This window comes from Serratia sp. 14-2641 (assembly GCF_001692375.1).
Classification (GTDB): Bacteria; Pseudomonadota; Gammaproteobacteria; order Enterobacterales; family Enterobacteriaceae; genus Chania; species Chania fonticola_C.
This window is the reverse complement of record NZ_LXKR01000009.1, coordinates 1-57,201: the sequence shown is the minus strand read 5'-3', so window position 1 is coordinate 57,201 and position 57,201 is coordinate 1. Positions and strand designations below refer to the sequence as shown.

The window sequence follows — 57,201 nt, the reverse complement described above, 5'->3', positions numbered from 1 at the left end:
AAACTGACGTTATGCCCTTCTGCCCCAGCCAAAACCACCACACGGTTTTGTTGGTCTACTGAAACCACTTTCGCAGCGAACTGATCGGTTTGGACCTCTCCGGCCAGAGGGATAACGTCTGCATAGGCTGAAGTGATACTGATGGCCAGGAGGGAAAATGCAGTGGTGGCTTTAATCAACGAGCGGATAACTTTCATTATACAACTATCCTTATTTATCAATGGTCAATCAAACGGAAAGGCATTTCTCTACTAGTCACTCATCACTAGCAAAAGAAGTCATGCTTTTAAACCACATGGCATTGAATCACCACGCTAATCGTACCACAGTTAGGATAGTCAAAACTTATGCCACGGGCAAAGGCACAGCAAAAATGCTGTCACGACCCGTGGCCGCAAGCCTTAAAGTAATAAATAAAATTGATAGATCTCAACAGGAGAAATGAAAGGTTTTGGCAACAGGGCTCGAACCTGTGTCCAGCCGGATGGAGAGCCAACTGCTCTACCCTTGAGCTATACCAGGCATCCAAATGACATACTGTTGACTATTTTGATAGAGGTCAATTGATCAACCCGTTTAGTCGTGAAATTCCCCCTGCGACCAAGTTAAACTCACCGAACCTGGCCCAGTGCCTGCTGCTTTGTTATTCCTACCGCGTTCACCTTGGAGCACAGAATTGTTTAAAAACCTGATAAATCAGCTAGTGCTGATCGCTGCCGTCGCCTTGCCTGCCGCTGCCAATGCGGCTCCTAACGTGCAGGTGGGGTTTTCGCCGGAGGGCTCGGCGCGGGCGTTGGTGCTGAACATTATCGGCCACGCACATCGGTCCATCCAAATGATAGGTTATTCTTTCCAGGCACCCGATATCACCCAGGCGCTGGTAGCGGCGCACAATCGGGGAGTGGAGGTGCGCGTGGTAGTCGACAAACGCCGGAATCAGGGCAAAACCAGCCAGACCGCGATTAACTTCGCGGCCACTCACGGCATACAGATGCGCATCGATGGGCATTATCATATTCAGCACGACAAGACGATTATTGTCGATGGCAAGACGGTGGAAACCGGCTCGTTTAACTATGCTCCCTCAGCTGAGACACTAAATAGCGAAAACGTGGTGGTACTGCGCCATATGCCCGACGTTACCAGGCAGTTCATCGCACACTGGCAAAGCCGCTGGGATTTGGGCCTCCCTTACAAGGTGAGGCTTGGAACCACGAAACGGCCACATTGATGAATTCTACTCATAGTGCCTATCCTATTATCCGTGATTATCTCCCTGCTTTTACCCGCTAACATAAGTTCATCTGCAAGCGCGACCAGTGCTTTCTTCTCGCATCGCGATCCGGCCATGGTGGAACGGCTGACCGGCCGCAAACTCGACGTTTAACGACATAAAATTGGAGAAATTCCCGAATGCAAACACGTTATCTCGGTAAATCCGGGCTGGAAGTGTCAGCGCTGGGCCTGGGCTGTATGGGGTTGAGCTTCGGCTATGGCCCGGCAACGGATACCCGTCAGGCCGTTGAACTTATCCGCGCAGCCGTTGAGCGTGGCGTGACCTTGTTCGATACCGCCGAAGTGTATGGCCCGTATCTGAATGAAGAAGTGGTCGGCGAAGCCTTAAAACCCTTGCGCGATCGGGTCGTTATCGCCACTAAATTTGGCTTTACCTTTGGTGATGATAACAAACAGCAGATTTTAAACAGCCGACCAGAGCATATCCGCCAGGCAGTGGAAGGCTCACTACACAGGCTTAAAACCGACGTGATCGATCTGCTGTATCAACACCGAGTCGATCCCGATGTCCCCATTGAAGACGTTGCGGGCACCGTGAAGGATCTGATTGCTGAAGGTAAGGTCAAACACTTCGGCCTGTCAGAGGCTGGCGTGCAAACCATTCGGCGCGCTCATGCGATACAGCCGGTTACCGCCCTACAGAGTGAATACTCAATGTGGTGGCGTCAACCTGAGCAGGAAATCCTGCCGGTGCTAGAAGAGTTAGGGATTGGATTCGTGCCATTCAGCCCATTGGGCAAAGGCTTTTTGACCGGAGCTATCAAAGCCGGCACGACATTCGGTGAAGATGATTTCCGCAGCAAGGTGCCGCGTTTTGCCGCAGAGGCGCTGGAAGCGAATGAGCAGTTAGTCAGCCTGCTGACAATACTTGCCACAGAGAAAGGCGTGACGTCAGCGCAAATTGCTCTGGCCTGGCTACTGGCACAAAAACCGTGGATTGTGCCCATCCCAGGGACAACCAAACTGCATCGGCTGGAAGAGAATCTGGGGGCCGCAGATCTCATTCTGTCCCAGAATGATTTGCTCAAGATTACTCAAGCGCTGGAGAAGGTGAAAATCGTGGGTGAACGTTATCCGGCCGCCTTACAGGCACGCGTGGGTCGTTAAGGTTTCTCTGGCTTGCGGTTGCCTGCAAGCCATTTAATCACCCCAGCGCAATGCATCAATCAATAGAGCAAACGCGGGAGGATGCTGCTTTCTACTTGGGTAATAGAGATAGTAACCCGGGAAAGAGGGGCACCACTCTTGCAGCACCTGAACAAGCTCTCCTGACTTGACCAAACCCTGGACCATATCCTCTGGCACACAGGCAAGGCCAAACCCTGACAGCACCGCGTCGATTCTCTCCGACAACAAGTTCAGCGTCAGTTGGCCCTCAACCCTGACGCGCAGCGGTTTACCTGCTTTCTCAAACTCCCAGTGATATAAACCGCCTGCGGTAGGTAAACGCATATTAATGCACTGATGATCCTGCAGTTCATGTGGTGTCTGCGGAATGCTGTTGGTGGCGAAATACGCTGGCGCGCCAACCACCACCATACGCATATCCGGGCCGATCTTCACGGCAACCATGTCCTTATCGACGCTTTCTCCAAGGCGAACTCCGGCATCGAAACGTCCATCCACAATATCGATAAACCCGTTATCTACCACCAGCTCAACGTTGATTTCCGGGTATTGCCGTAGAAACGGCTTTAGCTTTGGCCATAGCAGGCTGCGCACCGCATGTTCGCCCGCCGAAAGCCGAATATTACCGGACGCGGAACCATTCAGTTGAACGAGGGCTTCCAACTCCTGTTCAAGGTCTGCAATACGGGGTTCGAGACAGGCAATGATCCGCTCACCCGCCTCCGTGGGGGCAACGCTGCGAGTGGTTCTAGTTAGCAGACGCAGGTTTAAACGCTCCTCCAGCGCCTTTATAGCGTGGCTGAGTGCAGACTGTGAAACACCCAGCTTACCCGCCGCTTTGGTAAAACTTCTCTCCCTCGCCACGACGAGAAAAACCTGTAGCTCATTGAAGTTTTCTTTCAGCATGCGTATCCCTTGGTTGATGTAAACCTTGCCTGTTCGGACAGAACTTATGAAATTAGTTCATAGACACTACCATTTTAGCCCCGTTATCGACAAAGGTTGCTGATAACTCGCCAACAAAAATGTTCTCATACCGCCAGATTTTTTGGATGGTGCTATATTTTATGAACTGACCTCTCCCCACCGAGACGATATATGAAAAAACATCCTTTTAGCGTTGCCATAGGTGTTTTATCTACCGACATGTCATTTTCGGCGGGCACTGCCAGAGTAGATGAAAAATATCAATATTCATAAATCATTATCCACTACAGTCAATGATAACCCACTAATACACGCCTAACAGACAAGGTGGCGCAACCAATAGCGCACTTACCTAATCCGTCGGGTGAGTTTACTTAGCCGAGGCCACCATGTTCCTAAACTACTTTGCGTTAGGCGTACTCATTGTTGTCTTCCTCGTCATTTTTTATGGGATCATTATTCTCCATGACATTCCTTATCTGATTGCAAAATCGCGCAATCATCCGCATGCGGACGCGATCCATGTCGCAGGTTGGGTCAGTTTGTTTACTCTGCACGTGATGTGGCCTTTTTTATGGATATGGGCCACGTTGTATCGGCCTGAGCGCGGTTGGGGCATGCAAGGCCAGCAAGATCCATTTGTCCGCTTAGAGCAAAGAATAACCGAGCTGGAACAAAGCATCAGCGAAACCAAAACACCTTCTGCGGAGTAACTCCATGGACTTGCTCATTATTCTTACCTATGTTGCGTTGGCCTATGGCATATTCAAAATATTTAAAATCCCGGTAAACAAATGGACGGTCCCCACCGCAGCATTGGGTGGTGTGGTTTTAGTAGGTGCACTGATTTTATTAATGAATTATAACCACCCCTATACCTTTCAAGCGCAAAAGGCCGTGATTTCCATTCCCATTACCCCGCAGGTGACTGGCATCGTCAGTGAGGTCACTGATAAGCAGAATACCTTTATCAAAAAAGGTGACGTGCTTTTTAAAATAGAACCGACCCGATATCAGGCACGTGTCGATAGGCTACAGGCCGATTTAATGACGGCAATCCATAGCATCCAGGTGCTTCAGGGGCAATTAGATGAAGCCGTCGCCCATACCTCTGGGGTGATTGCCGAACGCGATCGTTTATATAAAGACTACCAGCGCTATATTAAAGGAAGCCAGGCCAAGGTAAACCCGTTCTCCGAAAGCGACATTGATAACGCCAGGCAAAATTTTCTGGCACAGGATGCGCTGGTGAAAAGTTCATTGGCTGAACAGGCACAGATTAAAAGCCAACTAAACAGCGTCGTCAACGGAGAACAGTCGCAGATAGTCAGCCTACGTGCCCAGTTGACAGAAGCCAAATACAACCTCGACCAAACCGTGGTTCGCGCCCCCAGTAATGGCTATGTAACCCAGGTGCTTATCCGCCCAGGAACTTACGCGGCGGCGCTACCATTGCGCCCGGTAATGGTGTTTATCCCGCAACAAAAACGGCAAATCGTCGCGCAATTCAGACAAAACTCGCTGTTACGCCTGAAATCGGGCGATCAAGCCGAGATCGTCTTCAATGCGCTACCTGGCCAGGTATTTCAGGGGAGACTGACCAGCATACTTCCCGTCGTTCCCAGCGGGACGTACCAGGCGCAGGGAACCCTGCAATCATTAAGCATGATACCCGGCTCCGATGGCGTGCTGGCGGTGATTGAGTTAGAGCCGAATGCGGATGTTGATGCCTTGCCAGACGGGATATTTGCCCAGGTGGCGGTATATTCCGACCACTTTACCCATGTTTCCGTGATGCGTAAGGTGCTGTTACGCATGACAAGCTGGATGCACTATCTCTATCTTGATCATTGATCGTAACAAAGCGGGCGGATGAATGGACAGCAAGAGCGGACCTTGTTGCAGCGCTTGTTTCTACAAAGGCAAACCACGCCCTGAGGACAGGGCGATGGGGCTTGGCTTCACAAGTCGTTACAGCGGAACCCGGCAACATAGTCGATATAAAAACGCATATGTTCTGCGTTGTTATTTTCAAGATCATAAAGATTTAACATCAGCTGCATTTCATAATCGGGTGATTGATTGATGGTTCTCACTTTTCGATCATTGATAAAGAAATCAATCTTGTTTTCCGTCCATGCAATGGCGTAAGTGTTGAATAGAGTGACATCAATCTCAACAGGCTCCTCATAGAATTCGTCCCTAATGCGGGCATCGCCAAAGGGATGAACCCCATAACCAATCAGAGAGTAGCCTTTACGGATATTCTTCCCCTTAAGCTCGAAGAGGCAAATCTCCGCAGACCGCTCGGGGAGATCTTCATAACCTATCATCCAGAGTGCAGCGACATTGTTTGCTGCAATAAGGCATTTGGCTCGCAGTTCGAAATAGCCATATTTTGGCAGATATTTTTTCTCAGCCACCTGTGCCTGACGCACCCGGCAGTCTGGCGAAAAGCGATGCTGGCCAAGTAGTGACCCCACCGGGCCAGAGTAAACACCGGTTTGCAGAGAAGATACTCTGACTTCCCCATTAAACTCTGGGCACCAGGGCTGTTGATCTTGCTCGATATTAAGTGAAAAGCCGTTTTCAGAAAACTCGAATCTGGGTGAGGATAACTCCCGGCTACTCCACTGCGGTAGATAGTAGGGAAGCCAATGAGACTCATCGAGATAACCGCGATCAAATCCATCATAAAATTCCAGCTGGTATCTTTCGCCGTCAATGATTTTTTGGCTTGCAATTTTCATTATTATCCACCTGAAATATAACAATGTTGCTTTAGAATTTATGTGTTGGTTAAAAATGCCGGTTAACCAATGGGCAATCAGAGACTATCAAACTTGAAACGAGTCGCTACCTGCGCTCAATCAATATTTGTGTCCTTGCTTGCAGAATTATTTAATCTTGAACCACCAGCCAAGGCGATAATGATACCGACAGCCCCATTTTTGACGCTGGTCTGGCGCATCATAGCGCTGAAAGACGATGGGGTTCGGGGGGAAGTCATTGTATCAACAAAAGCATAAACTGATTTCCTGTAGACAAATGTGTATTTTTTGGCCCTGGGAGGACCGATGCTTGATTCCTTTTACTGGATTAATGAACCCGAACAATGGCAGTGCGATAACGGCAAGTTAAGCGTTGTCACAAATGACAAAACCGACTTCTGGCAAAAAACCTGGTACGGGTTTGAGCGTTTTTCAGGGCACATCTTCGCCACCGACGTCAGTGAAGACTTCACTTTTCAGGTTAAGGTCCGCGCGGACTTCACCACACTGTATGACCAGGCCGGGCTCATGTTCATGACCGATGACCAACACTGGCTTAAAGCCGGCATTGAGTTTAACGACGGAGCACCAGCAATCGGCAGCGTGCTGACGCTGGAGAACTCAGACTGGGCAACCGGCACCTTTACGGGTGATCCGCGTGAGTTCTGGCTTCGCTTGACCCGCAAAGGCAACAGCCTGCGGTTACAATACTCAACGGAGGGTCATCACTGGCCGCTGCTACGCTTGTGTTATTTTCCGCAGGGCCCAGCGAAAATCGGTGTGATGTGCTGTACGCCCGAACGTCGCGGGTTATCGGTGGATTTCCTGAATATCACGCTAACTCCGCCGGTGGATAAAACATTACATGACCTAAGTTAATCGTTCGAGTCTGTGCGATTCAGTATGCTGGATCGCCTTCACTCTCGCCCGACAACATTAGCGTTGATGTATCAAGGATCACACTTTTAAGTGGCTGCTTATTCCCATACAAAAAACATGTGTTAACATCGTTGCGTAAAACCCTTTCAACTCATACCGAGGCTTTGATGCTGGAGAATGTAATCATCCGATAATCAGCTTCCCGACCTTTTCAGGCCGGACTGATTATCAATGCGCCGAAATCGAATGCGGACACCGCTGCGTGTTTGCACGTTTTGCACATGATGATTAACAGGTTTTTCAGCATGAATTTATCCCGTCAGGAACAACGTACCTTACACGTTCTCGCCAAAGGTGGACGTATTGCGCACGTCCGCGATACATCCGGCCGCGTCACCTCCGTTGAATGCTACAGCCGCGAAGGGCTGCTGCTCAGTGACTGCACGCTCGCCGTATTCAAAAAACTCAAAACCAAAAAGCTGATCAAGTCCGTCAATGGACAACCGTACCGCATCAATACCAGCGGGCTGAACAACGTTCGCGCCCAGTTGGACAACCGCTAAGGAGAGTGTGATGGACATCAACACGATTATTTCTGGCTCCTACCTCATAAAACTGTCGCCAGATGAAAGCAAAATCCCTTGGAACGATCCGGCGTTTAGCCAACGCATGCTGGAGAACCACTTGTCGCAGGAGCACGACTGGGCCAGCCGGAAACTACCGGTCATTGAACGACAGGTGGCATGGATCACCAGCCAGCTCCCAGCAGGTGCACGCATTCTCGATCTCGGCTGCGGCCCAGGCTTTTACACCCGCATGCTTACAGAGCAAGGCTTTCACTGTACCGGCGTGGATTTCTCTCCAGCATCTATCGCCTATGCCCGTCAGCAGGCACAGGTGGCAGGATTGGACATTGAATATATCGAACAGGATGTACGGATGTACTCCCCGGAGAAGCGGTTCGATTTCATCATGATGACCTTTGGTGAACTGAATGTCTTCAGCGCGGTGGACGCCCATACCTTGCTTAGCCGTTGCGCACAGTGGTTAGTTCCAGGAGGCATGCTGCTGGCAGAAGTGCATACCTTTGATGAAGTAAAGCGTCAGGGCATGGCTGCACCGAGTTGGCAACGCTGTCCGCAAGGACTGTTTCTCGTCAGGCCTCACTTGTTATTGACGGAACACGCCTGGGATGAAACGGCGCAGACCAGCTCAACGTTGTTCTGGGCCATCGAAGAAAATGGTAACGCCACCCGCTTTGGTAACCAAATGACGGCCTGGCACGATGAAGAATATCTCCACCTGATCGGTGATTGCGGCCTCACCGTACTCCCCGGCCCGGATAGTGCAGCATGGCCAGTCAGCGAAACGTTCGAAGGAAAACTGATTGCCCTGCTGGCAGAAAAAGCAATCACAGCAACCTCTGACATTACACAAATCAATGAAAGGAATTCTGCATTGGATATCCCACGTATTTTCACTATCTGCGAAAGTGCTCACCGCATCCATAACCCGTTCACGCCCGAGAAGTACGCCACTCTAGGCGCAGTATTACGTATGGCTCCCGGCACGAGAGTGCTCGACCTCGGCAGCGGTTCGGGGGAGATGCTCTGTACTTGGGCGCGCGATTACAGCATTACCGGTACTGGCATCGACATGAGCCCGTTATTTACTCAACAGGCCAAACTGCGCGCAGAGGAACTCGGTGTCACCGAACGCGTCGATTTTATCCATAACGACGCTGCCGGTTACGTAGCCGATGAAAAATGTGACGTGGCGGCCTGCGTCGGTGCCACCTGGATTGCTGGAGGCGTCGCCGGGACTCTCGAGCTGCTGAGTAAAAGCCTCAAACCTGGCGGGCTCCTGCTAATCGGTGAACCTTACTGGCGTCTGTTGCCACCGACGGAAGAAATCGCCAAAGAGTGTGGCGCCAATGCCGTCTCAGACTTTCTCCCCCTGGCAGATCTTGTCACCTCTTTCGACACGCTCGGATACGACGTCGTAGAAATGGTGTTGGCAGATCAGGAAGGTTGGGACAGGTACGTAGCAGCCATGTGGTTGACGATGCGCCGGTGGTTAGAGGCAAACCCCGACGATGACATGGCGGAGGAAGTCCGGACACAGTTGACGACAGCGCCAAAACGCCACGTGGCGTTCACGCGTGAATACCTTGGCTGGGGGGTGTTTGCTTTGATGGCTCGATGATCAAAAGCGGCGAGTGAGCCAATAGCCAGAAACAACAAGGGCGCAGTATCTACTCACTGCGCCCTTTCGCATCATTTAAACCTGAACCTAGCTGCGCACCAAATCGTCGCCGTAGCCAATCCACTTATAGGTGGTCAGCGCATCCAGCCCCATCGGGCCGCGGGCGTGCAGTTTCTGAGTGCTGACCGCGACTTCTGCTCCCAAACCAAACTGGCCGCCATCGGTAAAGCGGGTGCTGGCATTGACGTATACCGCAGAGGAATCCACCGCACGGACGAAATACTCGGCGTTGCTCAGCGAGCGCGTCAGAATGGCATCGGAATGGCTGGTGCCGTGGGTACGAATATGATCGATGGCCTGATCGATATCGTCCACCAGCGTCACGTTCAAATCCAACGATAGCCACTCGTCATCGTAATCTTCTGCGGCCACTGCAACCACCTTCGCTGGCCCTTCCTGCAACAACGGCATGGCGTTATCGCTGGCGTGCAACGTTACCCCAACGGCGGCCATACGCGCGCTCAGCGCGGGCAGGAAGCTGTTAGCGATAGTGCGGTTAACCAGCAGGGTTTCGACCGAGTTGCAGGCGCTTGGCCGCTGTATCTTGGCGTTTTCGATGACGGTCAGCGCCTTGTCGTAGTCTACGCTGTCGTCTACATAGATATGGCACACGCCGATACCGCCGGTGATCACCGGAATGGTCGATTGCTCGCGGCACAGCTTATGCAGCCCGGCACCGCCACGTGGGATCAGCATGTCGACATAGCGATCCATTCGCAGCAGTTCATTCACCAACTCACGATCCGGGCTTTCAATCGCCTGCACCGCCGCCGCCGGCAGGCCGCACTGTTCCAGCGCCTGCTGGATCACTTTCACCGTCGCCTGATTGGTGTGGTGAGTTTCTTTACCGCCGCGCAAGATCACCGCATTACCGGTTTTCAGGCACAGACTGGCGACGTCGATGGTGACGTTGGGGCGCGCTTCATAGATCACGCCAATCACCCCGAGCGGCACACGGCGGCGCTCCAGCTTCAGGCCGCTGTCCAGCAGATTGCCGTCCAACACGTGACCAACCGGATCGCTCAGGCGGCAGACCTGGCGCACATCGTTGGCGATCGCCGCCAGACGCGCTGGGGTTAACAACAGGCGATCCAACAGGGCTTCACTCATCCCGGTGGCACGCGCCTGCGCCATATCCTGCTCATTCGCCTGTAGAATTTCTTCGCTGCGAGCCTCCAGCATGTCGGCCATTACCGCCAATACCTGGTTCTTTTTCGCCGTGCTCAGTACCGCCAACTGCCAGGAAGCCTGTTTAGCGGCTTTCCCCATCTGCTCGAGCATGTTCACTCCTTAACTTACGATCATATCGTCGCGATGCACGGCCACCGGGCCATATTCATAGCCCAGGATCTCGCTGATTTGCTGCGAGTGGTGCCCGGCGATCATGCGCATGGCATCGCTGTTATAACGGCTGACGCCATGAGCCAGATCGCGCCCCGCCAGATTGCGGATGCGGATCACCTCACCGCGTGAGAAATCACCTTTAACATCGCGAATGCCCTTCGGCAGCAGTGAACTGCCACGGGCCATCATCGCTTCTACCGCCCCATCGTCAACGGTGATCTCGCCCGCAGGCGGCGCACCGAAGATCCAACGTTTGCGGTTCTCCAATGGGGTTTCCAGCGCATGGAAGCGGGTACCCACCGGGTTGCCCTCAATCACATCAGCCACCACGCCCGGCTTGCTACCGGCAGCGATAATCACATCAATGCCCGCACGGCAGGCCACATCAGCCGCCTGGAGTTTTGTGCCCATGCCGCCAGTACCCAGACCGGAAACGCTGTCACCGGCAATGGCACGCAGCGCATCGTCAACACCGTGCACTTCACGGATCAGCTCGGCTTCTGGGTTATTACGCGGGTCGGCGGTATACAGGCCCTGCTGATCGGTCAGCAGCAGCAGTTTATCGGCCCCGGCCAAAATGGCAGCCAGTGCAGACAGGTTATCGTTGTCGCCGACTTTGATTTCTGCGGTGGCAACCGCATCGTTCTCATTAATCACCGGGACAATACGGTTATCCAGCAGCGCGGTCATGGTGTCACGCGCGTTGAGGAAGCGCTCGCGGTCTTCCAGATCGGCACGCGTCAGCAGCATCTGCCCGATATGAATGCCATAGATCGAGAACAGCTGTTCCCACAGCTGGATCAGCCGGCTCTGCCCCACTGCCGCCAGCAACTGCTTGGAAGCGATGGTGGCGGGCAGCTCGGGGTAGCCCAGGTGTTCACGCCCGGCAGCAATCGCCCCGGAGGTAACAATAACGATGCGGTGACCCGCTGCATGTTGCTGGGCGCATTGGCGCACCAGTTCGACAATATGGGCACGGTTAAGACGCAGCGAACCGCCGGTCAACACGCTGGTGCCCAATTTCACAACCAATGTCTGGCTGCCGTTCATAATAGTTCTGCCGTTGGAGTTAAAAGGAATGCAAAGGACGTTGTAACAGGAGAGACGCGTTATGCCAACAGGCACAACGCGATTTCGGCGTAAATTTGCGGGGGAATTGATTTAGGCGGAGAGTTTTATCGGCTGCTCGATGAAATCATCGGCGGGTTCCAGCTTCAGCTCCATGGTGGCCAGCAGTTCACCCAGCCGACGATGGAACACGCGCAACGTGGTTTCCAGCTTCTCTTTCACTTCAGCATCTTTAATCTTTTCTTCGTTCCAACGTCCTTCCTTGTCAAACAGACCAAAGTGGTAGCTATAGGTGAAACGGGAATTATCGGCCTGCAGTTCGATCCACCAGCCCCAGAACTCACGTTTTTCCGGCGCGGGCTTGACGTTGACGCAGACCGCCAGGCAGTCAAAGAAAAAGCGGTCGTTCTCACATTGCCCTTCGCGCAGATAAGGGCCCAGGCTGGCAAAGCGTTTCATTAGTCGGCTTTTAGGGTGGCCACTCGGTAGCGTCATTTTTCAACCTCCACAATGTAGTCCCCCCTTTTTAACAAACTGTTAAAAATTAGCAACCAGTTAGCGCATTTTATCTCTTAGCCAATCACAAATTTGCAGTAAGGATTGATGGAAACTCTGATAAACCGGCGTACGCGGGATGGCGATCAGTTTGCCGTTCAGTGAAGAAGACGCGATCAGCTGCGACTCTTCTTTTGGGCTGAGCGGATCGTCATCCCAGTAGGCGGCCAGCATCGGCGTTGGGCAGCGGCGGCCCAGCAATCCCTGGGTTTTCAGGGAATAGCGGTTCAGCTCGGTTTTCAACACGCTGTCAGAGGCGTTGGCCATGCCCATGCGGCTGGCCAGCACGTCCATATACATATCCGGCACGTGGTCCTGGCACTTCAACTCACACAGCAGGCTGTGCACCACCGGCCCTACGCAGGCTACGCCGCGCAAACGCTGCGACTCCAGATAGGCCAGGCGCACCGCCACGTTGGCACCAAAGCGGAAACCGAAGGCGCTGACACGCGTATGGTCAACCCAAGGCACGGAAGGCAGTTGAGCCAACACCTGCTGATGCAGGAAGCTGGAATCTTGCGTCAGCTTCCACTTATAGGATGAACCGATGGACGGCATATCGATGGTCAGCATCGCTATACCATGCGGCGCCAGATAATCACGGAACAAGCGGTGATAATCGGTCTGCAATGTATCCAGGCTACCGCACATCAGCACCGTTGGGTACGGTGCCTGGCCGTTATCTGGCATATGCAGGAAGCCGGTGATGGAACTTCCCCCCTCAATGGCGAACTCCAGCTCTTTAAGCTGGTATGGCAACAGCAGTGCGGCTTCTTCATAGGCACGATTAGAGAGCACCTCTGCCTGTTCAGCCAACTCATCCCCTTTTAAATGCGGATAACCGGCAATGCTGTATAGATTGGCGGCATTCAGCCAATATTGCCCGCCGACCAGCGGATCTTTTTGCTCCAATGCCCGCTGCTGCCACAGCATCCCCTGGCGCACCCATTCGTAGATCCAGTTGCCGTTTCGGTAACCGACCACGGTATCCAGCAGGTGATCGTCGCTATGTTCTGCGTTGGAGGCCGCAATGCGCGCCAACACTTCGCTGATCTCCAACGGATCGGTCCCGCGCCAGGTCCACAGCAGATGGTTAAGCATGCGATACCAGTTGCCATAGGTGTCCCCCTCCAAGGCGGAGTGCATATCGGCACCTACCGCATGATGGGCACGGGTGACTAACGTCGAGGTTTCGACATGTTTAAATGAAGGTTTGAACAGTACTTCGGAAAGGTTGGCCTGTGCCATGGTAACAACAGCCTCCTGAGACTTACATCAAGGCTTGAATAGCCGGGATATCTAGGTGCTAGTGTACCTAACTCTGGGGGTATAAGGCGGGGAATTTACCGAATTTGACGAAACCGCTGCATAAACAACAACGCCCGGTATTGCCGGGCGTTTGAAGCAGGGGCTGATTAACGGCCGCCGATCGGTGGCACGAAGGTCACCGCCATATCCCAAGGCTGCTCGATCCAGGTGTCCTGCGGGATATCAACCACGTAATCGTCAACCAGCGGGCGGCCAGCAGGCTTGGCGAAGATGGTCACGAAATGGGCTTTCGGGTACATGTCGCGGATCGCTTTGGCGGTGCCGCCGGTATCCACTAAATCGTCAACGACGATAAAGCCTTCACCATCGCCTTCGGCGCGCTTGAGCACCTTCATTTCGCGTTGGTTGTCATGGTCATAGCTGGAGATGCAGACGGTATCCACATAACGGATGCTCAACTCACGTGCCAGCAGTGAAGCAGGCACCAGGCCGCCACGGCTTACGGCAATAATGCCTTTCCATTGATCGGCAGGCAGCAGACGGTGAGCCAGTTTGCGCGCTTGCATTTGCAACATATCCCAGGTAACAACGTATTTTTCGCTCATAGAATGGTGTCCCAGCCAGCAATGATGTGGCTTACTCAGTAGTTCAGGGGGAAAAAAGGTTGCGCGAGATTATAGAGACTGCGCGCCACGAATACCAGTTGAACCGAGGAGTTGATGCGTTTTTCCTGTGAATATCTTTGCGGCGAGCCGCGTGGCTTATCTGCGCAACCGCCCGTAAAACGGGGAACCCAAGCCGATAAACAGCGTTATACGGGACGCGCACAGCCGCAAATAAAATGATATTCTCAGGCTCACGTGCCTGAAGCACAGATAGCCACTCACCCTAACCGCACAGCATTCACTCCCTGCTGAAAATGCTGTCACAGGAGACTTATAGTGTCTGAATTGTCTCAACTTTCGCCACAGCCGCTGTGGGATATTTTTGCCAAAATCTGCTCAATCCCGCACCCTTCTTACCATGAAGAAGCGCTAGCGCAGCACATCCTCGACTGGGCCAAAGAAAAGAACCTGCATGCCGAGCGCGACCAGGTTGGCAATATTCTGCTGCGCAAGCCTGCCACCAAAGGTATGGAAAACCGCAAGCCGGTAGCGCTGCAAGCACACCTGGATATGGTGCCGCAAAAGAACAACGATACGGTTCATGATTTCGCCAAAGACCCGATCCAGCCTTATATCGACGGCGAATGGATCAAGGCACGCGGTACTACGCTGGGTGCCGATAACGGTATCGGTATGGCCTCTGCGCTGGCGGTGCTGGCCGATGACAGCGTAGAGCATGGCCCGCTGGAAGTCCTGTTGACCATGACGGAAGAAGCCGGTATGGACGGTGCCTTTGGCCTGCAGCCAAACTGGTTACAAGCTGACATCCTGATCAACACCGACTCCGAAGAGGAAGGCGAAATCTACATGGGCTGCGCCGGGGGGATCGATTTCATCACCACCCTGCCACTGCAACGTGAAGCACTGCCAGCCGGTTACCAAACGCTGAAACTGACCCTGAAAGGGTTGAAAGGCGGCCACTCCGGTGCCGATATCCATCACGGCCTGGGCAACGCCAACAAGCTGCTGGCCCGTTTCCTGTTTGCCCACACACCAGAGCTGAACCTGCGCCTGCTGGAGCTGAACGGCGGTACGCTGCGTAATGCCATCCCACGTGAAGCCTCTGCCGTAGTAGCCGTTCCGGCCGCCAAAGCCGATGCGCTGAAAGCCCTGAGCCAGCAGTTCCTGGCTACGCTGCAAAACGAACTGTCTGCCAAAGAGAAGAACATTACCGTTCTGCTCGAGCCAGCCACCACCGCTTTGCAGGCGCTAACCGCAGACAGCCAGAACCGCTTTGTGGCACTGCTCAACGGTACCCCTAACGGCGTGATCCGCATGAGTGACGAAGTGAAAGGCGTGGTAGAAACTTCGCTGAACGTCGGCGTGGTGACCACCAGCGAGCATGAAGCCGAGATCATTTGCCTGATCCGCTCCCTGCTCGACAGCGGTAAAGACTATGTGGTGGATATGCTGACCGCATTAGGCCAACTGGCCAACGCCAAAGTAGCACCGAAAGGCGGCTACCCAGGCTGGCAGCCAGATGCCAAATCTCCTGTGATGCAGTTGGTGCGTGAAACCTACCAGAAGCTGTTCAACAAGACGCCAAACATCATGGTGATCCACGCCGGGTTGGAGTGTGGCTTGTTCAAGAAACCTTACCCACAGATGGATATGGTGTCGATTGGGCCGACCATCACCGGGCCTCACTCGCCGGATGAGCAGGTGCATATCGCCAGCGTTGGCCAATACTGGACGCTGCTGACCGCCCTGCTGAAAGCGATCCCTGAGCGCGGATAAGTTATTGGGCCCGGTTAAAAGCTGGGCCCATTTTTCCTTATGACAGTTGTGCTTCTCGCTTCAGATTGCCGTTGATTTCATTCATCTGCGACTGTATCAGCGCCGCACTGACAGGTGGTAACAGGAAAGCAAACAGGATAATCAGCCAGGTTTTATACCTTGCGGTTTGCCCATGGCTTTCAATGATGGCGCGTAGATTGTCGTTAAGTGTGGAAAATATCACCGGCGTGACAAAGGCAGTAACAAAAGCTGACCATCCAGCCCCTCTGGGCGTTAGCAGAGCCGCGGATTGGGTGTAATTTCTGATCTCCCCGTGGATTTTTACCAACCAGTAAATATTGTAAAACGGCACCAAGAACAGCAGGAAAGTCACGGCAGGATCGCGGTATTTGACCGGCTGTGGTATTGCTTGCCGCACAGGCGGTTCGCAATTAAATAAACAGGCCTTAATCGGCAGCAGGAACAGAGTCCCGATAATGACGGGGACCAATAGCAGGGTAAAGAAGTACTCAGGGCTGGAAAATAACCGCTCCATATCAAAAAGCCATCCGGCTATCGCCATCATGGATGAGCCAAACACCATTTTTAACGTCACCATCAGGCCAAATGACAGCACAAATGCCTCTACGCTGCCAACTGCCCCCGCGATAAAGGCCGGAACGATCAGCATGATAGCGCCTAGCCCCATCCCTATCAGGACCTCTCCCGTTATCATCAAAAAGTGATTGCTGGTATGAAAGCAGAACAAAAACAGGCCAAATAAATACAACCCGCTAAAGAGATACAGTAAATAATAGCTTTTCATCCGGCTGGCCATCCAGGCCAACAAGGCTCCAAACAGCATGCCAACCTGTTGTAATCCAACTGCGACCCCAATCATCGAGATCGGTAAATCTGCAGTTTGCCGGATATAGAGTGCCGAATAGGCATTAAAGAGATATTGGCTAGTCACAATCGCGGTGAAATAAACTACCAGGCCCCAAAATCGATAGCTGCTTTGTAAATCGGCCCATGTCCATCTTTTGGCCGGTTTTTGCTGAATCACGTCCATTTTTAACTCTTCCCGTTGAATGTCTTAATCCCAAAGAACTGCCAACGATTGTACCTACGGCTGTGCACTAAACACACCCGATTTTAATATCACCACGTCAGTACCAATTGCCGTTCTAACTGAGGATCGAGCAGCGTTACGTGCAGGCCAACCAGGCGCACACCACGCCCTTCCCTCCGCTCCTGCCATGCCTGGCGGGCAACGTTGAGCAAATCCTCAATATTGAGCACCGGCCAAACGTGCTCCTGGGTGGTTTGCTGGAAATCCTGGAACTTCAATTTTACCCCTTGGCGAGCGATATGCAGATCCGGTTTGACCTTGCGCAGCCGCATTTCCAGCTCTGGGTAGAGCTTTTCAACGATCAACGCCTCACAATCTTCCCACTCATGAATATCGGCTACCAACGTTCGCTCGACCCCTACCGACTTGCGTAAACGATCGGGGGAAACCTCACGCTCATCGATACCCTGACAGCGTTCCCACAGCACCCGGCCAAATTTGCCGAAACGCTTTAACAAATCGGCCAGATTATAGTTCTGCACATCGGCGCAGGTGATTAACCCAACCTCTTCCAACCGTTTGGCGGTGACCTTGCCCACACCGGGGATTTTACTCAGCGGCAGTTGCTGCAAGAAAGCGGGCACCTGGGCCGGTGTGATGACGTATTGGCCGTTTGGCTTGTTCAACTCGGAGGCAATCTTGGCGAGGAATTTGATCGGGGCAATGCCCGCCGAGGCGGTCAGGTTCAATTCAGCGGCAATTTCCTGGCGGATCTGTTGGGCGATCAGGGTGGCAGAGCCGTTGCATTGGGTGCTGTTGGTCACGTCCAGATAGGCTTCATCCAGGGAGAGCGGTTCTATCAGCGGGGTATAGCGGGCAAAGATTTCACGGATATGCAGTGAGGCTTCTTTATAGGCCGCCATGCGGCCCGGTAACAGCGTCAAGTGCGGGCAGAGCTTGAGCGCCGTGGCGGTCGGCATGGCGCTATGCACGCCATAACGGCGCGCCGGGTAGTTGGCGGTGCTGATCACGCCACGCCGATCGGCGCTGGCACCGATAGCCAGCGGGATATCGCGCAGGCTGGGGTTGTCGCGCATTTCTACCGCTGCGAAGAAGCAGTCCATATCGACATGAATGATTTTACGCATCGCGCCTCCAATAACACTGTATAAGTATACAGCCAATTATTAAAAGCTCAATATGGAGAGTGTAGACAAGGGACACCCCTCACCCTAACCCTCTCCCACAGGGAGAGGGGACTGAACGTGCCACAAATTAGCTCCGGCACCTGACCGCAACTCCGGACTAGCCCCCTCTCCCCAAACAAGTGTTCATGAGGTACTCGGTATGTACATTGGGAGAGGGTTGGAGTGAGGGGCTGTGCAGCGCCCCTACATGGAAAACCTGTGTGGCTAGAGGATCCGGTGTTTTTCCAGCATTTCGCGGCGCAGCGCTTCCTTGGCGATGCGCTTTTTGCGCGCGTCGCAAGGCTCCGGGCAATCGCAGACCTTCTCCATCCCCAGCGCGGTAATGCCACCACAGCTGCCCTGCAAGGTTTTGCGCTTGAACACATAGCCCAGCGACATCCCCCCCACCACCAGCAGAAACAGCACAAAGGATGCAGCAAACATCGTCAACATAGCGTCTACCCTTTCTTCAGATAGGGTTTGAACGCGTCGGAATAACGTTCTTCAAACCCCTTGGCGGTTTTCACGATAATAAACACCGGGATCCCCAGCAGGTTGGCCAGCGCCATACCCCGCTCCGGCCCCATCACGTTTAACCCGGTAGAAAGCCCGTCCGCCGTCATACACAGCGGGCTGATCACCGTGATCGACACTAAATTGTGGCGGACCGGTTTACCGGTGAGCGGGTCGATAGTATGAGAATAGCGCACTCCGTCCTGCTCGAAGTAGTTTCGGTAATCCCCGGAGGTGGCCATCGCCATCTCACCCGGCTCGATCACCAGTTGCGCCTGCTGCTCCCCCCCGGCGGTTGGCCGTTCGATGGCAATGCGCCAGGGCTTCTTCTCGCCGTTATGGCCACGGGTGCGGACCTCCCCACCAATATCAACCATGTAGTTTGCGACGTGCTGTGATTGCAGGTAATGGGCAATCGCATCAACGCCGTAGCCTTTCGCAATGGAAGAGAGGTCGACATACAGTTCAGGTATGCGTTTCACCAGCGCATTGCCTTCTACCGCCAGCTTGTCGATCCCCGTCCAGTTGCGGCGCTGTTCCAACTCGGTGGCACTCGGCACTTTTTCCGACCGCCCTTCCGGGCCAAAACCCCACAGGTTCACCAGCGGCCCGACGGTCACGTCCAGCGCGCCGTCGGTCACACGGTTGATGCGCAGCGCTTCCAGCACGACTTCCGTGGTGGCAGCAGAAACCGGGAAAGGCTTGTCCACTTCCCGGCTGGCGTTAAAACGGCTCAGCTCGGAATCGGGTTGGTAGGTCGACATCTGATCGTTGACCTGCACCAGCCGTTTGTCGATCTCCGCTTGCAGCGTTGCCAGCGAAGGTGTTCCGTCCCCAGGGAGATAGCTGATCGAATACGACGTCCCCATGGTTTTACCCTTGAGGTTTTCCTGTTTCGGCTCACAACCGGTCAGTAACACTGCGGTGGCCAGCGCCACCACCATCATCCAAGCCTTCATTCCTTCGCCGCCTGCTGCTCGCATTTAACCGCCAAAGTCATCGAGCATGATGTTTTCATCTTCCACGCCCAAATCCTTCAGCATCTTGATCACCGCCGCATTCATCATCGGCGGCCCACACATATAGAATTCACAATCTTCCGGTGCTGGATGGTTACGCAAATAATTTTCCAGCAGGACATTATGAATAAAGCCGGTGTAGCCCGTCCAGTTGTCTTCTGGCTGCGGATCGGAGAGCGCCACATGCCAGGTGAAGTTTTCATTCTCTTCCTGCAGGTGGTTGAAGTCGTCCTCGTAGAACATCTCACGCAAGGAACGAGCACCGTACCAGAAGGTGATTTTGCGCTTCGACTTCAGGCGCTTCAACTGATCGAAGATGTGGGAACGCATCGGCGCCATCCCGGCCCCACCGCCGATAAAGATCATCTCGGCGTCGGTGTCTTTGGCAAAGAACTCGCCAAATGGCCCAGAAATGGTCACCTTATCCCCCGCCTTCAGTGACCAAATATAGGAAGACATAATGCCCGGCGGCACGTCCGGGTTGCTCGGCGGCGGCGTAGCAATACGCACGTTGAGCATGATGATGCCTTTCTCATCGGGATAGTTGGCCATGGAATAGGCGCGCACCGTCGGTTCTTTGACGACCGAACGGTAGCGGAACAGATTGAATTTATCCCAGTCGCCACGGTATTCCTGCGGCACGTCGAAATCGGCATAGCTCACTTCATGCTCGGGCGCTTCGATCTGGATAAAGCCCCCGGCGCGGAAAGGCACATCTTCCCCGTCCGGAATGCGCAGCTTCAGTTCTTTGATAAAGGTGGCTTTGTTATCGTTGGAGATCACCTCGCAGTCCCATTTCTTCACGCCGAAGATCTCTTCCGGCAGCTCGATTTTCAGGTTCTGCTTCACGTTAACTTGGCACGCCAGGCGGCAGCCCTCTTTGGCTTCACGCTTGCTGATATGGGAAAGCTCGGTTGGCAGAATATCGCCACCGCCCTCTTTGATCACCACCCGGCACTGGCCACAGGAGCCGCCGCCGCCACAGGCCGAGGAAACAAAGATCCCCTGGCTGGACAGCATATTCAGCAGCTTGTCCCCTGCGGGGGCGGTAAAACTTTTGTCTTGATCGCCGTTAACCTCAACGGCAATGTCACCGGTGTTCACCAACTTGGATTTGGCAAACAGGATCAGTAACGCCAGCACCATCACGATGCAGGTAAACATCACCACGCCTAAAATAATTTCCATAAATGCTTCCTGCCTTTACAACTGGACGCCGGAGAACGACATAAAGCCCAATGCCATCAATCCGGTGGTAATAAAGGTAATGCCCAGGCCACGCAACCCGGCTGGCACATCGGCATACTTCAGTTTTTCACGGATCCCCGCCATGGCAACAATCGCCAACATCCAGCCGGTGCCGGAGCCGAAGCCATACACCACGGATTCCATAAAGTTGTAATCACGCTGCACCATGAACGACACGCCGCCGAAAATGGCACAGTTCACAGTGATCAACGGCAGGAAGATCCCAAGAGCGTTGTAGAGCGCCGGGAAGAAGCGATCGAGGATCATCTCCAGGATCTGCACCAGCGCCGCAATCACGCCGATAAAGGTGATGAAGTTGAGGAAGCTCAGATCAACGCCTTCCACCAGCGCCCCGTCACGCAGGATCAGGTTATAGACCAGGTTGTTGACCGGTACCGAGATCCCCAGCACCAGCGTCACGGCAATCCCCAAGCCAAACGAGGTCGAGACCTTCTTCGACACCGCCAGGAAGGTACACATCCCCAGGAAGAACGCCAGCGCCATGTTCTCAACGAACACCGCACGCACAAACAGGCTGATATAGTGAGCCATCGGCGGTTACTCCTTTTCTATCTGCGCTGGCTTGAAGGCACGTAGCCCCCAAATCAGCAGGCCGATGATAAAGAACGCACTCGGCGCCAGCAGGAACAGGCCGTTGGGCTGATACCAGCCACCGTTCTGCACCGTTTCCAGCACCGTGATGCCAAACAGCTTGCCCGAGCCGACCAGCTCGCGCAGGAAGCCCACCAGGATCAGGATCACGCCATAGCCCAGGCCGTTGCCGATACCGTCCATAAAGCTCTCAATCGGCGGCGACTTCATGGCATACGCCTCGGCGCGGCCCATCACGATACAGTTGGTGATGATCAGCCCGACGAACACCGAAAGCTGTTTGGAGATTTCAAACGCATAGGCACGCAGCAACTGATCGACCACGATCACCAGCGAGGCGATGATCGTCATCTGCACGATGATGCGCACGCTGTTGGGGATATGGTGGCGGATCAGCGAAATAAAGAAGCTGGAAAACGCGGTGACCAGGGTGACCGCAATCGTCATCACCACCGCCGTTTCCAGCTTGGTGGTCACCGCCAGCGCCGAACAGACGCCAAGCACCTGCAGCGCGATCGGGTTATTGTCAAACAGCGGCCCCAACAGGACCCGTTTAACCTCTTTGGAATCAGCCATTTTTCAGCGCTCCTTCACGGACTTTCTGCAGGAATGGGCCAAAGCCGTACTCGCCCAACCAGAAATTAAACGTATGCTGTACGCCGTTTGCGGTCAGCGTCGCGCCGGACAGGCCATCCACACCGTGGATATCACCTTGCCGCGCTCCGCCCTTCACAATGCGGATAGCCGGGTTGCCGTTGTCATCAAACAGCTGCTTGCCGATCCACTGCACGCGCCAGCTGGCGTTCTGGATCTCGCCGCCCAGGCCCGGGGTTTCGCCGTGCTGGTAGAAACTCAACCCGCGTACCGTATTGCCATCGGCATCCAGCGCAACAAAGGCGTACATCATCGACCATAGACCAGTGCCGTAAACCGGCAGCACAATCTTGTCCACCGCGCCGCTTTCGTCGCGCACCAGGTAGATTTCCGCCTGATTGCTACGGCGGCGGATACCGGCCAGATCCTGCTCGCCGGTCAACGCCCGGCTCTTGGCATCGCTGCGTAGCGCGGCGGCCAGATCGAAGGCGGCCGCATCGCCAGGCACAAACTCGCCGCTGTCCAAATCCAGCAAACGCGGTTCGATGCGCTTGCTAAAGGTGGCTTTCACCTGTTCGCCAGTCATTCCCGGTTGCAGTAAACCGGCTACGTCCAGGATGTTGCGCTGCTTGTCCAGCAACCGCTGTTCTTGCTGCCTGGATTGCAGCCCAACGGCAGAACCTGCGACCACCACAGAACACACCAGACACAGCAGCAGCACTACCAGCAGCGTTTTGCCAATGCTGTCATTTTTAGATTCATTCGCCACGTGCTTTTCTCCGCTTGATGTTAGCCTGCACCACCAGGTAATCGAACAGCGGTGCGAACAGGTTGGCGAACAGGATCGCCAGCATCATGCCTTCCGGATAGGCCGGGTTGACCACCCGGATCAGCACGCACATCACGCCGATCAGGATGCCGTACCACCACTTCCCTTTGTTGGTAAACGAGGCGGAAACCGGGTCGGTAGCCATAAACACCATACCGAAGGCAAAGCCGCCCAGCACCAGATGCCAGTACCAAGGCATGGCAAACATCGGATTGGTGGTAGAGCCGATGGCATTGAACAGATATGCCGTGGCGATCATGCCGATCATCACACCGGCCACAATGCGCCAGGAGGCGACACGGCCAAACAGGATAATCGCCCCGCCTAGCAGGATCATCAGGGTTGAGACTTCCCCGATCGAACCAGGGATGTTACCGATAAATGCATCCATCCAACTGATGGATTGGCCGGTAGTGACGTTGGTCAGGCTGTGAACTCCGCCGACGCTCCATTGCGCCAACGGAGTCGCACCGGAAAAGCCGTCTGCCGCCGTCCACACCAGATCGCCAGAAATCTGCGCCGGATAGGCAAAGAACAGGAAGGCTCGCCCCGCCAACGCCGGGTTGAGGAAGTTACGCCCGGTACCGCCAAAGATCTCCTTGGCGACCACGACACCAAAGCTGATGCCCAGCGCGGCCTGCCATAACGGCAGGGTTGGTGGCACAATCAGGGCGAACAGAATGGAGGTAACGAAGAAGCCTTCGTTGATCTCATGTTTGCGCACCATCGCAAACACCACTTCCCAGAAGCCACCCACCAGGAATACCACGGCGTAGATCGGCACGAAGTAGGTCGCACCGAGCACCATCTTGCTGATCCAGCCAGCATCGGCGCCGAGCGTTGCCCCCAGCATCTGAGCCAGCCAGTAATGCCAGTCCCCCGCCAGCACCTGTTGCAGCTGATCGCCGCTGTACAGATGGTGCAATGCAGGAATGGTCTGCTGCCCAACGTTATACATGCCCCAGAACATGGCGGGGAATACCGCCAACCACACCAGGATCATCATGCGTTTCAGATCGATGGCATCACGAACGTGCGAAGCCCCGCGCGTTACTGTGCCTGGGGTATAGAACACCGTCGCCGTCGCTTCAAACAGCGGGTACCACTTTTCCAGCTTGCCACCCGGCGTGAAGTGATGCTCAATCTTGTCAAAAAAATTCTTCAGGCCCATCGGTTATCCTTCCTGCTCAATCTTGGTCAGCACTTCGCGCAGCACCGGGCCATATTCATACTTGCCGGGGCAAACGAAGGTACACAACGCCAGATCTTCTTCATCCAGCTCCAGACAGCCCAGCGCCTGGGCACTGTCCGTATCGCCCGCCAGCAGATCGCGCAGCAGATGGGTCGGCAGAATATCCAGCGGCATCACCCGCTCGTAATTGCCGATCGGTACCATCGAACGCTCACCGCCGTTGGTGGTGGTGGAGAAAGCGAACAGCTTGTGCTTGAGGAAATGGCCCAGCGTGGTGCGGGTGATGGAGAACTTGTCCGATGCCGGAGCAATCCAGCCAAACAGCTCTTTCTCCCGGCCTTCCAGCAATACCGACACCTGGTTGTGGAAACGGCCAAGCCAGGCACTCGGGCCGCTGGCATGGAAGCCACTCAGCACCGAGCCGGAAATCACACGGTTCTCACCGGCCTTCAGGCGGCCCGCTGTCAGTTGATCCAGGCTAGCCCCCAAACGGGTGCGCAGCAGCACCGGTTGTTCCACCTGTGGCCCCGCCAGAGCGACCACGCGCCGGGTATCCAGCTTGCCGGTAGTAAATAGGGTGCCGATGGCGATCACATCCTGATAACCGATATGCCAAACGGTTTTCGTCAGGCTGACCGGCTCCAGGAAGTGAATATGCGTGCCCACCAGCCCCGCAGGGTGCGGGCCAGCAAACTCGCTGTAATCAATCTGCGATCCAGCAGCCGTATCCAGCCGCGTACCCGCTGCGTGGCAGACGCGTACCTTGCCGTCTGTGAGGCGTGCCAATACCGTCAGCCCGGCATTAAATGCCGCCAATTGCTCGTTGATAATCACCAACGGATCCGCTGCCAGCGGCTGGGTATCGATAGCGCTGACGAAAATAGCGCGCGGTGAGGTACCTGGACGGGGGGTTTTGCTAAATGGGCGAGTACGCAGTGCGGTCCACAGGCCGCTGGCGATCAGATCGCTTTCAACCTGCTGGCGCTCCAACATCGGCAAATCGGCCTGCTGATAATAGGCCAGTTCCACCTGATCTTCGCCGCCGTTGTCGATGTCAATCACCACCGATTGCAACATGCGGCGTTCGCCGCGATTGATAGCGGCGATCTGCCCGCTGGCCGGTGCCGTGAAGAAAACCCCAGGGTTCTTCTTGTCTTCAAACAGCGCCTGGCCTTTTTTAACGCGATCGCCAACCTGTACCAACATGGAGGGGCGCATACCAACATATTCCTGGCCGAGCAGCGCCACTTGCGTGACCGCTGGGCCATCCTGGATCGCCTGCGAAGGCGCCCCAGCGATTGGCAGATCTAACCCTTTTTTTATTTTGATCATAGGATTTATACGATGTTTTGAATTTTCACACGCCCAACCAACCCAGAGGCAGGCACAAAGCATGCAGGATGATGAGGTGGCCCTAGCCCCCTCCGGATGAACACGATGACCTCATGCCCAACTTGAATATTCACACTGGCCGACGACATCCAGACCAATGATTAAGCCAATACCGCATATTGTTAAAACATTGCTATCAACGATGGCAGAATTGTTGCTATTTCACACAATATCCCTGTACTGATTACCGATTAATAACGATGCAGCATGGGCAAGATATTAACATTTTCGACAGAATTTTTCCGTGCTATCTAGTGACCTGAGTCGAGGAAATGCAATTAAATACCTGTTATCTCTTGACACTACTCGTTAAAAACGTGGGTTCATTTCACTTTTACCGAAGATTGTAGTTTTTTTATACACTTCGCATATTGCTAAAAAACAACACGCTGGTAATCTGACGGGGTTAAATACGAAATCTCGTCAGTGGCATGCTGGCTACATTAGTTTTTATCCCCCTATGAATTTCAAGCTGCAGCTAGGCGACTAGCTTGTTCATCCCCAGGAGCTTACTTAGGTAAGTGACTGGGGTGAGCAAGCGCAGGTAACAACGCTGCAGCTTGAAAGGCGGCGGGGATATGCCAGCAAATAAATATAAGCAGGATAAATTAAGAATGAGCAAAATCGCGCTGTTGTTTGCGATGCTATTTTGTACGCCGCTGATCACGGCGTGCAGCGCCAGTGAGCCAGCCCCGGCTCCCCAGTCCCCTTTGGTTGCACAGCAGTTATTAGGTTCACCGGTCTATATCCAGATATTCAAAGAAGAGCGCAAGCTGGAGTTGTACGCCAAGATGGGTAACGAATTCCGCCTGGTGAATAGCTTCTCTATCTGTAACTTCTCCGGTGGTCTTGGCCCGAAGCGCCGTGAAGGGGATTTTAAAAGCCCGGAAGGCTTTTATAGCGTCGACACCCGCCATCTGAAACCAGACAGCAAATATTATCGCGCCATCAATATCGGTTTCCCTAATGATTACGATAAAGCACAGGGATATTCCGGTGCCTATCTGATGATCCACGGGGAATGCAAATCGATTGGTTGCTACGCGATGACCAACGCCTATATGGACGATATCTATCGCTACGTTGAAGCGGCATTTGCCCACGGGCAAAGCCGGGTGGACATCAGCATTTATCCGTTCCGCATGACCGAACAGAACCTGCAACGCCACCGTTCTTCAACCTACATCAGCTTCTGGCGTCAGTTGAAACCGGGGTATGACTACTTCGTCAAAAACCGCCAGCCACCGATGGTTAGCGTGGCCAATGGCCAATATGTGATGGCACAGCCGGTCATGAATAGCGCCCAGCCGACTCAATATGCCTCAACGCTTGAGACGAACACCAACCCGTTCGCCCGTAGCCAGCCGCTCACCGTAGTGAAATAACGCAAACTCGCCTGGTGCTATCTTGTGCCAGGTTTCATTGCCCGTCAGCGGTTGGGTTGCAATGACCGTGACCACGTCATCCGGCGTGGTCTGCCGCTGAAAATCAATCTCTACATCCTGATCGAGCAAGGTGGCTTTGCCAAACGGTGCTCGCCGGGTGATCCAGTAAAGATTGGTGGAGCAATAGGCCATCACAAAGCGCCCATCTGACAACAGCATATTGAACACCCCTTTCTCTCTGAGCCGATCGGCCAATAACGCTATATAGCGAAACACGGCTGGCCAGTTGCTGGGAGTGCGAGGGTATTTCAGCGCCAACTGATGTAACAGCCAGCAGAAGGCATATTCACTGTCGGTTTGCCCTACCGGACGGAAGTTGCCGGTCGCCAGTTGGCGATAGCCTTTCAGTTGCCCATTGTGAGCGTAAGTCCAGTTGCGGCCCCACAGTTCACGGGTAAAGGGATGGGTATTTTCCAGCGCCACTTCACCGCGATTAGCCTGGCGGATGTGGGAGACCACGGCACAGGACTTGATCGGGTATTCCTGCACCAGGCGGGCAATAGGTGAATTAAAGCTGGGTTGGGGATCCTTGAATGTGCGACAACCGTTACCTTCATAGAAGGTAATGCCCCAGCCATCTTTATGTGGCCCGGTTCGGCCACCGCGCTGTACCAGCCCGGTAAAGCTAAAGCAGATGTCGGTTGGTACGTTGGCGCTCATCCCGAGCAGTTCACACATCGATTGCCACCCCTTGAGGACTACTGACATTGGTATAAGGGCGCAGCTTGATGCCACGCCCTATATTTAATGCTGATCTCGCCGTTAAGCCTTAACCATCTCTTTTTCGATCAACAGGATCAAGATGTGGATCGCTTTGATATGGATTTCCTGGATACGGTCGGCGTAGCCAAAGTGCGGCACGCGGATTTCCACGTCGGCGCTACCGGCCATTTTGCCACCGTCTTTGCCGGTCAGGGTGATCACTTTCATCCCCTTGGCACGGGCCGCCTCAATGGCTTTGATGATATTGCCAGAGTTGCCGGAGGTAGAGATCCCCAACAGCACGTCGCCTTCGCGGCCTACGGATTCCACATAGCGGGAAAACACGTATTCATAGCCAAAATCGTTGCTGACGCAGGACAGATGGCTAACGTCAGAAATCGCGATGGCCGGATAGCCCGGGCGATTCTCACGGTAGCGGCCAGTCAGCTCTTCCGCGAAGTGCATCGCATCACAATGCGAGCCACCGTTACCGCAGGAGATCACTTTCCCGCCGGCTTTAAAGGAATCCGCCAGCAGCACTGCCGCGCGTTGGATGGTATCAATGTTGGCATCATCGCTGAGGAATTTCGCCAAAGTATCAGCCGCTTCATTCAGTTCACTGCGAATTAAATCGTGGTACATAGAGATCGCCTCTTGTTTTGCGGTGGCATCGTCAATCTTTCGTCTCGCAGTGTAACGGATTGCAGAAAAACCTAGAAGCGTTGCGACGCAAACAGCGCTAGTGTGAACCGACCCGGCGATTTTTTGACAATTGATGCTGTCAGTTTGTGACTTAAGTTGTAATTAAAGTGTAAATACATTGATAAAAAAATGGGTATGGACTAAAACCATTAGATATACACAACAGGTCAGACCTCTTACTACTTCGGAGCTTCTTATGATGGTTCTTAGTATCGTTGTTTTACTCGCACTCATTGGTGTGGTGTTTTATCACCGAGTGAACCTGGCTCTCAGCAGTCTGCTGCTGTTGGCCTTTACGGCGGCCATGGGCGCTATCGGCCTTTGGACTTACTGGATGCTGGTACCGCTGGCAATCGTGCTACTGCCGCTGAACATCGTTTCGCTGCGCCGCTCGCTGCTTTCTGCCCCTGCACTGCGCGCCTTCCGCAAAGTGATGCCGCCAATGTCCACCACGGAAAAAGAAGCCATCGATGCCGGGACCACCTGGTGGGAAGGCGATCTGTTCCGCGGCCAACCGGATTGGAACAAGCTGCACAACTATCCGCAGCCTAAGCTGACGGAAGAAGAGCAAGCCTTTATCGATGGCCCGGTAGAAGAAGCCTGCCGCATGGCCAATGACTTCGAGATCACCCATGAGCTGGCCGATCTGCCGCCGGAGCTGTGGGCCTATCTGAAAGAACACCGCTTCTTTGCGATGATCATCAAAAAAGAGTACGGCGGGCTGGAATTCTCCCCTTATGCTCAGGCCCGCGTCCTGCAAAAGCTGGCGGGTGTCTCAGGTATTCTGGCGATCACCGTCGGCGTGCCCAACTCCCTCGGCCCAGGCGAGCTGCTGCAACATTACGGCACTGAAGAGCAGAAAGATCACTATCTGCCAGGCCTGGCGCGCGGCGACGAAATTCCTTGCTTCGCACTGACCAGCCCAGAAGCGGGTTCCGACGCCGGGGCCATCCCGGACGTAGGCACCGTGTGTATGGGCGAATGGCAAGGCAAACAGGTGCTGGGCATGCGCCTGACCTGGAACAAGCGCTACATTACCCTGGCGCCGATTGCCACCGTGCTGGGGCTGGCCTTCAAGCTGCATGACCCAAGCCGCCTGCTGAGCGATAACGAATCCCCTGGCATCACCTGTGCGTTGATCCCAACCAACACCCCAGGGGTAGAGATCGGTAACCGTCACTTCCCGCTCAACGTGCCGTTCCAGAATGGCCCAACCCGCGGCAACGACGTATTCGTGCCGATCGATTACATCATTGGCGGGCCAAAAATGGCCGGTCAAGGCTGGCGGATGCTGGTTGAATGTTTGTCGGTTGGCCGTGGTATCACTCTGCCGTCCAACTCCACCGGCAGCCTGAAATCGGTGGCTTTGGCGACCGGCGCTTACGCCCATATTCGCCGCCAGTTCAAAATCTCTATCGGTAAGATGGAAGGGATTGAAGAACCGCTGGCACGTATTGCCGGTAATACCTACGTGATGGACGCCGCCGCGTCGCTGATCACCTATGCGTTGATGCAGGGCGAAAAGCCTGCGGTGCTGTCCGCCATCGTCAAATACCATTGTACCCACCGTGGCCAGCAGGCCATCATTGATGCGATGGATATCACCGGCGGTAAAGGCATCATGCTGGGTGAAGCCAACTTCCTGGCCCGTGCCTACCAGGGCGCGCCAATCGCCATCACGGTAGAGGGTGCCAATATCCTGACCCGCACCATGATGATCTTCGGCCAGGGGGCGATCCGCTGCCATCCTTATGTACTGACCGAAATGGCCGCTGCCCAGAGCAACGATCTGCACAGCTTCGACCAGGCGCTGTTTGGCCACCTCGGCCACGTCGGCAGCAGCAAAATGCGCAGCCTGTGGCTCGGCCTGACCAATGGCCGCACCAGCAGCACGCCAACCAAAGACGCTACGCGCCGCTACTATCAGCAGCTCAACCGTCTGAGCGCCAACCTGGCGTTGCTGTCTGACGTTTCCATGGGCGTGCTGGGCGGTAGCCTGAAGCGCCGCGAGCGTATCTCTGCCCGCCTGGGTGACGTGCTGAGCCAGATGTACCTGGCCTCGGCTACGCTGAAACGCTTTGAAGATGAAGGGCGTCAGAAAGAAGATCTGCCACTGGTTCACTGGGGCGTACAAGACAGCCTGAACCAGGCAGAGCAAGCGCTGGACGACCTGCTGCGCAACTTCCCGAACCGCTTTATCGCCGGGGTGATGCGCCTGGTGGTGTTCCCATTCGGCCGCGTGCATACCGCACCTTCGGATAAGCTGGACCACCAGTTGGCGAAGATTATCCAACAGCCTTCGGCCACCCGTAGCCGCCTTGGCCGTGGCCAATACCTGACGCCAAGCGAGCATAACCCGGTTGGCCTGCTGGAAGCCGCGTTGCTGGACGTGATTGCCGCAGAACCTATCCACCAGCGCCTGTGCAAGCAAGCCGGTAAGAACCTGCCGTTCACCCGTCTGGATCGTCTGGCACAGCGTGCACTGGATGAAGGCAAAATCAGCGCCGACGAAGCCAAGATCCTGGTGAAAGCGGAAGAGAGCCGTCTGCGTTCAATCAACGTTGATGACTTTGCGCCAGACGCGCTGGCGGCGCAGCAGCCGGTAAAGCCAGTAAAGCTGGAAAAACGCCAGAAGCAGACTGAAGCTGCATAACGTTCAGCGGCCGTAAATGCCAAAGGGGCGATACCGTTAAGGATCGCCCCTTTTTCATTGCAGATTCAGATTGGCTCAACCATGTTGGCGGATACGCGCCAGCAAGGCATCAATATGTTCTATGTGCTGCGCATTGACGATCAACGCGCGGCCGAGATTGAGGGCATTACGCTGACATTCGACACGCATTTCCGCATCGGTGATGCTGTCCAGATCGGCCACGTGCGCCAGCCCGATAGTACGGCGTATCAGCTCCGTACCGCAGTAACCCACCGCATCTGTCCATACCTGTTGCAGGAACTGTTCGGCATAGCCCGGCAGTGCCAGCGTTGCGTCACGGCTATGTTGATGGCACAACGCCAGAAAGCGATCGGCAAAGATCAGCCACAGTTCACGCACATCCTGCAACCGCTGCTCACGCCCGGCCGCCGCATCACGCGGGCCGAACAACCCAGGTAACCCACAATAGTTCAGCAGCAGATTACCCAGCGCAGTGCCAATATCGAAGCCGATCGGCCCGTAGAAGCCAAACTCGGCGTCGATCGCCTTCAACTTGCCTTCAGCTACAAATATCGATCCGCTGTGAATATCACCGTGCAGCAAAGCCTCAGCCTTGCTCAGGAAGCGATGTTTCAGCCCGGCCACCGCCAACTTCAGCGCCGCGTCATCACGCAGTGCCAGCACCTGAGGCAACAGCGCCTCATCAAACTGATTACGCTCATGATCCTGGTAAGGATCGCTGAAAAACAGATCTTCGGTGATCTGGCACAGCTCCGGGTTGGTGAAACGGCTGACTTCTGCCTTTTTCAGCTGTGCGGTCTGGTAAAAATCAGAGGTGTGGAACAGAGTTTGCGCCAGGTATTCTGCCAGTTGCCCGGCGGCCAGCGGATAGTAGCGCCCCTTCACAAGCTCGCTGCGCCAGATGTGATGATCAGAGAGATCTTCCTGCACCATCACCGCCAGCTCAGGATCGTGATGCAGCACCTGCACCGTGTGGCGTGGGCACAACGCCCCGTGGATCAGCAGCGTTTCCGCTTCGATACGCGCCCGATCCAGCGTCAACGGCCAGGATTCCCCCACGCAACGTACATACGGCAGCGCCTGTTTGACAACCACCCGGCTGACGCCGTCAGCATCACGGATTTTAAAAACCAGGTTCAGATTGCCATCACCGATCTCATCGGCACTTACCAGCGCCTGTGGATCGGCCAGTTGCCCATATTGGCGCGCGTATTCAACGGCATCGGCAGCAGTAAACGTACGATATTGTGACATCCCCCAACCCCTCTGTTCTTTCCCATAGCGATGATTTTTTATTTTTAGCCGCAAAAGCGTTTGGACGTCTATACATCCGGATGTCATGTTGGCAGAATGGGTTCACAGATGCAATAAGAAACACACAAGGATTTAACCACTGATGCAAGCACTTAACACCACCAGCCTGAGCCTGCAAGACAGCCGCCTCCAAATCCTCGACCAGCAAGCTTTGCCGCAGGAAAAGTGCTGGCTGCCCTGCGACAGCGTGGACGAATTAGTTGGGCATATCCGCGCCCTGCGGGTGCGTGGCGCACCGTTGATCGGGCTATCTGCCAGCCTGCTGCTCGCCCTGTTGGCCGAGCGTGGCCTGTCGCAGGCTGAGCTGGAGCAGGCATTACAGACACTTCGCGCCTCACGCCCGACCGCGGTGAACCTGATGAACAATCTGGCTCGTATGAAGCAGGCTTTGGCTCAGCCGGATTGGGTGAGCGCAATGACCGAGGAAGCGCTACGCCTGGTTGAGGAGGATCGAACCCTGTGCGATCGCATCGCCGATAACGGTGCTGAGTGGGTGAAGCCGGGCAGTCGCCTGCTCACCCATTGCAACACCGGGGGACTGGCGACGGCGGGCGTGGGCACGGCAATTGGCGTTCTGCTTCGTGCACATCAGCAAGGCAAGATCGCCCAGGTTTGGGTCGATGAAACTCGTCCGTTGCTGCAAGGGGGCCGCCTTACCGCCTGGGAACTGGGCGAACTGGGCATTCCTTACCGCTTGATCTGCGATTCCATGGCTGCCAGCCTGATGGCTACGGGCCAGGTCGATGCCGTCTGGGTAGGTGCAGACCGCATTGCGGCCAACGGTGACGTGGCCAATAAAATCGGCACTTACAGCCTGGCGGTGCTGGCTCATTACCACCGTATTCCGTTTTACGTGGCCGCCCCACATACCACGCACGATCCTCATTGCCCCAACGGCGCAGCCATTCCTATCGAACAGCGCGCGGCCGAAGAAATCACCGGCGTCAGCGGCAGCTTTGGTTCCTGTCAGTGGGCACCGCTCAATGCGCCAACCTACAACCCGGCATTTGATGTGACTCCTGCGGCGCTAATCAGCGGCTGGGTGTTGGATAGCGGCGTCATTACGCCAGAGCAGGTTGCCGACGGGATTTTCCAGCGCGCATTGGGATAACTTTTTGCCCCCTCACCCCAACCCTCTCCCACAGGGAGAGGGAGCTGCCCGGAGCGCGTGGTTGGATCGTGCAACTTCGGAAAGTTGGGAGCAAGAACAACGAGGATGGCAGTAGAATGCAGAAAAATCAGCGAGCTCGATCGGTCCCCTCTCCTTGTCGGAGAGGGTTAAGGTGAGGGGATTCAATCTAGCTTTGGATATGCCTCGGCAATATTGTCGCCGGTGAAATGGGCCACCCAACCTTCCGGATTATCAAAGACGCGGATAGCGGTGAAGTTGGGGGCCGAGCCCATATCAAACCAGTGGCGAGTATTGGCTGGCACCGAAATCAGATCGTTTTTCTCACACAGGATTTGGAAGATTTTCCCTTCCAGATGCAGGCAAAACAGCCCCGCACCTTCGACAAAGAAGCGCACCTCATCCTCGCCATGGGTATGTTCGGCCAGGAATTTTTCCCGCAGCACTTCACGCTGGGGGTTGTCAGGACGCATGCTGATCACATCCCAGCTCTGGTAGCCCTTTTCCGCCACCAGCCGGTCGATCTCATGCTGATAGGCGGCGATCACCGCTTCTGGCTGCGGGTTCTCGCCCAACTCGCGATCGGCCTGCCAACGCTCAAAACGCACGCCAATTTGCGCCAACTGCTGCTGGATAGCCTGCGCATCCTGGCTCTGCCATAACGGCTGCTGCGGCTCTTTATCGCTAAAAATGGTCAATCCACTCATTAGACAAACTCCCCTAACTCGATGTGATCAAAACGCTTAACCTGCCGGTGTTGGCTTTGCAGATCGGCGGCGTCACGGATCAGTTGGCACGTATGCCAGCCCGCTAGCCGTGCCGCGTCCAGCTCCTGATGGATATCGGAAAGGAACAGCAGCTCAGTTGGCTCCAGACCGATAGCTTGGGCAATATTGTGGTATGACGCGATTTCACGCTTGGCCCCCACGTGCGTATCAAAGTAACCGCTGAACCGCGGTTGCAGATCTCCCGCATCGCTGTAACCAAACAGCAGCTTTTGCGCTTCAACCGAACCGGAGGAATAGACGTACAGCTTCAGCCCTTGCTGCTGCCAGGCGGCCAGTTGTTCCGCCACCTCCGGGTAGAGATGCCCCTGGAAATCGCCGTTCAGGTAGCCGCTACGCCAGATAATGCCCTGCAAGGCCTTCAGCGCGGTCGATTTGCGATCTTCATCCATAAAACGATAAAGCGTGGTAATAAGCAGCTCATTATCGGCATCGGGTTGCGCAATCTCTGCACGCAATGCCGCCAGCGGAGCCGCAACTTCGGCGTCGTTGGCATGGCTGCGTATAAACTCCCCTAGTCGCTCACGGGCATAGGGGAACAGCACCTGATGCACAAAACGGATATCGCTGGTGGTACCTTCAATATCGGTGACGATGGCGCGGATCATTTTGCCTCCAGTAAACGGCGTTGCAGTTCGCACTGGAACAGGAACTCCAGCCCTTCAAGGTGGCGGCGCGCTTCCTCCACCTGTTTGCCCCAGCAATACAAGCCGTGGCCGCGCACCAGAAAACCGTACTGCAAGGGCGTTACCTCGGCAAATGCGGCCACACGCGCAACCAGCGCCGGAATATCCTGGTCGTTATCAAAAATGGGGATGCTGACGCTGTCGAGATGGCTCTTCTGACCGCTGAGGGATTTCTGCATTTCATACCCTTGCAGCACCAGTGCTTCACTTTTCTCCACGCGGGAAAGCACGGTGGCATTGACCGAATGGGTATGCAGGATGGCACCGACGGTGGGATAGAGGCGGTAGATCAGCGTGTGCAGGCCGGTTTCCGCCGAAGGCGTGCGGCCGCTGGGGACATGGTTGTTTGCCGTTTCCACCAGCAATAAATCCTGTTCGCTCAGGCTGCCTTTGTCTTTACCGGACTCGGTCACCAGGCAATGTTGGGTATCAAGGCGCAGCGACATATTACCGCCGGTCGCCGGACACCAGCCTTTCTCACCGATCCAGTGGCAGGCGGCCAATAGGGCAGATAATTGCGGGTTTTCCATCATTCTCTCTATTTCCTGGCAGGTAGCTTTTGGCGATTGATTGAATGTGACTCACTTATCCTCTAAGAATTTCAAGTTGTAGTTAGGTGACGAGGATAGACGTCTATACGTCTTGATTGCCAAATATTAACACCGTGTTATATTGTTCGCAACATAAGCGCCAGGAGAAATAGCCTGATATGAGCACCGCACCTATCCCAGCCAGCAAGTTACCTGACCTCGGCACCACCATCTTTACCCAGATGAGCGCCTTGGCGCAGCAGCATCAGGCGATCAACCTGTCGCAGGGCTTCCCGGATTTTGATGGCCCGGAGTATTTAAAGCAGCGCCTGAACTGGCACGTCAGCCAGGGGGCAAACCAATACGCACCGATGACGGGCGCAGCGCCGTTACGTGAGGCCATTGCGGAAAAAACCGCTCAGCTCTACGGCTGGCAGCCCGATGCCAATAGTGAAGTGACCGTCACTGCGGGTGCGACAGAGGCGTTGTTCGCTGCGATCAGCGCCCTGGTACGCTCCGGCGATGAAGTGATTTGCTTCGACCCAAGCTACGACAGCTATGCCCCGGTGGTGCAGCTTTCCGGCGGCGTTCTGAAACGCATTGCCCTACAGCCGCCAGCCTTCAAGGTAGATTGGCAACGGTTCGCCGAACAGCTTTCACCGCACACACGGCTGGTGATCCTTAATACTCCGCAGAATCCCTCCGCCACGGCCTGGTCGGCAGAGGATATGCAGCAGCTATGGGCTGCCATCGCCGATCGGGAAATCTATATTCTGAGCGATGAGGTTTACGAGCATATCTGCTTTGCCAAAGGGGGACACGCCAGCGTGCTGGCCCATCCACAACTGCGTCAGCGGGCGATTGCCGTTTCCTCGTTTGGTAAAACCTTCCATATGACCGGCTGGAAAGTGGGTTACTGTGTAGCTCCGGCAGCGTTGAGCGCGGAGGTGCGCAAGGTTCACCAATATCTGACGTTCTCAGTCAACACCCCGGCCCAGTTGGCCTTGGCCGATATGCTGCGCAACGAGCCGGAACACTGGCAGCAGCTACCCGCGTTCTACCGTGCCAAGCGCGATCGCTTTGTGCAGGCGTTAGCTGACAGCAGGCTGGAAATCCTGCCCTGCGAAGGCACCTATTTCTTACTGGCCGATTACAGTGCCATTTCCGATCTGGATGACGTCGCTTTCTGCCATTGGCTAACCGAGCACGCAGGCGTCGCGGCGATCCCGCTGTCCGTTTTCTGTGCCGATCCTTTTCCCCATAAACTGATCCGGCTGTGCTTCGCGAAGCAAGATGCCACTCTGGATGCCGCTGCGGAGCGCCTATGTCGACTCTAAAAATTACCCTGTTGCAGCAACCGCTGGTCTGGCGCCAAGGTGAGGCCAACCTTCGCCATTTCGATGCCTTGTTGCCCTCGATTAGCGGCCGCGATCTGATTGTGCTGCCGGAAATGTTTACCACCGGCTTTGCTATGGATGCCGGGGAAAGCGCACTGCCTGAACAACAGGTAATAGACTGGTTACATACCTGGGCAGTGAAAACCAACGCCTTGGTGGGTGGCAGCGTAGCGTTGAAAACTGCCGAAGGGGCGGTTAACCGTTTCCTGCTGGTGGAGCCCGGCGGCAAGGTACATGGCTATGATAAACGCCATCTGTTCCGCATGGCCGGTGAACACCAACACTATCAGGCTGGGAAACAGCGCACCATTTTTGAATGGCGCGGCTGGCGTATCCTGCCGCAGATCTGTTATGACCTGCGCTTCCCGGTGTGGTCACGCTATCAGCAGGATTACGATCTGGCCCTGTACGTAGCCAACTGGCCGGCGGCGCGCAGCATGCACTGGCAAACGCTGCTGGCGGCGCGGGCGATTGAAAACCAGATTTACGTGGCGGGTTGCAACCGCGTGGGCGAGGACGGCAATGGCCTGAATTACAGCGGTGACAGCCTGATTATCAGCCCGCAAGGGGAAAGGTTGGCCAGCGTAGAACCTGGCCAGGCGGCGAGGCTGGATGCCGAGCTTTCGCTGGAAATGCTGCAAACCTACCGCGCCGCGTTCCCAGCCTGGCGTGATGCGGATGGCTTCCAACTGCACGATTGAGTCAATGCCCCCCCAAACCTCCCAAGGAGCTATCTCTTGATCAGATCTCCTGATCAAGAGACTTCGCCAGTTTATACCCTTCGACGATATCCTGAAGCTTGAATCATCCCTCCCACATCACTACCCATCCTGCTCGTCCCGTTCGTTTACTGTCATACCAACGCCCCAGCTTCGCCAGATTCAGGCACGCCCACTTCAGACTCGGCGGCATCTTCGGCAAGGTTTTGCCTTCCTGTTCACCCACAGCAACTTCCATTCAACTGGAGTCAGTACCCGTTCACAGCTTTCATTGAGCGTCTCTTCACTCAACCCGCCCTGGCGTAACGCCAACACCCGGACCGCTATAAAGTTCAGGATGACGATCATTCGCTCCAGATTATTTCGCGTTTGCATCCGTAGCTGTTCCACCTGCGTTCCACCGTTTTTCCACGCTTTATGATATTCCTCTATCAGCCAGCGACGTTCGTGGTAACTGATAATCACCCGGACTTCTTCCGCTGAAGTGACTTTTTCTGATGTCTGCAGGTGCCAGCACGCTCCGTTTTCTACTTCTTCACGACAGCAGATATACGTCAGCGGGACGGTATTTTGCTGGCGTTGAGTATAGTCAGCGCTGCTGTGTTGGCACCACTTCGATCAATGGCCACTACCGCAGATTCTCCGTAGTGTCGAATGACCTTACGAAAGAAGCACAACGTCGCTGCAGATCAATTTACCATCTCCGTATTTTTGCAACAGTGCGCGTTTGCTGACTTATTTTCGTTAATGCAACAGGGCCATTTAGACGCTTCCAGCGTAGAACCCCTTATAGAAAGGCATCTTTGGTGAGCAGCTCTTTGAATAACGACTTCTCCGCCGTAATAATGTCTGTGCGCCGTTTATCATCAATAAGCCAGTTCAGACCGGCATCAGACAAATCAATGGCTGTACCGTCCGGCGAGATCACTTTACCGGCAAAAATCATCTGCTGGTACAACTGGGCAATCCCACCGACTCGGGTGTAATCAGCTACAAAGCTTTGATCGACCATAGCACCTTGCTCTAATAAACAACCAGCGCCAATGATCGCGGGCCCTCTGATTGTCACTCCAGGCTGTATTTCAGTACTGCTGCCAATATAGACCGGCCCTTCAATATCCAGGTTGGCAAAATCGGCTTTAACGTTCAGCCCGCACCAAATTTGCGGCGCAACCTGAATGCCCGGCATCGGATAATCAGGTAGCTCCCGATTAAGGATCATGCGGTTTACATGCCAGAAGTCCTGCAATGAGCCAATATCTACCCATTGGAATGGCAAGACAATGCCGTAGAAAGGAACATCTAATTCAGCAAGTTTAGGGAACAACTGGCTACCAATGTCATATTCAACACCGTCGGGAATATAATTGAATATCTCGGGTTCAAACACATAGATACCCGTATTGGCATTGTTTGATAACGCCTCTTCTGCTTTAGGTTTTTCCTGAAACTGACTGACTCGGCCTTGGTCATTGGTGACGACAATCCCGTACTTACTTACTTGATCGGCTGGAACAGGGCGCATGATAAGGGTGGCGACACTTTTTCTGGCCCGATGAAAAGCCAATACCTGATCAAAATCCACATCAATTAATGCGTCACCACACACCACGACAAAAGTGTCATCAAAAAAGCCCGAGAAATTTTGGATGTGCTTCATTCCACCGGCGGAACCCAGCACGTTATCAACAAAGGTATTACCTTCCATCACCCCTTCGTAGGAGTAACCCATTTCCACGCCCCAGGCATGGCCATCGCGAAAATAATTCTCGATATCTGCGGAAAGGTAGCTTGTATTGACCATTAACTGATTAAATCCATACTCTCTTAAATGCTCAACGATCGACTCCATAATCGGCTTGCGAATTAATGGGATCATTGGTTTTGGCAATATGGTGGTCAACGGTCTGGCTCTGGTTCCTTTACCTGCGGCAAGAATCATGGCTTTCATAATGAACATTCCTTTTTAATCAATGAGATGATTATCAGATTTGCTGTAATGCGATGCTTTTATCAGCGCCGATGGTAAATATTTTATCCATCCGGGTTAACTTGAACATACTGTGGATATTGTTGTTCAGTGAGCAGACCGCGAGTTCACCTTTTCCATGTAAGGATTTCAAAAGAGAGACCAGAGTGCCTAAAAAACTGCTGTCGATGAAATCGACCTGACCGAAGTCCAGTAAAATATGGTGAGTCCCCTGCGCAATCATGGCTTGTATGTCTTCCTTAAACTGAGTGGAAACCGATGCATCCAAACGCCTGTCCAAAAGAGTGACAACCAAGACATTGCCAATTGACTGAGTTTCAAAGTTCATTCTTTCTTCCTTACAATACCGTTGGGAGGGGAAAACAGCTATTACGTTAGCTCACCAGTAAAGAAATATCGTTATTCAATGCCACAGTTCCATACCGAGTATCACTGTGCTGTTCATCTGTTTGTGTTGGATATCAATAATGTAATGGTCGTTGTATTTTCCGCAAACGTAACATAGGACGAAGATATAACCGCGCCAAGCGGCCAGCAGTTTTGCTGTCACCGGTGAGCCATCCTCTATTTGCTAATCAGAAGGTGAAGACTTTTCGCGAGGAGTTTCTAGCATCAGCGGGGTCCCTCCATGTTACATTGTCGCGATTGGCGTTCATTCAGCAAAGCATCCAGCGCAGGCCATAAACATCGTGATAACCAATATTCCTGAGCACTCCCTGTGCAAACTTTTGACTATCAATTACGGTATTAAGCGTAGCACAGAGTTCAGGACCTTCAATTCGTGACCCAGATGGGGTTTGATGCAGCCCCAGTGGAAGCGAAGCTTGCGATTTGACAATACAATTTCCTAACCATGAACGTAGCGCATCTAAGGTGCGAGCACGCTGACGCCGAGGCTCTTTTCCCATGCCCTGCCACCCTCGATACTCTTGAGAGCATGGAAAAGGCTATCGCCATAGCGACTACGCTTGCGAATGATACGATGCCCCAGGAAGATAAATCCATCATTGACATGGGTGATCCTGGTATTGTCCAGGTTCTGCCTCAGTTTCAGGCTGTCTTCTAGCACGCGCCGGCATTCTTCCCTGATGGCCTCCGCCTGTGCTTTACTGCCTTTGACTATGAGGACAAAGTCATCCGCATATGAGCCCCCTTTGAGGCCAGCGTGATCCGCGCAGCTTCGGCCAGCCATGTGGGCAGTGTTATCAGACGCAGCAGCCACTCACCCCGTCGTGACAGGTCTGCTTTACGTCCAAAAGAGCAGGGGCTATCAGCTCCCTCTCCCTTTGGGAGAGGGTTGGGGTGAGGGGTCTGTTATACCCACAGCCAGGCAGTATGCCTGGATCGCTAGCGCCACGTCGCCCGCTGCGACGGCCTCATTGGGATGATGGCTGATGCCGCCTTCGCAACGAACAAACAGCATCCCCACCGGCCAACGGGCGGCGATAGCAATGGCATCATGCCCCGCCCCGCTAGGCAGCATTAGGCAATTCCCTTGCACCTGCATTACCGCGTCATGCCAGCGCTGCTGCCACTGAGGGTCACAAGCGGTAGCCGGTATGCGGTAGAACTCCTCGCTATAGAAACAGACCCCACGACGCGCGCTAATGCTCTGCGCCTGCAACAGTAATTCGGCCAGCAACGCGTCTAGCGGTTCATCTTGCGGGCCACGAACGTCGAGGGATAGCCTGACCTGCCCAGGGATCACATTCACTGCCCCCGGAAAGCTTTCTATCTGACCGACCGTGGCGACCACATGCGGATCGTATTCCATGGTGAGCCGCTCAACCGTGACCATCCATTCAGCGGCGGCAGCCAGCGCATCCCGGCGCTGCCCCATCGGTACGGTCCCTGCATGGCCAGCATGTCCGGTAAAGGTACAGTTGAGGCGGCGGGCACCGTTAATCGCCGTGACCACTCCCAGCGCCAGATCGGCGGCTTCAAGACAAGGCCCCTGCTCAATATGCAGTTCGAGATAGGCGCAGATCGAGCCTTGTGCACGCTCGGCAGAACTCACCGCCGCAGGATCAAGCCCCGCGTCACGCATAGCCTCGGCCACGCTGATGCCCTCAGCATCGGTACATGTCAGCCAATCCTCTGCCCACTGCCCAGTGATCCCTTTGCTGCCGAGTAAGGTAATGCCAAACCGCGTGCCCTCCTCGTCGGCAAAACCGATCACCTCGATCGCCTGCGGCAGACGCCGATTGCGGCTATGCAACAAGGCGACAACCTCAAGCGCGGTCAAGACCCCCAGCATGCCATCGTAGCGCCCCGCGTTGCGCACCGTATCCAGATGAGAGCCAAGCAGCAGCGCCGGTGCGGCCGGTTGCTGTCCTTCGTAACGTCCGCAGATATTGCCCACGCCGTCTTGCCAGACCTCCATCCCAAGCTCGCGCATCCAATTTCCTACCAGCTGGTTGACACGTAAATGTTCTGGGGAGAGATAAACCCGCGTCAGTTGGCCTGGCGTGCTGCTGATTGCCGCCAATTCGTCGCAGCGAGCCATCACTCTGGCCGCGGCTCGTTCCGCTTCCAGAGGGGTCAGCAGCATTGCCATCAGTTCTGCTCGGCGTCGTAAATGTTCCATGCTGCCTGCATAGCTTCCCCGTGCGGGCTAACAAAACCGAGACGGTTGAGTACCGCTTCCAGCGCGGCCAACGTTTGCAGCACGCAGTCTTTCCGCGCGTTATACCCCATGGTGCCAATCCGCCAGATCTTGCCCTGCAACGGGCCAAACGAGGTGCCGATTTCGATGGCGAAGTCATTGAGCATCATCTGGCGTACCTGCTCGCCATGGATGCCCTGCGGGATCACCACGCCCAGCACGTTGTTCATCTTGTTGGCGATATCGCCAAAGACCTCCAGCCCCATCCCCTGGATCCCGGCCAACATCGCCGCGCCATTCAGTTTATGGCGAGCAATAGCGTTATCCAGCCCTTCTTCCAGGATCACCCGCGCGCATTCACGCGCGGCAAACAGCATGCTGGTGGCTTCCGTATGGTGGTTCAAGCGCTCCGGCCCCCAGTAATCCATGATCATGCCGAGATCGAAATAGTTGGAGTAGATCATCTCGTCATCACCGTCTGTGTGATCGACGGTACGGATCCCCTCTTCAACGCACTTACGACGGCGCACGATCTCTTCAAACTGCGGGCTAAGGGTGATTGGAGAACTGCCGGAAGGGCCACCGAGGCATTTTTGCAGCCCTGCGGATACCGCATCCAAACCCCAGGCATCGGTTTCCAGCTCGTTACCGGCGAACGAGGCGGTAGCATCGGTATAGAACAAGACGCCGTGGCGGCGACAGATGTCCCCTAATTCCGCCAGCGGTTGCAGCATAGTGGTGGAGGTATCCCCTTGCACCGTCAGCAATAGGCGTGGCCGTACTTTCTTGATCGCATCCTCGATCCGATCGGCACTGAATACCTCACCCCAAGGCGCTTCGATGGTGTGCACATCGGCACGGCAACGGCGGGCGATTTCACACAGCAGATGGCCAAAACGGCCAAATACCGGCACCAGCACTTTATCGCCAGGGCGAATGGCAGAAACCAGCATTGCCTCGATACCGGCACGCGAAGTCCCGTCTATCAGCATCGTCCAGCGGTTCTGCGTGCGAAACAGGCCGCGATACAGCTCCATCACCTGATTCATATAGCCGGTCATGGCCGGATCGTATTGGCCAATCAACTGGCTGGACATGGCACGCAGCACGCGCGGATCGGCATTGATCGGCCCTGGGCCCATCAGTAGGCGGTACGGAGGATTGATTTGATCGAATTGGTTGATAGCTAGCATGTTCATTCCTTGTCAACTTAATAACTTAGCCCGGAGATTGCTACGTCTGCGACCGGCCGGTTTTTTGTTATTGCTAGATTATCGCCAAGCGAGAAAGGATGAAACAAAAGATTCTTAAAATATTTATCTGCAACTAATGAATCAACGGACGCAGCATACAGCGCCCGTTTAGCCGCGTGAAAACCAGCGCTTCAGCGCTGCTCCAACTCCTCCAGATCGCTGAACAGATTGGCCACCTGATGAATACGCTGCCGCCCTTGCGACAACCTGTCATGCAGCAACGCATTGCTCAGCAGGCTCGCCAGGCTCATGGCGCTGGAGTAACTGTCAAACGCCGAGACGCTATCGAGCGGCGTCATCAAATGCCAGCTAGCCAACGGGATCAACGCCTGGGCCTGCGGTTCGCAGATCAATAACGTTGGTACCTGCTTGATCTGCAACTGTTGCAATACCTCTCGCGCCAAGCGTGGACGCCGGCGAAATGCGACTACCACCACCATGTCCTGTGGCCCCAGATCCACCAGATCTTCTGCCAAGGTTTGGCCCGGCTGCGGTATCAACAAAACCTGCTCACGTACCTGCATCAGTTGCTGGCGCAAATGCATCGCGACGGGATAGCTGTTGCGCATCCCCAACAGCAACAGCCGCCGGGATTTCCCCATGGCCGCGATCACCGCGCCAAACTGTTCCGCATCAATCTGCTTTACCCAGTGCGTCAGATTGGCCATTTCCTGCTGGTAATGGCGGGCTAGTAAAGTATTCCCCTGCACCGCGTCACGGCTGTCGGTCAATGGCATACCGCTTTGGCGTAGGGTACGCAGCTCGTCACGCATTGCGCGATAGCTGGCATAGCCCAGCCGCTTGAACAGACGGCTGACCGTGGCCTTGGACACTCCACTCAGGCGTGCCAACTCGGTGCTGTTATAGCTAATCAGGTCGTCAAAGTGATCGAAGATAAAGTCGGCCACCCGCTGCTCTTGAGGGGCCAATTGCGGGTATTCGCTGCGCAGGCGTTCATCAATCTGTTTCATCGCTACTCCCGCTGTAACTTTTGTTTCAGCGGAACATAGCACAGCAGCCAAAGCGGCCGCCAGAGTTGAAATCAGGATGACAATGGCGCGATTGCGTGTTGCTTATAAATTACGCAGCAGCTCGTGAAGGGATTTAATGCGACGTAGAGGCGGTGTATGCGGTTAAACGGGCGCAGCATGCGGCGCCCCTACGGTTAAACATGTTAGACCGGCATAAATTACGCAATATGGTCACTTTATCAATTAACACCAATACGCCATAAAGTTCACCGTGGAACGGTCCAGATCGCGTTCGCCAATCAGGTAACGGCGCAACGTTTTCACCACCGAAGACTCCGCCGCCACCCAGGCGTAAAAGGTCTTAGCCCCTTCGGCACGCTCCCACAGCAAATCCCCACCCAGACTGTTTTCTGCCAGAGACTGCGCTTCAGCCCGCGCCGAGGAAGGAATATTAACCCGCTGACGCACCGCCTCCACCAGCAATGTGCCATGCAGTTGCTGGTGTCCAACGTCCCGTGGCAGCCAGTAAACCTCGGCAAACGGAAAGTGCGCCATATCGAGGCAGTCCCCCGCTACCGGCACTTCGAAGAAAGCCTGCACACGCGGTGGGTTAGCCTGCTGCGCCAACTGTTCGAGGATACCCATCGCCGCTGGCAGTGCCGTTTCATCGGCGATCAGCAACGCCTGCCGGGTTTGCGCTGGCGGGGCCCACTCATAGCCGCCGCTATCCTCAGCAAAATCGGCATTTGGCGCTACAGCCTGGAGTTTATCTCCCGCAACGGCATGCGTTGCCCAGGCAGAGGCCGGGCCATTAATGCCATGGAGCACGAACTCCACGTCCATTTCATTCTCAGCAGCGCGCAGTGCCCGCAACGTGTAGGTACGCATCACGGGCCGTTGCTCTTTCGGTATCGCCATGTAGTTGCGGTACCAATCGTCGCTATTCTCCAACGGCTGGATCTGCCCTTCCGCTACCGGGAACAGCAGCTTGATCCGTTGATCCGGAGCTTCCAGCTTCATGCGCTGTACCTCTGGGCCGGTAAACACGCAGCGCAGCAGCGAGGGGGAAACATTTTCCTTATACTTCAAGGTAAGATCAAAGATGCGATAGCTTGCGGACATATCACTCACTCTCCCGCGCAATGTCTGCCATTCGATGCTGGCACCATAGCCAGCTGCTAATGCCGCCCAGCAGGACGGCGGCTACCAGTGCCGCCGCCACCAACTGCGACTCACCGTAAAATTTACTCACCACCGGCACCATCAGCGCGCTCGCGCCATAGCCCAGTGTATGGCTAGTGGCGATCGCTCCCGCCCCTTTGCCGGTAGATAACTTATCGTTCAGCATCAGTTGATAGCCCGGCGTCGCCATCGCGGCCCCAAACGAAGCCAGCGCACAGCCAAGATAAAACAGCGCCAGCGGAGCGGTACACATCAGCCCCAAGCCAGCGATCATCAACACAGCGGCAACCATCAGCAGCTGCGGCGGAGTAAGACGCTGTGGCCGCACCACCAGAAACTGTGCCAACAGCGTGCAACCTGCCGCTACGCTGAGTAATACCGCCACATGGTGGCTAACGGTCGTCGCCGAATGGCTGAACAACTGCTGCAAATGTGGAGCCAAGCCCAACTGCATCAGGCTGACACAGCCAGCGAGCAGCAACGCACACAATAAATAGGGCATCATCGTCAGCCGCAGGCGGTTTTGCTGATGCGCCACGGCTGGCAGTGGCGGGTCGTTATGCTGGCGACAGATCACCAGTAACGCGATCAGCGGCGCAATCGCCATCAGCCATAGCGGAGCCATCGGGTGCAGAGACAGCGCCAGGGCCGCACACAGCGGGCCAAGCAACCGGCCACAGCTCAGGCCGGAACTGATAGTGGCCAGCGCCGCCATTCGTTGTTCATACCCAGCGCGTTGCAGCGCCCAAGTCTGGCTGGCGGGCACCATGCCTGATACTGTCAGGCCATAGACAATGCGCGCCACAATCAATCCACCCAACCCAGCCATTTCAGGCAGCCAGCCAGCAGACAGCCCCCACACGGCCAAGGCCAATAACGCAAAGCTGAGCAGGTAACCCGCCAGGGCCATAACCACCACGTATTTACAGCCGCGAATTTCTGCCTGCCGCCCCCACCAGGGAGAACCGACAAGAAACAGCATCGATCCCAGCGTTAGCAACCCTGCCCACACCGACAGCGAGAGCTGGGTCAGGCTGACCAACACGGGTAAAGCGACCAGCAAACCATTTTGCCCAATGCCCAATAGCCCAGCACAAAACGCCAGCGGCCAGTTTGAAGGAGAATCATTACCAATTGCAACGATTTTTGAACCCGAAAATAAGCGCATTAAGTAAAATAACCGTTAAGAAAATGATGTTTTTGTGTGTAATTAATCAAAAAATTGTATCATGCAGTGATTGATAATAATAAGAACTATTGATATAAGAATCATTCTCAATCGCTCCAGAGTGACAAGGGTCATGACCATCCAGTTAGCAAGCGCAGCAACCGATGTGGCTGCGCAATGTTTCCTCAACGCGCTAATGCGTGAAACTCGGGACTGGCACATCGTGCCGGCAACCAATAGCCAACATCCTCAGCTACATCTCCCACTTTCGGATAGCCAGTTTATACGCATTCCATTACGGCATATCTCGCCAACCCAACATCATCAATATCAGTTCCCCGCCTGCCTGAATGGCAACGGTGAAGCGCTGAGTTTTGAGCGTTTGGTTACGTTGTTGCTGGCCAAACCGGCAATAAAAGGCCAACTGAGTGAGGAGGTTTTGGCACGCTTTCGCCAGCGAGTGCTGGAAAGTCATGACAATACCCAACAGGCGATCGCCATCCGGCTGGACTGGCCAAAGCTACGTGACCAGCCGCTGAATTTTGCCCAGGCGGAACAGGGGTTACTAGCTGGCCATGCCTTCCACCCGGCTCCGAAATCCCATGAGCCCTTCGATCATCAGCAGGCACAGCGCTATCTGCCAGATTTTGCTGGCAGCTTCCCCCTACGCTGGTTTGCGGTAGATAAGCACCACCTGTGTGGCGACAGCCTGGATCTGACGTTACAGCAGCGCCTGCAACGCTTTGCTGCAGAAAGCGCACCTCAGTTGCTAGGTCATTTTACCGATGACGTCTGGCTGCTGCCGATGCATCCGTGGCAGGCCGATTATCTGCTGGCACAAAGCTGGTGCCGCGAGTTGGTCGAGCAGCACAAGCTGTGCGATCTGGGTGAGGCCGGTGAGCGCTGGCTGCCAACCAGCTCTTCACGTTCGCTGTATCACGCGGGCAGCCGCGACATGATCAAGTTTTCCCTCAGCGTACGGCTAACCAACTCGGTGCGTACCCTGTCGGTCAAGGAAGTGAAACGCGGCATGCGTCTGGCACGTCTGGCAAAGACCTCCCGCTGGCAGGAGTTGCAAGCTCGTTATCCAACGATGCGCGTGATGCAGGAAGATGGTTGGGCCGGGTTACGTTCCGCAGACGGCACAATCCGGGAAGAAAGCCTGATGGCGCTGCGCGATAACCTGCTGTTTGGTCATTCGCAGAACCAAACCAACGTCTTGGTTACCCTGACACAGGCCGCGCCAGACGGTGGCGATAGCCTGTTAGCTGCGGCAGTGCGCCGCCTGGCTGCCCGCCTGAACTTGCCATTGCAGCAGGCCGCCCATTGCTGGCTGGATGCTTACTGCCAGCAGGTGCTGCTACCGCTGTTCAGCGCCGAAGCCGACTACGGCCTGGTGCTGCTGGCCCATCAGCAAAACATTCTGGTAGAAATGCAGCAGGACTTGCCGGTAGGCATGCTGTACCGCGATTGCCAGGGCAGCGGCTTTACCCGTGATGCCACGCCTTGGTTGGATGAAATCGGCGAAGCGGAAGCGGAAAACCGCTTTAGCGAGCAGCAGCTGTTGCGCTACTTCCCCTACTACCTGCTGGTGAATTCGACGTTGGCCGTTACCGCCGCTATGGCAGCAGCAGGGTTCGACAGTGAAGAGAGCCTGATGAGACGAGTACGGGATGCGTTAACCAAGCTGCGTAACACGGCGAAAAATACCCGTTGCCTGGACTATGTGCTCGACAGTCAACATTGGAACTGCAAGGGCAACTTCTTCTGCTATTTGCACGATCACAATGAGAACACCATTGTCGATCCGGCGGTGATCTACTTTAACTTCACCAATCCGCTGCGCGTGGAGGCCGCTCAATGATGCCCGTTGCCAAGATTGTTCACACCACCAGCGGATTCCGCTGCGAACTGCTGGGGAAAAACCTGTCCCTTAGCCTGGGATTGGACGGCAGCGCTACGTTGCATTATCCAGGCTCACTGCAAGCAGGCTGGCTGATTCAGGCGTTGGATCAGTTGTTGATCGCGGCTCCACAGCTGAGCGGCATTGCCCTGCCCTATGCCGAATGGCGTGAGGAGCCACAGGCTCTGGCACTGTTCTCCCAGGCCTGTGGTGATTACCTGGCCCGTGAAACCTTCTACCAACTGCCGCTGTGGCTGATCGCCGAACGCCATACCGCTGGCGGCCAAATGCAATACGATGCAGAGCGCGAGCTGTGGTTCCCGCAGCGCCCTGCCCGGCCCAACGGTGAGGTTTATCGCCGCTACGATCCGCGAATCAAACATAGCTTGAGCTTCCGTTTGCCCGAAGTGGAGCGCGACGCCGAGCAGTTCACCCGTTGGATGAACTCCCCCCGCGTTGACGCCTTCTGGGAAATGAGCGGCCCACTCGAGGTCCAAGCCGCCTATTTACAGCGCCAACTGGATTCCAGCTATTGCTACCCGTTGCTGGGCTGCTTTGACGACCAGCCGTTTGGCTATTTCGAAGTTTACTGGGCACCCGAAGATCGCATTGGCCGCCATTATCGCTGGCAGCCGTTCGATCGCGGCCTGCACATGCTGGTCGGTGAAGAAAACTGGCGTGGCGCACAGTACATCCGCAGTTGGCTACGTGGCCTGACCCACTATTTATACCTGGATGAACCCCGTACCACTCGCGTCGTGGCCGAGCCACGCGCAGACAATCAGCGGCTGTTCCGCCATCTGCCCGCCGCTGGCTACCACACGCTGAAAGAGTTTGATTTCCCCCATAAGCGTTCACGGCTGATCATGAACCAGCGTGATGACTTCTTCCGCGAGGGACAGGTATGAGCCGCCACGATTACGCCGATTGGCAACGCGTTAACCTGCAGATGATCGCCAAAATCCTGGCTGAACTGGAGTATGAGCGCACTTTGCAGGCCGAGGAGCACGACGGGCAATGGCAGATTGCGCTAGGTGATACGACCTACCGCTTCAGCGCCAAACGCGGGATCTGGGGTTGGTTGCACATCGACACCAACAGCCTGAGCTGCGATCGCCTGCCGCTGGCCGCCGATCAAACGCTGCGGCAACTGGCGCAGGTGCTGAAGATGGACGATGCGCAGATCGCCGAACATTTGGAAGATCTGTATGCCACGTTACGCGGTGACATGCAGTTACTCACCGCTCGCCACGGGATGAGTGCCAACGATCTGATTGCGCTGGATGCCGACGCACTGCAATGCCTGCTGGCAGGTCACCCGAAGTTCGTCTTCAACAAGGGGCGTCGTGGCTGGGGGCTGACGGCGTTGCAACAGTATGCGCCAGAATATCAAGGCCAGTTCCAGCTGCACTGGGTGGCCGCCAAACGTAGCAGCTTTGTCTGGTGCATTGATGAGGACTTCCCGCTAGAAGACCTGCTCAACAGCGCGATGGACATAGGGGAACGCCAGCGCTTTGACCGCCGTTGGCACGACCTGAAGTTGAACAACGACTGGCTGCCGGTGCCGTTGCATCCATGGCAATGGCAGCAAAAAATCGCTCTGCATTTCCTGCCACAGCTGGCCAGCGGTGAACTGGTCGAGCTGGGTGAGTTTGGCGATCGCTATCTGGCTCAGCAGTCTCTGCGCACTTTGACCAACACCAGCCGCCGGGTGCCCTTCGATATCAAGCTGCCGCTGACCATTTACAACACCTCCTGCTATCGCGGCATTCCGGGCAAGTACATCAGTGCCGGGCCTGCGGCTTCACGCTGGTTACAGCAGATTTTCGCCAGTGACAGCACCTTGCAAGCCAGCGGCGCCCAGATCCTGGGTGAACCGGCAGCGGGCTATCTGGCCCACCCAACCTACGGCGCGCTGCCCAAGGCCCCCTATCGTTATCAGGAAATGCTCGGGGTGATCTGGCGTGAAAACCCATCCTGTTATCTGCAACCGGGCGAGCAGGCGATCCTGATGGCTACGATGATGGAAACCGACAATCAGGGTGAGCCGCTGATCGCTGCCTACATTGCCCGTTCCTGCCTGAGCGCAGAGGCGTGGCTGGCGCAGATGTTCCAGGCGGTGGTGCTGCCGATGTACCACCTGATGTGCTGCTACGGGGTGGCGCTGATCGCCCACGGCCAGAACATCACATTAGTGATGAAAGACCATGTTCCGCAGCGGGTCCTGCTAAAAGATTTCCAGGGCGATATGCGCCTTGTGGATCATGACTTCCCACAGGCCGCTTCACTGCCACAGGTGGTAAAAGACGTAACGGTGCGCCTGCCTGCCGACTATCTGATCCATGACCTGCAAACCGGGCATTTCGTCACCGTGCTGCGCTTCATTTCGCCACTGATGAGCGGCTGCGGCATGAGCGAACCGCGTTTCTATCAAGTGCTGGCACAGGTGCTGGAGCGCTATATGGCGCAGCATCCGCAGTTGGCCGACCGGTTTGCCCTGTTCGACCTTTTCAAGCCACAGATTATTCGCGTGGTACTCAACCCGGTGAAACTCACCTATTCAGAGCAGGATGGCGGCAGCCGCATGTTGCCGAACTACCTGCAAGATCTGGATAACCCTCTTTATTTGGTCTCCAAGGAGTTTGCCCAATGAATCAGCCTCTGGATTTCATCGGCATCGGCGTCGGCCCATTCAATCTGAGCATTGCCGCACTCGGCAGTGAGGTTACCGGCTTTAACAGCAAGTTCTTCGAACGTAAACCGCACTTCTCCTGGCATCCCGGCATGATGGTGCCGGACTGCCATATGCAAACCAGTTTCCTCAAGGATCTGGTCAGCGCGGTTTCGCCGACCAACCCGTACAGCTTTCTCAACTACCTGGTGAAAAGGAAGAAGTTCTACCGCTTCCTGACCACCGAGCAGCGTACGGTCTCCCGCGAAGAGTTCGCCGACTATCTCGACTGGGCGGCTAACGGGCTGGAGACGCTCGAGTTCAGCCAAGACATCCGCAGCGTGGATTTTGACGACCAGCAACGCCAATTTGTTGTCACCACCCAGCGCGATGTCTACCGTGCCCGCCATATCTGCCTAGGCATCGGTAAACGCCCCAAACTGCCGGACTGCGTCAGCGAGCAAAACGATCGCTGCTTCCATGCCAGCGAAATGAGCCTGCGTAACCCGGATCTTACCGGCAAACGCGTCACGGTGATCGGCGGCGGCCAAAGCGGTGCCGATCTGTTTTTGAATATTTTCCGCGCCGAGTGGGGCCAGCCCAAGCAGTTGAACTGGATCTCGCGCCGCAACAATTACAACGCGCTGGACGAAGCCGCCTTCGCTAATGAGTACTTCACGCCGGAATACGTAGAAAGCTTCTACACCCTGAGCGACAGTGCCAAACAGCGCATGCTGACCGAGCAGAAGATGACGTCGGACGGCATCACCAGCGGATCGCTGCTGGCGATCTACCAGGCAATGTATCACCGCTTTGAAGTGTTACGAGAAAAGCCTTGGGCCCACCTGCTGCCTAGCCGTTCATTGGCCGCGATGCACGCATCCGGCAATGGCTATCAGCTGGTCACCCATCACCATCTCGATCAGGGCAAGGAAACCTTCGACTGCGACGTGGTGATCTTCGCCACCGGCTATCAGCAAGACCGCCCGGCGTTTCTCGCACCGCTGGCCAATCGCCTGCTGACCACGGCGAACGATGAGTATCGCATCACGCCGGATTTCACCCTGGAATGGCAGGGGCCGAGCGAAAACTGTCTGTTTGCCGTCAACGCCGGCATGCACAGTCATGGCATTGCCGAACCCCAGCTCAGCCTGATGGCCTGGCGTTCGGCCCGTATTCTCAACCGGGCATTAGGACGCGATCGGTTCGACTTAACGTCCACCCCGGCTGTGATCCAATGGCGTAGCCAGCAGGCAGCGGTCACCGCCCAAACTGCACACGACGCCATCTTTAACTTTAACTAACCATGGAAACGTTTGAACAACAATGAAACGCAGACACCTCTGGGTACTAAACCCTTGCCTGTTGGCAATGCTCGCACCAACGGCCTGGGCAGAAGAACAAAAAAATGATGACCAACTGGTGGTTTCCGCCAGCCGCTCTCACCGCAGCGTAGCGGAAATGGCCCAGACCACCTGGGTGATTGAAGGCCAGGAAATTGAGCAACAGGTGCAGGGCGGTAAAGAGATCAAGGATGTGCTGTCGCAGCTGATCCCGGGCATGGACGTCAGCAGCCAGGGCCGTACCAACTACGGCATGAACCTGCGTGGCCGCTCGATGATGGTGATGATCGACGGCGTGCGCCTGAACTCATCGCGCAGCGACAGCCGCCAGCTCGATTCAATCGATCCGTTCAACATCGCCCATATTGAGGTGATTTCCGGGGCTACCTCGCTGTACGGCGGCGGCAGCACCGGTGGCCTGGTTAACATCGTGACCAAGAAGGGCCAGGAAGAAAAACAGGTTGAGCTCCAGCTTGGCGGTAAAACCGGCTTTAACAGCAGCAGCGATCACGATGAAAACGTGTCGGCAGCGGTCAGCGGTGGCACCGATAAGGCTTCCGGCCGCCTGTCGGTTTCCTATCAGCGTTACGGCGGCTGGTATGACGGCAAAGGCGACGAGGTGCTGATCGACAACACCCAAACCGGCCTGCAATATTCCGATCGTATCGACCTGATGGGCACTGGCACCATCAATATCGACGATCACCAGCAATTGCAACTGACCACGCAATATTTCAACAGCGAGTCAGACGGTAAGCACGGCCTGTATCTGGGGCAAAATTTCTCGGCGGTAACCGGCAGCGGGCAGGCCTACAACAGCGGTAACCTGGATTCGGATCGTATTCCAGGCACCGAGCGCCATCTGATCAACCTGCAATACTCCAACACCGATTTCTGGGGCCAGGATCTGGTGGCGCAGGTGTATTATCGAGATGAATCGCTGACCTTCTATCCGTTCCCTACCCTGAGCGGCGGCAAGGTAACCAGCATCGGCGCTTCGCAACAGAAAACCGATTTCTACGGCGGCAAACTGACCCTGAACAGCAAGCCGATCGACAGCCTTACGCTGACCTACGGCTTCGATGCCGACCATGAAAGCTTCAATGCCAACCAGCAGTTCTTCAATCTGGCGCTGGCCCAGCAGTCTGGCGGGATGACGCTGCAAAATGCCTACAACGTCGGCCGCTACCCGAGCTATACCACCACCAACCTGGCACCGTTCATGCAGGCCAGCTACGACATCGATCCGATGTTTACCCTGAGCGGCGGCGTGCGCTACCAGTACACCGAAAACAAGGTGGATGATTTCGTTGGCTACGCGCAGCAACAAGGGATAGCCAACGGCCTGGCGACCTCTGCCGATGCCGTGCCGGGCGGCAAAACCGACTACAACAACGCGCTGTTCAACGCCGGTTTGCTGGCCCATCTGACAGAACGCCAGCAGACCTGGTTCAACTTCTCACAAGGGTTTGAGATCCCGGACCTGGCCAAGTATTACGGCTCCGGCACCTATAAGCTGGTGAACGGCCACTATCAGCTGCAAAAAAGCGTCAACGTCAATGACTCCAAGCTGGACGGCATCAAGGTCGACTCCTACGAGCTGGGCTGGCGCTACAATGGCGACAATCTGCGTACCCAGGTTGCGGCCTACTATTCTCTGTCAGACAAGACCATCACCATCAACAAAGCCGATATGACCATCAACATGAACGCTGACAAACGTCGGATTTATGGCATGGAAGGCGCGGTGGATTACTTCTTCGACGACAGCGAATGGAGCACCGGTGCCACCTTCAACCTGATCAAATCGGAAACCAAGACCGATGGCAAATGGGAGAAGTTGACCGTCGACACCGCCAGCCCGTCGAAAGCCACTGCCTACGTCAATTGGGCACCGGGTGACTGGACGGTGCGCGTGCAGTCGCAGCAAACCTTCGACGTTTCCGACAGCCAGGGCCGCAAACTCGACGGCTATAACACCATTGACGTCCTCAGCAGCTATGCCCTGCCGGTGGGCAAGGTCAGCCTCAGCGTAGAGAACCTGTTGGACAAAGACTACACCACCGTATGGGGCCAACGTGCGCCAATCCTGTATAGCCCAACCTACGGCGCGCCGGAGTTGTACAGCTATAAAGGCCGTGGCCGCACCTTTGGTTTGAACTACTCAGTCCTGTTCTGAGACCTCTCTGATATCACCAGGCCGAATTAATCTATTCGGCCTGCTTATCATCCACACAAAGAATGCATGCCCCACCAAGACTAAAATCATAAATAAAAACGCATAGATATGTTTAACATCTATACATACCTGTTATTATTGCGATTCATCCCACTTGCGAATAGCGAAAATAAAATATAAGATAAAAAGTCATTAGGATTCCTCTGAATACAAATATATCAGATAACTGATTGTTTCAACCTTAACTCCACCCACGCGTTTTTTTAAAAGAAAAAACAAAAATCATAGGCGATTAAGCCCCCAAAACAGCACATTATGCTTATGCATTAAATTTCCTACTGTAATGATATTAAACATCAAAAACCAGCCAATCAACCGATAAAAACAAACAAAAACACCAAAAACCAGGCAGTAATAAGATTTAAACTCTTTTTATTCTGGTTATTTTTTTATTTTTATGAATTGACATTAACTCTTCAGGCAATAATATATAAAGCCAATGTGTGGAAATGACAGTTCCAATTTCTGAAGTCGGAGCCAAACAGTTTTAGCAGCGGATGCGGCGGAGTTGATAATGGATGTTACGAGTCAATTTAAATATGTAGCAGCCCGCATCACCAAGGCGGGCGAGAGTGGATTATTGCTTTTTGGCTATATTATCAATGATGAGTATCAGGTAGATATCAAATCGAGTTCGGTAATCAAACTCTATAATACGATAGAGTACCCCCATCAGGGTGAGGAACGATTTACCAACTATCTAAGACTGCGTGAAACGATGCTGCGGTTGCTGACGTATCTATTGGCACACGCAAGCTGTGGTTATGTTTCCAACCAGGAGTTACTGGTACAGGTTTGGGAGAATCATAACCTCTCCTCCTCAACCACCAGATTGACCCAAGTAATCTCCGAACTTAAAGCAAGGCTAAGTAAAATTGGTATTGCCGATGACTTTATTAAAAGCTCGCGAGGAAAAGGATATACCTTACGTGGAGCCTCTGTAACGCCACTGTATATAAAAAAAATATGATTTGATTGTTTATCACCAACAAAAAGGGAACAGCATTTTCACTGCCATAGTGAAATGACGGCTCTGATGTCACTCCATGTAACGCTCAGAGTATTTTAAGGATAATTAACAAGGATCATATGCAATGAAAAAAACCACATTAGTAATGGCTCTCTCACTGGCTATCGGCGGCTTTGCTGCGCTTCCGGCTTCCGCCGCTATCACCGTAGCGGGTGGTAATATCAATTTCACCGGCGAAGTCACTGACGCAACTTGCCTGATCAACGACCAGACGCCAAATGGTGCTGTTGATCTGAACGTGCCTTTAGAGACGGTCAGTGCCAGTGAGTTAAGCTTTGCTGGCGCCACGGCCAAGCCTGCACCATTTACCATCAAACTGGGCGGTCCTTCTGATTTAAACTGCACCAACGGTAAGATTGCTTCAGTATATTTTGAACCAACCAGCCCGGCTATCGATAATGCGACCGGTTGGTTGAAAAATACTTCAGCAACCAATCCTGCGGTAAACGTTCAGGTACAAATTCTGAACGGCGAAACCAACAGCCCGATCAACCTGGTATCCGGCAATAACAACCATGCGCCGAAAACCATCGCCAATCAAACTGCCGAATATACCTACTTTGGCCAGTATGTTGCTGTAGGTGGCGCGGCGGGCCCGGGCCAAGTTGCCTCAACGGTTAAATACAGCATCGTTTATCAATAAAACCTGACTAAATAGGTTATGGCCCTGTTACCACAGGGCCATATTTGCCACGTCTATACTGACGAGATTGTTATGCGCTTGATTAAAAAATATTGGCCACTGCTATCGCTGCTGTTAAGCGGATTTTTTTCCTCCTCTTTGTATGCCGGTATTGTCATATCTGGTACGCGCGTGATCTACCCAAGTGATGCCAAAGAAATCACGCTGAAGCTGGAAAATAAAAGCCGTTTTCCACTGTTGGTGCAATCCTGGATTGATGCAGGCGATGCGAATTCAGCGCCTGAGGACAGCGATGTCCCCTTTATAATCATGCCACCGGTTTCACGAGTTGAACCCGCCAAGGCACAAACCTTGCGTATTACCGCAACACCGTTGGTAAGCCACGCCACCGACCGCGAGACGCTATATTGGATCAACGTGCTTGAAGTCCCTCCCCAGTCGAAAGGGGATCAGAATTATCTCTCCATCGCCTATCGCAACCGCCTGAAGGTATTTTACCGCCCCTCAACGTTGCCAGGGCTGTCACTGGAAACCATGGATAAGGTGAGTTGGCAACGGCAAGGGGAAAAATTGCTCGCT

At 54.7% G+C, this 57,201-nt stretch carries 52 protein-coding genes, 1 tRNA gene and 4 pseudogenes (1 of these 57 only partly in view); 22 read left to right on the top strand and 35 right to left on the bottom strand.

Annotated elements, in window-relative coordinates:
- Positions 1-197 carry the 5' end (the start) of a hypothetical protein gene (locus tag A6U95_RS06115; protein ID WP_065683854.1) on the bottom strand. Its footprint begins 394 nt before the window's first position, so only the first 197 of its 591 coding nucleotides appear in the window; its start codon is at positions 195-197; the stop codon falls past the left edge of the window.
- Positions 198-449: 252 nt separating this feature from the next.
- A tRNA-OTHER gene (locus A6U95_RS06110) sits at positions 450-522 on the bottom strand.
- A gap of 154 nt (positions 523-676) precedes the next feature.
- Between A6U95_RS06110 and A6U95_RS06105 the strand changes: the two genes are divergently transcribed.
- The 3 genes and pseudogenes from A6U95_RS06105 to A6U95_RS06100 all read left to right on the top strand — a co-directional run bounded on the left by A6U95_RS06105 (position 677) and on the right by A6U95_RS06100 (position 2,403).
- A complete protein-coding gene (locus A6U95_RS06105; RefSeq protein ID WP_241810630.1) occupies positions 677-1,231 on the top strand; it encodes a phospholipase D family protein in 555 nt (184 codons plus the stop codon).
- A 63-nt stretch (positions 1,232-1,294) separates the two neighbouring features.
- Positions 1,295-1,387: pseudogene (locus A6U95_RS30590) on the top strand (aldo/keto reductase); the annotation flags it as partial.
- Between the two features lie 26 nt (positions 1,388-1,413).
- Positions 1,414-2,403, top strand: coding sequence for an aldo/keto reductase (locus A6U95_RS06100; protein ID WP_065683853.1), 990 nt, complete (start codon positions 1,414-1,416; stop codon positions 2,401-2,403).
- Positions 2,404-2,436: 33 nt separating this feature from the next.
- Here A6U95_RS06100 and A6U95_RS06095 read toward each other — a convergent pair whose 3' ends face one another.
- On the bottom strand, positions 2,437-3,330 hold the full coding sequence (locus A6U95_RS06095) for a LysR family transcriptional regulator (protein WP_065683852.1): 894 nt from the start codon (positions 3,328-3,330) through the stop codon (positions 2,437-2,439).
- Between the two features lie 410 nt (positions 3,331-3,740).
- Here A6U95_RS06095 and A6U95_RS06090 point away from each other — a divergent pair, with 410 nt between their 5' ends.
- Together A6U95_RS06090 and A6U95_RS06085 are read left to right on the top strand one after the other, a co-directional pair.
- Positions 3,741-4,064, top strand: coding sequence for a DUF3302 domain-containing protein (locus tag A6U95_RS06090; RefSeq protein ID WP_024528965.1), 324 nt, complete (start codon positions 3,741-3,743; stop codon positions 4,062-4,064).
- Positions 4,065-4,068: 4 nt separating this feature from the next.
- Positions 4,069-5,205, top strand: a complete 1,137-nt coding sequence (locus tag A6U95_RS06085; RefSeq protein WP_024528966.1) for an HlyD family secretion protein — start codon at positions 4,069-4,071, stop codon at positions 5,203-5,205.
- A 107-nt stretch (positions 5,206-5,312) separates the two neighbouring features.
- Here A6U95_RS06085 and A6U95_RS06080 read toward each other — a convergent pair whose 3' ends face one another.
- Positions 5,313-6,101: a glycoside hydrolase family 16 protein gene (locus A6U95_RS06080; protein WP_065683851.1), complete on the bottom strand. Its 789-nt coding sequence runs from the start codon at positions 6,099-6,101 to the stop codon at positions 5,313-5,315.
- 327 nt (positions 6,102-6,428) lie between these two features.
- Between A6U95_RS06080 and A6U95_RS06075 the strand changes: the two genes are divergently transcribed.
- From A6U95_RS06075 to A6U95_RS06065, 3 genes are all read left to right on the top strand, one after another.
- Positions 6,429-7,001 carry a DUF1349 domain-containing protein gene (locus A6U95_RS06075; RefSeq protein ID WP_065683850.1) on the top strand — a complete coding sequence of 191 codons (573 nt, stop codon included), beginning with the start codon at positions 6,429-6,431 and terminating at the stop codon, positions 6,999-7,001.
- 305 nt (positions 7,002-7,306) lie between these two features.
- Positions 7,307-7,564, top strand: coding sequence for a YjhX family toxin (locus A6U95_RS06070; RefSeq protein ID WP_024483657.1), 258 nt, complete (start codon positions 7,307-7,309; stop codon positions 7,562-7,564).
- Between the two features lie 10 nt (positions 7,565-7,574).
- On the top strand, positions 7,575-9,206 hold the full coding sequence (locus A6U95_RS06065) for a class I SAM-dependent methyltransferase (protein ID WP_065683849.1): 1,632 nt from the start codon (positions 7,575-7,577) through the stop codon (positions 9,204-9,206).
- 87 nt (positions 9,207-9,293) lie between these two features.
- On the opposite strand, the gene proA is transcribed toward A6U95_RS06065, so the two are convergent.
- The 5 genes from proA to gpt form a co-directional block, all read right to left on the bottom strand.
- Positions 9,294-10,547: a glutamate-5-semialdehyde dehydrogenase gene (gene proA, locus A6U95_RS06060; RefSeq protein WP_037434933.1), complete on the bottom strand. Its 1,254-nt coding sequence runs from the start codon at positions 10,545-10,547 to the stop codon at positions 9,294-9,296.
- A 9-nt stretch (positions 10,548-10,556) separates the two neighbouring features.
- The gene (gene proB, locus A6U95_RS06055) at positions 10,557-11,660 is read right to left on the bottom strand and encodes a glutamate 5-kinase (protein ID WP_024483654.1); all 1,104 of its coding nucleotides are present in this window, start codon (positions 11,658-11,660) and stop codon (positions 10,557-10,559) included.
- Positions 11,661-11,771: 111 nt separating this feature from the next.
- Positions 11,772-12,173: a sigma factor-binding protein Crl gene (gene crl, locus A6U95_RS06050; RefSeq protein WP_024528972.1), complete on the bottom strand. Its 402-nt coding sequence runs from the start codon at positions 12,171-12,173 to the stop codon at positions 11,772-11,774.
- Positions 12,174-12,233: 60 nt separating this feature from the next.
- Positions 12,234-13,481, bottom strand: a complete 1,248-nt coding sequence (gene frsA / locus A6U95_RS06045) for an esterase FrsA (protein ID WP_065683848.1) — start codon at positions 13,479-13,481, stop codon at positions 12,234-12,236.
- A 167-nt stretch (positions 13,482-13,648) separates the two neighbouring features.
- A complete protein-coding gene (gene gpt / locus A6U95_RS06040; protein ID WP_021805588.1) occupies positions 13,649-14,107 on the bottom strand; it encodes a xanthine phosphoribosyltransferase in 459 nt (152 codons plus the stop codon).
- 336 nt (positions 14,108-14,443) lie between these two features.
- On the opposite strand from gpt, the gene pepD reads away from it, so the two are divergent.
- Positions 14,444-15,904, top strand: coding sequence for a beta-Ala-His dipeptidase (pepD, locus tag A6U95_RS06035; RefSeq protein WP_024528974.1), 1,461 nt, complete (start codon positions 14,444-14,446; stop codon positions 15,902-15,904).
- 37 nt (positions 15,905-15,941) lie between these two features.
- Here the strand turns inward: pepD and A6U95_RS06030 are convergent, their stop codons facing one another.
- The 10 genes from A6U95_RS06030 to A6U95_RS05985 all read right to left on the bottom strand — a co-directional run bounded on the left by A6U95_RS06030 (position 15,942) and on the right by A6U95_RS05985 (position 25,481).
- Positions 15,942-16,955, bottom strand: a complete 1,014-nt coding sequence (locus tag A6U95_RS06030; protein ID WP_065683847.1) for an MFS transporter — start codon at positions 16,953-16,955, stop codon at positions 15,942-15,944.
- A gap of 89 nt (positions 16,956-17,044) precedes the next feature.
- Positions 17,045-18,103 carry a DNA polymerase IV gene (dinB, locus tag A6U95_RS06025; RefSeq protein WP_021805591.1) on the bottom strand — a complete coding sequence of 353 codons (1,059 nt, stop codon included), beginning with the start codon at positions 18,101-18,103 and terminating at the stop codon, positions 17,045-17,047.
- Between the two features lie 264 nt (positions 18,104-18,367).
- Positions 18,368-18,595, bottom strand: coding sequence for a (Na+)-NQR maturation NqrM (gene nqrM, locus A6U95_RS06020; protein ID WP_065683846.1), 228 nt, complete (start codon positions 18,593-18,595; stop codon positions 18,368-18,370).
- A 5-nt stretch (positions 18,596-18,600) separates the two neighbouring features.
- Positions 18,601-19,614: an FAD:protein FMN transferase gene (locus A6U95_RS06015; protein ID WP_241810629.1), complete on the bottom strand. Its 1,014-nt coding sequence runs from the start codon at positions 19,612-19,614 to the stop codon at positions 18,601-18,603.
- Positions 19,615-19,638: 24 nt separating this feature from the next.
- On the bottom strand, positions 19,639-20,862 hold the full coding sequence (gene nqrF, locus A6U95_RS06010) for an NADH:ubiquinone reductase (Na(+)-transporting) subunit F (protein ID WP_024483648.1): 1,224 nt from the start codon (positions 20,860-20,862) through the stop codon (positions 19,639-19,641).
- A 15-nt stretch (positions 20,863-20,877) separates the two neighbouring features.
- Positions 20,878-21,474 carry an NADH:ubiquinone reductase (Na(+)-transporting) subunit E gene (nqrE, locus tag A6U95_RS06005; RefSeq protein ID WP_021181925.1) on the bottom strand — a complete coding sequence of 199 codons (597 nt, stop codon included), beginning with the start codon at positions 21,472-21,474 and terminating at the stop codon, positions 20,878-20,880.
- A gap of 6 nt (positions 21,475-21,480) precedes the next feature.
- Positions 21,481-22,110, bottom strand: a complete 630-nt coding sequence (locus tag A6U95_RS06000; protein WP_065683844.1) for an NADH:ubiquinone reductase (Na(+)-transporting) subunit D — start codon at positions 22,108-22,110, stop codon at positions 21,481-21,483.
- Complete coding sequence (locus tag A6U95_RS05995) at positions 22,103-22,897, bottom strand: Na(+)-translocating NADH-quinone reductase subunit C (protein WP_065683843.1); 795 nt, start codon at positions 22,895-22,897, stop codon at positions 22,103-22,105. Before A6U95_RS05995 ends, A6U95_RS06000 begins: the two co-directional genes overlap by 8 nt.
- Positions 22,887-24,128, bottom strand: a complete 1,242-nt coding sequence (locus A6U95_RS05990; protein WP_065683842.1) for an NADH:ubiquinone reductase (Na(+)-transporting) subunit B — start codon at positions 24,126-24,128, stop codon at positions 22,887-22,889. Before A6U95_RS05990 ends, A6U95_RS05995 begins: the two co-directional genes overlap by 11 nt.
- Before the next feature lie 3 nt (positions 24,129-24,131).
- On the bottom strand, positions 24,132-25,481 hold the full coding sequence (locus A6U95_RS05985) for a Na(+)-translocating NADH-quinone reductase subunit A (RefSeq protein ID WP_065683841.1): 1,350 nt from the start codon (positions 25,479-25,481) through the stop codon (positions 24,132-24,134).
- A gap of 674 nt (positions 25,482-26,155) precedes the next feature.
- Between A6U95_RS05985 and dpaA the strand changes: the two genes are divergently transcribed.
- Positions 26,156-26,926 (top strand): peptidoglycan meso-diaminopimelic acid protein amidase, encoded by a 771-nt coding sequence (dpaA, locus tag A6U95_RS05980; RefSeq protein ID WP_065683840.1) that lies wholly within the window; start codon positions 26,156-26,158, stop codon positions 26,924-26,926.
- Here the strand turns inward: dpaA and A6U95_RS05975 are convergent.
- Positions 26,864-27,664: a class II glutamine amidotransferase gene (locus tag A6U95_RS05975; RefSeq protein ID WP_024528984.1), complete on the bottom strand. Its 801-nt coding sequence runs from the start codon at positions 27,662-27,664 to the stop codon at positions 26,864-26,866. The genes dpaA and A6U95_RS05975 overlap by 63 nt on opposite strands.
- Before the next feature lie 84 nt (positions 27,665-27,748).
- Complete coding sequence (gene lpcA / locus A6U95_RS05970) at positions 27,749-28,330, bottom strand: D-sedoheptulose 7-phosphate isomerase (protein WP_021181931.1); 582 nt, start codon at positions 28,328-28,330, stop codon at positions 27,749-27,751.
- Positions 28,331-28,586: 256 nt separating this feature from the next.
- On the opposite strand from lpcA, the gene fadE reads away from it, so the two are divergent.
- The gene (gene fadE, locus A6U95_RS05965; protein WP_065683839.1) at positions 28,587-31,043 is read left to right on the top strand and encodes an acyl-CoA dehydrogenase FadE; all 2,457 of its coding nucleotides are present in this window, start codon (positions 28,587-28,589) and stop codon (positions 31,041-31,043) included.
- A gap of 75 nt (positions 31,044-31,118) precedes the next feature.
- Here the strand turns inward: fadE and mtnK are convergent, their stop codons facing one another.
- The gene (mtnK, locus tag A6U95_RS05960) at positions 31,119-32,318 is read right to left on the bottom strand and encodes an S-methyl-5-thioribose kinase (RefSeq protein ID WP_065683838.1); all 1,200 of its coding nucleotides are present in this window, start codon (positions 32,316-32,318) and stop codon (positions 31,119-31,121) included.
- A gap of 142 nt (positions 32,319-32,460) precedes the next feature.
- Between mtnK and mtnA the strand changes: the two genes are divergently transcribed.
- A complete protein-coding gene (gene mtnA / locus A6U95_RS05955; protein WP_065683837.1) occupies positions 32,461-33,489 on the top strand; it encodes an S-methyl-5-thioribose-1-phosphate isomerase in 1,029 nt (342 codons plus the stop codon).
- Between the two features lie 182 nt (positions 33,490-33,671).
- Here the strand turns inward: mtnA and A6U95_RS05950 are convergent, their stop codons facing one another.
- From A6U95_RS05950 to A6U95_RS05940, 3 genes are read right to left on the bottom strand one after another with little or no spacing between them, the layout of a single operon-like run.
- On the bottom strand, positions 33,672-34,214 hold the full coding sequence (locus A6U95_RS05950) for an acireductone dioxygenase (protein WP_065683836.1): 543 nt from the start codon (positions 34,212-34,214) through the stop codon (positions 33,672-33,674).
- Positions 34,214-34,900, bottom strand: a complete 687-nt coding sequence (gene mtnC, locus A6U95_RS05945; RefSeq protein WP_065683835.1) for an acireductone synthase — start codon at positions 34,898-34,900, stop codon at positions 34,214-34,216. The genes A6U95_RS05950 and mtnC overlap by 1 nt, the downstream gene beginning before the upstream one ends.
- Positions 34,897-35,511 carry a methylthioribulose 1-phosphate dehydratase gene (locus tag A6U95_RS05940; RefSeq protein ID WP_065683834.1) on the bottom strand — a complete coding sequence of 205 codons (615 nt, stop codon included), beginning with the start codon at positions 35,509-35,511 and terminating at the stop codon, positions 34,897-34,899. The genes mtnC and A6U95_RS05940 overlap by 4 nt, the downstream gene beginning before the upstream one ends.
- 176 nt (positions 35,512-35,687) lie before the next feature.
- Here A6U95_RS05940 and A6U95_RS05935 point away from each other — a divergent pair, with 176 nt between their 5' ends.
- The gene (locus A6U95_RS05935) at positions 35,688-36,845 is read left to right on the top strand and encodes a pyridoxal phosphate-dependent aminotransferase (protein WP_065683833.1); all 1,158 of its coding nucleotides are present in this window, start codon (positions 35,688-35,690) and stop codon (positions 36,843-36,845) included.
- Positions 36,833-37,606 (top strand): amidohydrolase, encoded by a 774-nt coding sequence (locus tag A6U95_RS05930; RefSeq protein ID WP_065683832.1) that lies wholly within the window; start codon positions 36,833-36,835, stop codon positions 37,604-37,606. The genes A6U95_RS05935 and A6U95_RS05930 overlap by 13 nt, the downstream gene beginning before the upstream one ends.
- 40 nt (positions 37,607-37,646) lie before the next feature.
- On the opposite strand, the pseudogene A6U95_RS29630 reads toward A6U95_RS05930, so the two are convergent.
- From A6U95_RS29630 to A6U95_RS05890, 10 genes and pseudogenes are all read right to left on the bottom strand, one after another.
- Positions 37,647-38,188, bottom strand: a pseudogene (locus A6U95_RS29630) (IS4 family transposase); the annotation flags it as partial.
- A gap of 5 nt (positions 38,189-38,193) precedes the next feature.
- Positions 38,194-38,310, bottom strand: a pseudogene (locus A6U95_RS31180) (IS6 family transposase); the annotation flags it as partial.
- Between the two features lie 101 nt (positions 38,311-38,411).
- Positions 38,412-39,575 carry an NDP-sugar synthase gene (locus A6U95_RS05925; protein ID WP_065683831.1) on the bottom strand — a complete coding sequence of 388 codons (1,164 nt, stop codon included), beginning with the start codon at positions 39,573-39,575 and terminating at the stop codon, positions 38,412-38,414.
- A 34-nt stretch (positions 39,576-39,609) separates the two neighbouring features.
- On the bottom strand, positions 39,610-39,942 hold the full coding sequence (locus A6U95_RS05920; RefSeq protein ID WP_065683830.1) for an STAS domain-containing protein: 333 nt from the start codon (positions 39,940-39,942) through the stop codon (positions 39,610-39,612).
- A 621-nt stretch (positions 39,943-40,563) separates the two neighbouring features.
- Positions 40,564-40,758 (bottom strand): annotated as a pseudogene (locus A6U95_RS05915) (group II intron reverse transcriptase/maturase); the annotation flags it as partial.
- 126 nt (positions 40,759-40,884) lie between these two features.
- On the bottom strand, positions 40,885-42,171 hold the full coding sequence (gene hpxK, locus A6U95_RS05910; RefSeq protein ID WP_065683829.1) for an allantoate amidohydrolase: 1,287 nt from the start codon (positions 42,169-42,171) through the stop codon (positions 40,885-40,887).
- The gene (locus A6U95_RS05905) at positions 42,171-43,412 is read right to left on the bottom strand and encodes an alanine--glyoxylate aminotransferase family protein (RefSeq protein ID WP_065683828.1); all 1,242 of its coding nucleotides are present in this window, start codon (positions 43,410-43,412) and stop codon (positions 42,171-42,173) included. Before A6U95_RS05905 ends, hpxK begins: the two co-directional genes overlap by 1 nt.
- A 191-nt stretch (positions 43,413-43,603) precedes the next feature.
- Positions 43,604-44,443, bottom strand: coding sequence for a MurR/RpiR family transcriptional regulator (locus tag A6U95_RS05900; RefSeq protein ID WP_024528997.1), 840 nt, complete (start codon positions 44,441-44,443; stop codon positions 43,604-43,606).
- A 243-nt stretch (positions 44,444-44,686) separates the two neighbouring features.
- Entirely contained in the window at positions 44,687-45,565 is an 879-nt protein-coding gene (locus A6U95_RS05895; RefSeq protein WP_065683827.1) for a siderophore-interacting protein, read from the bottom strand.
- A gap of 1 nt (position 45,566) precedes the next feature.
- Complete coding sequence (locus tag A6U95_RS05890) at positions 45,567-46,793, bottom strand: MFS transporter (protein WP_065683826.1); 1,227 nt, start codon at positions 46,791-46,793, stop codon at positions 45,567-45,569.
- A gap of 133 nt (positions 46,794-46,926) precedes the next feature.
- Here A6U95_RS05890 and A6U95_RS05885 point away from each other — a divergent pair, with 133 nt between their 5' ends.
- From A6U95_RS05885 to A6U95_RS05850, 8 genes are all read left to right on the top strand, one after another.
- Complete coding sequence (locus tag A6U95_RS05885) at positions 46,927-48,657, top strand: IucA/IucC family protein (RefSeq protein ID WP_065683825.1); 1,731 nt, start codon at positions 46,927-46,929, stop codon at positions 48,655-48,657.
- Positions 48,654-49,604: a GNAT family N-acetyltransferase gene (locus tag A6U95_RS05880; protein WP_065683824.1), complete on the top strand. Its 951-nt coding sequence runs from the start codon at positions 48,654-48,656 to the stop codon at positions 49,602-49,604. Before A6U95_RS05885 ends, A6U95_RS05880 begins: the two co-directional genes overlap by 4 nt.
- Entirely contained in the window at positions 49,601-51,349 is a 1,749-nt protein-coding gene (iucC, locus tag A6U95_RS05875) for an IucA/IucC family siderophore biosynthesis protein (RefSeq protein ID WP_065683823.1), read from the top strand. The genes A6U95_RS05880 and iucC overlap by 4 nt, the downstream gene beginning before the upstream one ends.
- Positions 51,346-52,671, top strand: coding sequence for a lysine N(6)-hydroxylase/L-ornithine N(5)-oxygenase family protein (locus tag A6U95_RS05870; RefSeq protein WP_065683822.1), 1,326 nt, complete (start codon positions 51,346-51,348; stop codon positions 52,669-52,671). The genes iucC and A6U95_RS05870 overlap by 4 nt, the downstream gene beginning before the upstream one ends.
- Before the next feature lie 22 nt (positions 52,672-52,693).
- A complete protein-coding gene (locus A6U95_RS05865; protein WP_065683821.1) occupies positions 52,694-54,889 on the top strand; it encodes a TonB-dependent siderophore receptor in 2,196 nt (731 codons plus the stop codon).
- A gap of 574 nt (positions 54,890-55,463) precedes the next feature.
- Complete coding sequence (locus A6U95_RS05860) at positions 55,464-55,919, top strand: helix-turn-helix domain-containing protein (RefSeq protein WP_065683820.1); 456 nt, start codon at positions 55,464-55,466, stop codon at positions 55,917-55,919.
- Between the two features lie 124 nt (positions 55,920-56,043).
- Positions 56,044-56,622, top strand: coding sequence for a fimbrial protein (locus tag A6U95_RS05855; protein WP_074423324.1), 579 nt, complete (start codon positions 56,044-56,046; stop codon positions 56,620-56,622).
- A gap of 72 nt (positions 56,623-56,694) precedes the next feature.
- Positions 56,695-57,201: fimbria/pilus periplasmic chaperone (locus A6U95_RS05850; protein WP_158006200.1), on the top strand; the 507-nt coding region annotated here is incomplete at its 3' end.

Excerpts from the sequence above, each read along its gene's own strand:
- A6U95_RS06100 (WP_065683853.1), top strand. The coding sequence starts at position 1,414 with ATGCAAACACGTTATCTCGGTAAATCCGGGCTGGAAGTGTCAGCGCTG.
- A6U95_RS06095 (WP_065683852.1), bottom strand. The coding sequence starts at position 3,330 with ATGCTGAAAGAAAACTTCAATGAGCTACAGGTTTTTCTCGTCGTGGCG.
- A6U95_RS06090 (WP_024528965.1), top strand. The coding sequence starts at position 3,741 with ATGTTCCTAAACTACTTTGCGTTAGGCGTACTCATTGTTGTCTTCCTC.
- A6U95_RS06085 (WP_024528966.1), top strand. The coding sequence starts at position 4,069 with ATGGACTTGCTCATTATTCTTACCTATGTTGCGTTGGCCTATGGCATA.
- A6U95_RS06080 (WP_065683851.1), bottom strand. The coding sequence starts at position 6,101 with ATGAAAATTGCAAGCCAAAAAATCATTGACGGCGAAAGATACCAGCTG.
- A6U95_RS06075 (WP_065683850.1), top strand. The coding sequence starts at position 6,429 with ATGCTTGATTCCTTTTACTGGATTAATGAACCCGAACAATGGCAGTGC.
- A6U95_RS06070 (WP_024483657.1), top strand. The coding sequence starts at position 7,307 with ATGAATTTATCCCGTCAGGAACAACGTACCTTACACGTTCTCGCCAAA.
- A6U95_RS06065 (WP_065683849.1), top strand. The coding sequence starts at position 7,575 with ATGGACATCAACACGATTATTTCTGGCTCCTACCTCATAAAACTGTCG.
- proA (WP_037434933.1), bottom strand. The coding sequence starts at position 10,547 with ATGCTCGAGCAGATGGGGAAAGCCGCTAAACAGGCTTCCTGGCAGTTG.
- proB (WP_024483654.1), bottom strand. The coding sequence starts at position 11,660 with ATGAACGGCAGCCAGACATTGGTTGTGAAATTGGGCACCAGCGTGTTG.
- crl (WP_024528972.1), bottom strand. The coding sequence starts at position 12,173 with ATGACGCTACCGAGTGGCCACCCTAAAAGCCGACTAATGAAACGCTTT.
- frsA (WP_065683848.1), bottom strand. The coding sequence starts at position 13,481 with ATGGCACAGGCCAACCTTTCCGAAGTACTGTTCAAACCTTCATTTAAA.
- gpt (WP_021805588.1), bottom strand. The coding sequence starts at position 14,107 with ATGAGCGAAAAATACGTTGTTACCTGGGATATGTTGCAAATGCAAGCG.
- A6U95_RS06030 (WP_065683847.1), bottom strand. The coding sequence starts at position 16,955 with ATGGACGTGATTCAGCAAAAACCGGCCAAAAGATGGACATGGGCCGAT.
- dinB (WP_021805591.1), bottom strand. The coding sequence starts at position 18,103 with ATGCGTAAAATCATTCATGTCGATATGGACTGCTTCTTCGCAGCGGTA.
- nqrM (WP_065683846.1), bottom strand. The coding sequence starts at position 18,595 with ATGTTGACGATGTTTGCTGCATCCTTTGTGCTGTTTCTGCTGGTGGTG.
- A6U95_RS06015 (WP_241810629.1), bottom strand. The coding sequence starts at position 19,614 with ATGAAGGCTTGGATGATGGTGGTGGCGCTGGCCACCGCAGTGTTACTG.
- nqrF (WP_024483648.1), bottom strand. The coding sequence starts at position 20,862 with ATGGAAATTATTTTAGGCGTGGTGATGTTTACCTGCATCGTGATGGTG.
- nqrE (WP_021181925.1), bottom strand. The coding sequence starts at position 21,474 with ATGGCTCACTATATCAGCCTGTTTGTGCGTGCGGTGTTCGTTGAGAAC.
- A6U95_RS06000 (WP_065683844.1), bottom strand. The coding sequence starts at position 22,110 with ATGGCTGATTCCAAAGAGGTTAAACGGGTCCTGTTGGGGCCGCTGTTT.
- A6U95_RS05990 (WP_065683842.1), bottom strand. The coding sequence starts at position 24,128 with ATGGGCCTGAAGAATTTTTTTGACAAGATTGAGCATCACTTCACGCCG.
- A6U95_RS05985 (WP_065683841.1), bottom strand. The coding sequence starts at position 25,481 with ATGATCAAAATAAAAAAAGGGTTAGATCTGCCAATCGCTGGGGCGCCT.
- dpaA (WP_065683840.1), top strand. The coding sequence starts at position 26,156 with ATGAGCAAAATCGCGCTGTTGTTTGCGATGCTATTTTGTACGCCGCTG.
- A6U95_RS05975 (WP_024528984.1), bottom strand. The coding sequence starts at position 27,664 with ATGTGTGAACTGCTCGGGATGAGCGCCAACGTACCAACCGACATCTGC.
- lpcA (WP_021181931.1), bottom strand. The coding sequence starts at position 28,330 with ATGTACCACGATTTAATTCGCAGTGAACTGAATGAAGCGGCTGATACT.
- fadE (WP_065683839.1), top strand. The coding sequence starts at position 28,587 with ATGATGGTTCTTAGTATCGTTGTTTTACTCGCACTCATTGGTGTGGTG.
- mtnK (WP_065683838.1), bottom strand. The coding sequence starts at position 32,318 with ATGTCACAATATCGTACGTTTACTGCTGCCGATGCCGTTGAATACGCG.
- mtnA (WP_065683837.1), top strand. The coding sequence starts at position 32,461 with ATGCAAGCACTTAACACCACCAGCCTGAGCCTGCAAGACAGCCGCCTC.
- A6U95_RS05950 (WP_065683836.1), bottom strand. The coding sequence starts at position 34,214 with ATGAGTGGATTGACCATTTTTAGCGATAAAGAGCCGCAGCAGCCGTTA.
- mtnC (WP_065683835.1), bottom strand. The coding sequence starts at position 34,900 with ATGATCCGCGCCATCGTCACCGATATTGAAGGTACCACCAGCGATATC.
- A6U95_RS05940 (WP_065683834.1), bottom strand. The coding sequence starts at position 35,511 with ATGATGGAAAACCCGCAATTATCTGCCCTATTGGCCGCCTGCCACTGG.
- A6U95_RS05935 (WP_065683833.1), top strand. The coding sequence starts at position 35,688 with ATGAGCACCGCACCTATCCCAGCCAGCAAGTTACCTGACCTCGGCACC.
- A6U95_RS05930 (WP_065683832.1), top strand. The coding sequence starts at position 36,833 with ATGTCGACTCTAAAAATTACCCTGTTGCAGCAACCGCTGGTCTGGCGC.
- A6U95_RS05925 (WP_065683831.1), bottom strand. The coding sequence starts at position 39,575 with ATGAAAGCCATGATTCTTGCCGCAGGTAAAGGAACCAGAGCCAGACCG.
- A6U95_RS05920 (WP_065683830.1), bottom strand. The coding sequence starts at position 39,942 with ATGAACTTTGAAACTCAGTCAATTGGCAATGTCTTGGTTGTCACTCTT.
- hpxK (WP_065683829.1), bottom strand. The coding sequence starts at position 42,171 with ATGGCAATGCTGCTGACCCCTCTGGAAGCGGAACGAGCCGCGGCCAGA.
- A6U95_RS05905 (WP_065683828.1), bottom strand. The coding sequence starts at position 43,412 with ATGCTAGCTATCAACCAATTCGATCAAATCAATCCTCCGTACCGCCTA.
- A6U95_RS05900 (WP_024528997.1), bottom strand. The coding sequence starts at position 44,443 with ATGAAACAGATTGATGAACGCCTGCGCAGCGAATACCCGCAATTGGCC.
- A6U95_RS05895 (WP_065683827.1), bottom strand. The coding sequence starts at position 45,565 with ATGTCCGCAAGCTATCGCATCTTTGATCTTACCTTGAAGTATAAGGAA.
- A6U95_RS05890 (WP_065683826.1), bottom strand. The coding sequence starts at position 46,793 with ATGCGCTTATTTTCGGGTTCAAAAATCGTTGCAATTGGTAATGATTCT.
- A6U95_RS05885 (WP_065683825.1), top strand. The coding sequence starts at position 46,927 with ATGACCATCCAGTTAGCAAGCGCAGCAACCGATGTGGCTGCGCAATGT.
- A6U95_RS05880 (WP_065683824.1), top strand. The coding sequence starts at position 48,654 with ATGATGCCCGTTGCCAAGATTGTTCACACCACCAGCGGATTCCGCTGC.
- iucC (WP_065683823.1), top strand. The coding sequence starts at position 49,601 with ATGAGCCGCCACGATTACGCCGATTGGCAACGCGTTAACCTGCAGATG.
- A6U95_RS05870 (WP_065683822.1), top strand. The coding sequence starts at position 51,346 with ATGAATCAGCCTCTGGATTTCATCGGCATCGGCGTCGGCCCATTCAAT.
- A6U95_RS05865 (WP_065683821.1), top strand. The coding sequence starts at position 52,694 with ATGAAACGCAGACACCTCTGGGTACTAAACCCTTGCCTGTTGGCAATG.
- A6U95_RS05860 (WP_065683820.1), top strand. The coding sequence starts at position 55,464 with ATGGATGTTACGAGTCAATTTAAATATGTAGCAGCCCGCATCACCAAG.
- A6U95_RS05855 (WP_074423324.1), top strand. The coding sequence starts at position 56,044 with ATGAAAAAAACCACATTAGTAATGGCTCTCTCACTGGCTATCGGCGGC.